Source organism: Chitinophaga sp. sic0106 (assembly GCF_019219075.1).
Taxonomy (GTDB): Bacteria; Bacteroidota; Bacteroidia; order Chitinophagales; family Chitinophagaceae; genus Chitinophaga.
Genome location: NZ_JAHUWJ010000004.1, coordinates 288,357 through 346,027 on the forward strand (window position 1 = coordinate 288,357; position 57,671 = coordinate 346,027).

Below are 57,671 nucleotides of genomic sequence, written 5' to 3' on the forward strand. Positions count from 1 at the left end.
TGAATAAAACGGTCTTTATATAGGATCTTGGTGGGAGAACCCGTATTGTTCTCCACGTAGGTTATTTGCAAATATCGTAATAATCCCCCAATAACAAAAAGGGAAGTGTAATAGAGCCGGTAGGTCTGGAAACGGACCTGGGTTTCGGGCGACATCGTATACATCAGGTAAGCCACGATGATGACGGCGGAAACCAGTGCCAGCATAACGTTCATGAAGTCGAGGTTATAACCTTTGGCGGCCTTGCGCATTTCTTGTCCGGAGCTGAGCTTGATAAGTACATCGTCTCTTCGTTTAGCGATGGCCATAAACAACGCCAGCAGAAACACCATGATCATGAGCCATTCCGACATGGCTACCTCGCTGGCAATGCCACCTGCCTTTACACGCAGTACAAATCCGATAGCCAGGATAATGATATCCAGGATGGAAATGTTTTTTAGTCCGAAGGAATAGAAGAGGTTTAATACGAAGTAGATAGAAACGACGAAAGCATATTTGGGACGTACATAATATGCCAGCCCCAACCCAACGAGTACGCATACACTAAAAAGCACCAGCGCGGCACTCTTGGATACTTCTCCGGAAGCCAGTGGTCGTTTGCATTTTACCGGATGTTTTTTATCGGCCTCAATGTCCTGGTAATCATTGATGATGTAAATGCTGCTGGCGGTGAGACTAAAGGAAATGAATGCCAGCAATAGTTCGGCAACCTTTCCGAGGTTAAAGAGTTCACCTGCAAAAAACAGCGGTATAAACAAGAAGGCATTTTTAGCCCAGTGCTTGGGGCGCAGTAACTTAAGATATTTCATCGGGGGACAAATATTGACAAGCCAAGATACAATTTTATCTATTATTTTTGATCCCGTTATTGTTACTAATTGATTATTAGAGTCAATCCCAAAATATATCTATGTCGCAATTATCCCTGGAATCCCGCCGCTGGGCGCTGATGGAAGTACTGCTTATTGTGGGCTTTGCTGTGATCCCTTTGTTCATGACTTTTCCTTATCGGGTAAACATCTTTCTGACCTGGGAGGGCGCATACCGTATGGCGCAGGGGCAGGTGCCGTTTAAAGATTATGGTGCACCGCTGGGCTATGGCTTCTGGATTATGCCGGCGCTGTTTATGAAAATATTTGGTGTACAATTGATTACGCTGGTAAAGGCGCAGGTGTTCCTGAATATTTTAGGGGGGCTATCGTTTGCGGCTATACTAAGGACGCTGGAGGTGAAGCCGGGACTGCGATTGATTTCCATACTGTTATTTATAATCTCTTATAGTTTATCGAATTTCTGGCCCTGGTATAACCATACGGTGATAATATATGAGCTGGCAGGACTGGCTTTTTTAATGAAGGGGATCTTCCTGGAAGCCAAGTTATCCAGATGGGTGTTTTTGGTAGTGTCAGCGTTTTTTCTGTTCCTGTCGTTTTTCACTAAGCAGGACGGAGGGGCGTTAGGGTTACTGATAGCGATCGCGTTGGTATTATATAATGTGATCATCACCCGGCGCTGGGCGGACCTGCTGGTATTCCCGGGTGCTTACTTCCTGATTGCACTGGCCGTGATACTGCCACTACAGCCGGGTTTTGGCTATTGGTTTAACCATGGGCAGGCACCCCATAGTTCCCGGATTGATCCCTATGATATTTTCAATGAACTGATGACGTACTCCGTATGGATTAAAGCATACCTGGTGCTGGTAGTTTTTAGTATAGTCGCCGGGGTTAGTGACTGGCGTGTATGGGTTACCGATAGGAAGCAGGTCACTTTTGCCTTGTTAACATTGGGTATTTTGGGAGAAGCTACCGTGTTCCAGATCACCAGTTACACGCCCCCGGATAATAATATCTTTTTCCATGCCTTCAGTTTCGCTTTCATTGCCAGTACGTTGTGTAATAAGTTATCGTTCAATACGGGTTCCTGGAAGTTCATGGTACCGGGTACGCTGCTGGTGCTGCTGTGGTGGTCGGGCAGTTACTGGAAATATGCTGACAGGCTTATGGAGCGGGTTTTCGGCCCGGCGGTAGCTGCCGTGAATGTGAATCCTACCGGGGAGAATGTAGTATCCCGGCATAACTATATGATCTTTAAGCCGGATACCTCTTTTGTGGACGAGCCGGTAGGCCAATGGGTGTTCACGGATATTCCGGTGTTCCGGAAGATGTATATGCCAAAGTCCACCGTTGCCGGCATTGAAAAGATTATGGCGCTGCCGGTGGTAAAAGAGAAGGGGGCGGCTATAAAGGTGCTGAATATGTCGGAGCTGACGCCGCTGGCTGCCGCGCTGCCATATCAGCTTGAAACGGGGCCTGATATTCCTTTATGGCATCACCTGGGGGTAGGAATGTTTAACCGCCAATTAAGGTCGTATGAAGAAAAGATCCGGCAGCGTCATTACGACCTGGTGATTTTTGAATACACACCGTATTTGAACAACTTCTATCCATTCGCCTTGCGGCAGGTGCTGAAGGATAATTACCAGCAAGTGGATTCCTTTTTGGCGCCTCGTAGGCCGACGAATGCCACTATTGAAGTCTTTGTTAACCCATCAAGATAGTTTGCCAATTAAATGCATGCAGTTGACATTAGTGCACTTTGTATGGCCAAATGTCTTTTGTCGGCCTGTTTCCCGACAAAAGACACCATTGAAATTACCGTAAACGCATTCTTAAAATTTATAACTTTATTGAATTTTATATATGTAACTTGCATTCCGGCCTCTTTTTCCGGAATGCATTTTTTTCGTGCCGGTCTCCCCGTTGCCACTGGTTAATTTACTATACAATAACCCCTTGTGCAGGTTAATATCTCCCTAAAATATTCTAATATAAAATATTGATATAGAGATAATAATATTAAGTTATTTCACTTTTTAGTTTAGACATGTATTTCCCGTAAAAACAGGCCGGATTTTATTAACCATCAAAATTTGTTTTACTGGTTAAAACTTCTTTGTATCTTCATGTTGTCATCAAATGCATTAGGTCGATGAACGCTATTCACCCCATTACTTTACTCCGTTTGAACGGTGGTGTACTTTGCCTGGATTTTTGCAATACAGTCAGCAACCGGAATAAGCCGGAGCCCGGCGATTACCTGGCCGGCTTCCGGGATATTACCGTTTGGTACGACCACATTAAGGGAATGCCGGCAAAGAGTATTCAGACACTGGAGAGGATTGCCCGGGACTATCCGGCCAAGGCAGCCCAGGTATTTGACAAGAGTATCCAGCTCCGGGAATTGCTCTATCGCCTTTTCGGCACCATCGCCAAAAATAAGCAGCCCGACCAGGCAGACCTTACCACGCTTACCGGATATATCTCGGACGCCTATATGAATATGGCCCTTAGCTGGGACAAGCAAAGCAAGGTAGTGGCACCCGATTTCAATGCGCCGGCGCTGGAGCAGGTAATCTGGCGGATTGCCGATTCGGCGCTGGAGTTGTTATCAGCCCCGCAGCTGGCCCAGGTGAAGGAATGCCCTGCCTGCGGCTGGCTCTTCCTCGATAAGAGTCGCAATGGCTCCCGGCGCTGGTGCAGTATGAGTACCTGCGGCGATGTACATAAAGTAACCCGTTTCCAGCAACGCAATAAAAAGAAATCATAAATGTCGAACGATAAACCCGTTACTACCCAAACCTTCGTATACCTGTTGGCGGTATATATTATATGGGGTTCTACTTACCTGGGTATGAAAGTGGCCACCGAAACGGTACCGGCTTTTTTCCTGTCCAGCGTCCGCTTTTTCCTCGCGGGGTTGCTGCTGCTGGCCATTGGTACCCTGAAAGAAAAAACCATTCCCAACAAGGAACAGTTGCGCAACGCCATTTTCGTAGGTACGTTACTGATAGGCATTGGCAATACCACCGTGGCGGTGGCCGTGCACTATATGCCGTCCGGACTCGTGGCCCTGCTGGTAGCTGCCATGCCCGCCTGGTTTATGGTGCTGGACTGGGCTTTCTTCTCCCGAAATAAACCCAGCGCCACCACTTTACTGGGGATAGGCGTTGGCTTTATCGGACTTTTTCTTTTGTTTAATCCTTTTGGAAATCAGCACGTTGAGTCGTTCCCGTTATGGCCGGTACTGATTGTTATTTTCGGTAATATCTGCTGGGCCATTGGCTCCTTACTGGTGCAGCGTTTTTCCATGCCTACGCAGATCACAAGCACCGCTATTCAGATGCTGGCCGGCGCGGTATTCGCCCTGCTGGTTAGTCTGATCGGAGAGCATGACCAGGTAAAACAGTTCCTGAGTATGTCCCACCGTGGGTGGACGGCCTACCTCTACCTCGTGCTGATCGGCAGCCTGGTAGGATATACTTCCTATAGCTGGCTGGCACGTAATGCGCCGCCGCGACTCACCTCCACATACGCCTATATAAACCCCGTGGTAGCGCTATTTCTCGGCTGGGCCATTGGCCATGAGAGCATCACCGCCATGGTGGCCGTTGCTTCCGCAATTGTGGTAGGAGGTGTGGTGTTAATGACACCAGGGAAGAAATAGCTTCTCCTATCTTATTCATTTTCTGTATATTGTGAAACGGTACCTGCAACTGGATTTCAACCCCGAACCATGCTTTTATCCTCCATCGTTTCACATGCAGGTACGTTTATTGCGCTGTCTAGGCAGTTTCCCGAGAACGTATTTTAGAAATAGATATATGATAAGACTATGAGAAAAACTATTATTGTATCGAACAGATTGCCGGTTAAGATGATGGAACAGGATGGCGACTATATCCTGCAAGCGAGTGAAGGAGGACTGGCGACCGGTTTGGGGTCTATTTACAGGGAAGGAAATAATATCTGGATAGGCTGGCCCGGCCAGGAAATCTCCGACAGCAAGCAGCAGGAGAAGGTTACCGCACAGCTCAGGCAAATGAACCTGATGCCCGTATTCCTTACTGAAGAAGAAATTAACAATTTTTACGAAGGCTTTTCTAACGAAACACTGTGGCCGGTTTTCCACTATATGTCCGTTTATGCCCGCTACGAACAAGTGTACTGGGATGCCTATTACCAGGTAAACAAGAAATTCAGGGACATTGTGTTATCGGTAGCCGAACCAGGTGATACCATCTGGGTACAGGATTATCAACTGCTGCTGTTGCCCGGCATGATCCGGGCGGAGTTACCGGAAATCTCCATTGGTTTCTTCCAACATATTCCGTTTCCTTCGTTTGAATTGTTCCGTCTCATCCCGTGGCGTGCTGAAATCCTGGAAGGGATGCTGGGCGCCGACCTGATGGGCTTCCATACCTTCGATGATACCCGTTATTTCCTGGAAGCGGTGAACCGGCTGCTACCTGCGAAAACCACCGCTAACGTAGTCACTTTCAACGACCGCGCTATTGTAGTGGAAACATTCCCGATGGGTATTGACGATAAGAAGTACGGAGAGCTGGGGCAGGACCCGCAGGTGCTGGCCAACATCCAGCAGCTGAAAGACACGTTTAAGACCGAGAAAATGATCCTGTCCATCGACCGGCTGGATTACAGCAAAGGCATACTGCAACGGCTACACGCTTTTGAGTTGTTGTTGCAGTTGTACCCGGAGTACGTGGGCAAGGTTGTATTATATATGATTGTAGTGCCTTCGAGAGACAATGTATCGCAATACAAGCAGCTGCGTGAGGACATAGACCGTAAGGTGGGGCATATCAATGCGAAGTTCCGGACGTTGAGCTGGCATCCAATCCAGTATTTCTACCGGTCGTTTCCGATGGAGATGTTGTCGGCCCTCTACAATTTCGCGGACATCTGCCTGGTTACGCCCATGCGCGATGGTATGAACCTGGTGAGTAAGGAATATGTGGCCAGTCGCAATAACAACGATGGAGTACTGATTCTCAGCGAAATGGCCGGAGCCAGCAAAGAGTTAATTGATGCGATCATTGTAAACCCAAATAACATCGGATCTATTATGACTGCTATTATGGAGGCAGTAAACATGCCGCTGGAAGAACAGCAGCGGCGTATGAAAGCGATGCGGCAGGTGGTGTCCAAATTCAATATTCACCACTGGGTGAAGCTGTTTATGGACCGGCTGAAGGAGGTAAATACCATGCAGCAGAATATGCTGGCCCGCCGGGTAAACCCGGAAACGGCCATGTATATACGACAGGAGTATCGCAAGGCGCAGGGCCGCATTATATTCCTGGATTACGATGGTACGTTGGTGGGCTTCCAGGCCAATATCGACCAGGCATCGCCTGACCCGGACTTATACCAACTGCTGCGTGAGCTGGCCGCTATTCCCGGCAACAGGATCGTGATGATTTCGGGGAGAAATCATGATACCCTGGGCAAGTGGTTCGGCCATATGCCACTGGATCTGGTGGCAGAGCACGGGGCCTGGCAGAAAACGAAGAACGGCGACTGGTTCCAGCTTCCTGGTTTGAGCGATAAGTGGAAGCAGGAAATCCTGCCTCTGATGGAAATGGTCACTGACCGTACTCCCGGTGCTTTCATAGAGGAAAAGAGCTATTCACTGGTATGGCATTACCGCAAGGTGGAAGCTGGACTGGGAGAACTGCGTGCGAATGAGCTGATGTCGACCCTCCGGTATTATACCCAGGAGAAAGGGCTGCAAATCCTGCCTGGCGACATGGTGATTGAAGTGAAAAATGTAGAGATCAACAAAGGCAAGGCTGCCCTCAGCTGGCTGCAGGAAGGTAACTATGATTTCATTATGGCTATGGGGGATGATGTTACGGACGAGGATATCTTTAAGGACTTACCGCCGGATGCTTATACGATCAAGGTGGGGAGTCAGGTATCGGCCGCCAGGTATTATTTACGAAGTTTTCATGAGGTGAGGCATTTTTTGCGGACGCTGAAGAGTAATAAGTAATATAAAAGCGAAAGGGCCATCGATGGCCCTTTCGCTTTTTAAGATTGGTTCGTTACACACGAATCAAAGAAATATCGGTACATCCAGTTTCATCGCAATCCTATACGCGGCATTCATCAAACCCACATGGCTATACGCCTGCGGAAAATTACCCCACTGACTGCCGTTGCCCGATTCCACATCTTCACTAAACAGCAGCAGGTGGTTACTGTACTGCAGCAATCTCTCAAATTCCCGCTGGGCATCGTCCAAGCGTCCTACGCAGGCGAGGGCTTCCACGTACCAGAAGGCGCATACCAGGAAGGTGGCCTTAGGTTTGCCGAAGTCGTCGGAATGCAGGTAGCGGTAAAAGAGGCCGTCTTCCGTTTTGAGTTCCTTTTCGAGGGCTGCCAGGTGGTCTTTGGCGCGTTGGGAGGATGGGGCCAGGTAGTTCATCATGATCAGCTGGAGGGTGCTGGCATCCAGGTGCTTGCTGCCGGCGGCGTTGGTATATACTTTACGTTCCGGATCGTAGCAGCTTTCTATGTGGGCGGCCGCCCGCTCTTTCAGGGCAACTGCCCGTTTCACCAGGTCTTCATTATTAATGGTGCGGGCCATTTTTTCAGCAGCCGAGCAGCCGGCCCACTGGAACAGGTTCGTATAGCAGTGTACGTTAGCCATGTTACGGAACTCCCATATGCCGGCGTCTTTCTCGTCAATGGTTCTTTCTATTTTCTGTAGAAGGAGATTCAGCCAACGGGCGGAGTCTTTCCGCTCTGAGAAAATGAAGCGATGGTCCGTATACAGGGGCAGCATCGATATCAGGACTTGCCCGTAGATGTCGTTCTGAATATGTTCATACGCCTGGTTGCCGATGCGAACCGGTTGATTACCCAGGTAGCCGTCCAGGTGTGGGAGAATAGTTTCTATGAGATTTTTTTGACCAGTGATGCCATATAGCGGCTGGTAGCGGAAATCGCCCGAGAAGGAGATGTCGGTGATATATCCGAAATAGCGTTCCATCTCCTCGAAATGTCCGATGTGATTGAGGGCGGTAATAATATAATAGGTATCGCGCATCCAGCAGTAGCGGTAGTCCCAGTTGCGACCGGAGTCCATGTACTCGGGCAGGCTGGTGGTGCTGGCAGCAATGATGGCACCTGTGTCTTCGTACTGATGAATTTTCAGGGTGAGGGCAGAACGGATAACATAAGGCTGGAAGTAGTTGGCGATGGAGGATTGTTTGATCCAGCTGCGCCAGTACAGCGTGGTTTCGCGGACGAAGCGTTCGGCGGTACTTTCCAGAGGGGCTTCCAATGGGTGGCCGTAGGTGAGGAGGAGGTAGCGGGTATCATTTAATACAAACAGTTCCTCATCAATGATGTAGTTGATGGCGATGTTGGTAGTAAGGCGGATACGTTCTTCGCAGCCTACGAACTCGATATGGCTGCTACCACGGAGGGGGGCCAGTTCACGGGAGCCGTACTCGCACACTGGTCTGCATTTGACCTTTATACGCGGGGCGCCTTCCAGGGGTTCCACCTTCCGGATCAGTATGAGTGGCTTAAAGAAGCGTTCGTACTGGACAAAGCGGGGGGCTATATCGGTGATCCGGTAGCTGCCTTCGTTGGTGGTGATTTCTGTACAGAGAATGTTTGTGTTCTCCATATAATATTGGTGGGAGGTAAAATGTCCCTCCGGCAAAATTGAAAATTCGCCACCTTTTTGTTTGTCCAGCAAGCCGCCGAACAGGAAGGTACTATCCATGCGCGGCCAGCAGAGCCAGTCAATGTTTGTGTTGAGATTTACATGTGCGATATAGGCACAGTTTCCGATAATGCCAGTCTTGTAGGTATGTCTTTCCATATCATCAGGTTGTATACGAAAGGTTTAATCAAATACATTTTTACTGCAAAATTGTTCTGTTTGCAAATGATGTTCCATAAAAAGGGGAGAAGGGAATTTTTGCAATATTTTGGGAACCCAGGTTAGTGGAATAATCGCTATTTTTAAGCATAAGAATCTCGATCGATGACGCAGCAATTGAAAAAGCAACAATACCTTCCGGCGTTCCCGGAGGCAGAACATACGGCGGAAAGGATATACCTGCTGGCAGGCGACCTGGGCGGTACTAAAACTAACCTGGCGCTTTACAGTGCAGTGGATGGCGTATTGGATATAGTAAGGGAAAAGACATATGTGTCCCGGGAATATGAAAATATCACGGATATGTTCGTGAATTTTTTATCGGAAAGCAGGGATACACCGGTGCAACGTATATGCATTGGCGTAGCCGGGCCTGTTTTTAACGGTACCGTGCAGCTTACGAATTTATCGCGGGAGCTCAGTACAGCAGAGATACGACAGGCAACAGGAGTGGAGCTGGTAGCGCTGATCAACGATCTGGAAGCCACTGCCTATGGTCTGGCAACCTTATCACCGGAGCATATTACTACGCTGCACCGGGGAGCTGGTAGTCGCAATGGTAATATGGCGATTATCGCACCAGGCACGGGTTTGGGCATGGCTGGGCTTTACTGGGACGGGGAGTTTCATCATCCCTTTGCGTCGGAAGGAGGTCATTCGGATTTTGCTGCCCGCAATGATGTAGATATTAAATTACTGAAGTTTCTGCAGGAGAAATATGAGATTGCCAGCTGGGAGCGGGTGATTTCGGGGCCAGGCATCTATGATATTTATGCATTTTTGCGGGATGCGCTGGGGTATGAAGAGAGCGGCGCTTTGAGAGATGCGATCTTAAAAGGTGATAAGTCGGCGGTGATTAGTAAGTCGGCATTGATGGGCGACAACGGCATCACGAAAAAAACAATGGAGCTTTTCGTTCGGTATTTAGCGCGGGTATCTGCTGATCTGGCGTTGAAGTATAAGTCTACCGGGGGAATATTCCTGGGAGGTGGCATTCCGCCGAAGATAGCGCCGTTGCTGGAAACAGGCGAATTTTATAATCATTATATTCAGGGAGACAGGATGGCTGAGTTATTGTCCGGTGTTCCGATCCATATTGTAAATAATGATAAGGCAGCGCTCTGGGGAGCAGCCTATTACGCGCAACTATTGAAATAAAATTATACTTTTGCAATACCCAGGAAATGGTGTCTTCCTGCTTAGAACCGTTTCGCATCGCCGAAACTGATGGCGCCTACAAATATTGAATGGAGATGTAGCGTCTCCTCACTTAGTTTATTTGTAGGATTATGGCAGAGAATAAATACTTACCTAAAGAGCAGTTTACTATTGCGGTTCAGTTGTTACGCTGGACAATTCTTGTTTTACCGGTGGCGGTGATTACGGGTTCCCTTGTTGCTTTATTTCTATGGTTGCTGGATGAGGCTACCCATTACCGGTGGGCACATCCGTGGTTACTGTATTTGTTACCACTGGCAGGTGTCCTGATATATTTCCTATATAAGTTGTACGGAAAGGATGCCGAAAAGGGGAATAACCTGATTATGGAAGAGATCCATCAGCCGGGCGGCGGTGTACCTGCGCGTATGGCGCCGCTGGTGTTGGTAGCAACGGTACTGACGCATTTATTTGGGGGCTCTGCCGGGCGTGAAGGTACGGCGGTGCAGATTGGCGGCAGTATGGCGGCCTGGGTGGCGAGGGTGATAAAGTTAAAAGAGGGAGATGTAAAGCTACTATTGATGACGGGTATTGCCGGGGGCTTTGGAGCTGTGTTCGGTACTCCCGTGACGGGTGCTGTATTTGCACTGGAGGTCCTGGCCGTGGGATTGGTAAGATATGATGCATTGATTCCTTGTTTGATTTCGGCAGTGTTGGCGGATGTGGTGTGCGCTTCCTGGGGGATCACGCATAGGGGCTACCAGATTCTTTATCAGGCGATGCCTTCTACGGAGGGTTTGTCGTTTCTGCATATGGATATCTGGCTGTTGATGAAAGTGATTGTTGCCGGGGTAGCTTTCGGGTTAACGAGTTGGTTGTTTTCCACCCTGATGAAAGCTATTAAGACTAACGCCAACACCTATATTAAGATTCCATGGTTAATTCCGGTAGTTGGCGGTGCGGTCATTATAGCGCTTTGTTATATAACGGGCACCCGCGATTACCTGGGGTTGGGGGTGACAAGTGAATCGCCGGATGGGATTAGTATTGTAAATGCTTTCCACACCGGGAATCAGATTACCTCCTGGAGTTGGCTGTGGAAGCTGGTTTTCACAGCGATAACCCTGGCCATGGGCTTTAAAGGAGGAGAGGTGACGCCTTTATTTTTTATGGGTGCCATGTTGGGGCATACCTTGGCTTTGTTGCTGGGCGCTCCGGTGGACCTGATGGCAGGACTCGGATTTATTGCCGTTTTTGCGGGGGCTACCAATACGCCACTGGCATGCACAATCATGGGCGTGGAATTATTTGGTACACATCATGTGATTTACTTTGCGGTGGCTTGTTTTACGGCGTATTACTTTAGTGGTCAGTCGGGCATTTACAGTGCCCAGCGTAAGGGGATTTCAAAATTGTGGCGGCAGGAGTTGAATAAGTAATGGGATGAGAAGGTTTAAACAGATGCTGATTTTTAGTATACCGGTAGTGTTGTTTATTTTATTTACCTGGTGGGACGTCAGGAGTACCAGGCTGGCATATATACGTATTTATGAAGAGTTTGATAAGGCAAACATTAATGGGTATATATTAACTTCACCAGCAGACGTCATCCTGCAGTTCACGGAGCAATGGTGCATATGGACAATTAGGATTAGATTCCGAGAAGCCTGAAACTGCTGCACTACGGGAATACCTATGGGAGCTTTTTGCAATAGACTCCTGTCGGAAATCTTCTTGTAACGGGCTGAAATATTTTGGGAGTCAAACACCGGAATCAGCCATGGTAAATAATCTTGCGAGATTTTTATATTCACCCATTATATCGGAATGGAAAATTTTATCGCATTCTCAGGGCCTTCATTTTATGTTGTTATTGAATTAAATGCATGAGATTCGGATAATGTCCGATATCGTGAAATTTCGTTCCATATAACCATTCCTGTTAGTGCCAAATGGCAAGTACAACATTTTTATAATAGAGCATTACCATCTTCACCTGAATTCCTTTATCGGCAAACAAGAATTAATAATCCCAATCGATACCGCCCGGTTATCCAAATATCCGCCCGGAAAATAGAAATAGGGGGCCTCACGCATTTCACGGAAGCCACCATCTCAATTACATTTTCGCATTTAGAATCGATTTTAAAGCTGGTTTAAAATTTATAAGGGGATTGGTTGATCAGGAATTCGACAGAGATAAAAGCGTCCGGGAGGTTTCTAATTGAAAACGGTTCGGTGCGAGGAACGGGGCAACGCTCAAAAATCGTCTTAATGTGTTTGACTAAAGACCATTCGCTTCGATGAACCCGATTTTGTGTGTTCAGAATTATCCTATAATTTATATTATGTTAAGTAGAAAGTTACGCATTTTCCTCTTCTAAAGACTCTCTTCCCGATCTTAGTCAGGCTCACGTTTTACCACTTTTTGCGCCCAGACGATCCACAAATGGATTTCGAGGTCATTTTTACCTTAATTGTGCCGCCTGAAAATCACTCATATTTAAGAGGTTTTATACCTGCTCCATCCAGCGCAATGTACAGACCTTCGTGGCGTGAAATAATTTGCAGAGAAAGGGCTAAACAGCACAATTTATTATCACCGCCGACTACCCCTCTTTCCCTGTATATTATAAGTGTATCAATTCATTGAACGATTCAGTGCATTTGTTGTTTATCCTCTACACTCAAAATTCCCTCATATGACACCCATCATGCCTCAAATTAAGCACGTTGTCCACCTGATGCTGGAGAACAGATCCTTCGATAACATACTCGGATGGCTATACGCTGACACAAACAATCAACCACCGCTGAACCTGATCGATACACAAAATCCACCTGTGTACTACGGTTTGAACAGCCAGCTATTTAACCTGGACAAGCATAATCACCCACAACCGGTGACGCCCACACCTCCGGGAAAGCTGACCATTCCTTCCTTTGATCCACATGAAGTTTTCAGCCACGTGCATACGCAGTGCTATACCAGTCTCACAAACGGACAACCTACTACCACACCTGAGATGGGCGGCTTCTACATCGATTATGCGTCGGCGTTTGACAGTCCGGAAGAAATAATGATGGCGTTTACACCAACGGATTTGCCTGTCCTCAACGGTCTGGCGCGGAACTTTGCAGTGTGTGATAAATGGTACGCTTCCGTGCCTTCTCAAACGTTCTGTAACAGGGCTTTTGCTGCTGCGGGCGATTCGCTGGGACTGGATACGCTTACTGGGGAAATCCAAGGCATGGTCGATAATTCCTTCCTGGTGGACTTTACATCGCCCACACATTGGAATGTGTTATCAGAAAACAATAAAGACTGGATGATCTTTTATAGTCAGCTCTGGTGGGACTCTGATTTTTGTTTCACGAGAGATTTATTTAAAGCAAACCTTGGCGATGCTGCTTACGACCATAACTTCGCCCCGATACATAACTTCTATAACCTGGCCGCTGCGGGTAATCTTCCATCATACAGTTTCCTGGAACCGGACTGGGGACTCATGTACTGGAAACTGGGCATCAATGGGTCCGACTACCATCCACCCGGAAATGTAGGCCATGGAGAAGCCTTTGTACAACGGGTTTATGAGGCCGTCACTTCCAGCCCCTGCTGGAAGGAAACGCTCTTCATCATTACTTTCGATGAGCACGGCGGAACCTATGATCATGAGCCAATTGCATTAGGTGCCACTCCCCCTAATGATCAACCCGGACAATACGGTTTTGGCTTTGATACCTTTGGCGTAAGGGTGCCGGCTATCTTTGTGTCGCCCTGGATTCAGCCCGGTACAGTTTTTCGTATGCCCGAAGGCGTTACCCCTTTCGATCATACCTCTATGATCGCTACCCTTCTTAAATGGATGCAGATTGACCCTGCTACGTATGACCTGGGAAAACGTGTGGCAAACGCACCTACATTTGAACAGATACTAACCTTGCAGCAGCCTCGTACAGATATACCTCCTGTTACCGCGGCTCCCATTACAGAAGATCCGGCTTTGAGAATCCCGGTGAGTGATCTGCACCACCTTATCATGGCAAGACTGGCCATGCACCAGGCGGCAAAACGCTAAGAAAGAATATAGGATATTGGCACGGGGAGCCGCCAGCATGGCGGCTCTACCCTACTAATTAACAACCTGGTTAAACAATACCACCGCCTGCCTTGTAATTATTTACAATGAAATTAAATATACCCGTTACGGTTATTGGTATTTCGATGTTCTATGCATGTGGCAGCAGCAAGGTATTGGATGGTAACTCCCAGTTCCATCAAAACTATTGCGCTCCTGCCCCTTTGTTTCAAAAAACGGTGGCCACCACGCCTCCGGGAAACACCGATTCCCTCCTTAAAGCACACCCGGAAATTCCCCTGGATGTTATTATTACTGCTAATGCCACGGGTACATTGACCCTTATTACTCAGTTACCACAACTGGAAAAGGATACCAGCATGCAATCGCTCATTCAGAGAACAGCGCTAAGGTCCTCTATCCAGCAGCGTTTACTCCTGGCCGTTACGGAAATATCCGGACTGGCAGCGGAAATGGATTGCGAAGGGGAACGCGCCGACCAGCTGGGCCGGTATCTCGATAACCTAAATAGTAATCGTAATACCAAACTAACAGTAGGATCAATTATAGTAGCCGCCATTACAACTGTGGCTACCATTGCCTTTAAGGACGACCGCACACAAAATGTAGCCGCCATTACCGGAGGGGTCATCAGCTCCGGACTGGCACTGATGACAGTGAAGCCGGCAGGTAAGAAAATTAGTCTCACACTCCGCAGAAATGTATTGAAGGATATATGGACGCAGGCTGATACCAGCGATATTTACTCACCCGGACTCTGGTACATGCTCAGTGATCAACATTTCAGCAATAGTGGCAGCATTTCGCTGGTACAGAGTATTTCCGGCAGATGGAAAAAATATGATCTCGATAAAAAAATAAGTCCGGAAGATGTAGAACGGTACTTTGGTAACGGTGGTGTATATACGGCGGACAACCTACATACCCGGGCAGCTATGCTCAATGAGCTGCAATCCACTGTCCGCTCGCTCAACCAGAATTTGCAAAGCCTTATGCAGTACATTAATTCCCAGGTATTTCGGCTACCTAAAAAGTAAAATCTACCGGTAACGCCTACACGAAATAGACTTACTGCTAACAGGTCAGGAAGGAAAGTACAACCACTCCCCTTTGTCTTTCATTTTAATATCCGCCGCACTAGGCCATTTAGGCGCGATGGTTTCATGAGTTTCCCAATGCTGTAGCGCCGACTTCAATGCTGCCACCTTCTCGGGATATTTTGCAGCGAGGTTTTCTTGCTCATATGGATCTGCATCAAGATCGAACAGGAATACCTTCTTATGATAGTCATTCAGGTATAGCTTCCAGTTTTGCTGGCGAATGGCTTTTGAATAACCATTGCGCCAATACAACATAGGATGAGGTGCAGCAGTGTTTTGCTGTTCTACGTATGGCAGCAGGGATACGCCATCGTAAGGCCTGTCACCCGGTAATGAAAGACCAGCCGCTGCCACGGTGGTAGCAAACATATCCAGTGAGCTGACAGGCTTATTGAAAGTAGTACCGCGGGCCCCGCTGCCTGGCATTTTCATTAGAAAGGGTACTAACAAGCCTCCTTCGAAATGCGTACACTTTCCACCACGCAGCGGTGCATTATCGGTTGCACGCGTGTAGGTGGCAGCTCCATTATCGCTGATCAGGAAAATAAGGGTGTTGTTTTCAAGGCCGGCCGCTTTCAATTGCGCCATTACATTTCCTACAGCATCATCCAGGGCCAGTATCATCGCATTATAAATGCGCCTTACACTGTCTGCATCCGGTGGTACCCGGTCCAGGTAATCCCTGGGAGCCTGAAACGGATCATGCGGTGCATTAAAGGAAAGCATGAGAAAAAACGGACGTTCCTTGTTAGTGGCTATGAATTCTGTTGCTTTTTTTGCCAGGGAGAAGGTAAGGTAACCAGTGTCAGCTACCACTTGCCGGCCAGCGGTTATGGCGCTGGAACCATATCGGGGCGCCCAGGCGGGAATATCTGAAAATGACCAGGGGAGCCGCATGGAGGCATAACGGCGACTATCAACCGGGTCATTCACATAACGGGTAAGCGCCCCCGAAAAGGAGTAATTGTAGTCAAAGCCCCGTTGGTCCGGATAGTAGCCATCTCCGGCTCCTTCGTTCCACTTACCAATTAACCCTGTTGTATAGCCGTGTTGTTTCATGACGTCACCAATGGTGAGTTCCTTTTCAGAGAGTCCTGTTTGGTAATTGTTGGGATTAGCCTTCATGTGCGGCCGCAGCATAGCAAGTCCCGGCAACTTACCCTTATCCAGTAGGTACAGTTTTGCTAGCTTTCTCCGGTACTTTGGGTCTATCACTTCGTAGGGCATGTATTCTCCCCCAAAACGTTGCTGGTAACGGCCTGTAATCATCCCTTCCCGGGAAGGTCCGCATATGGGTGCCGTGGCATATGCTTTTGTAAACATCACCCCACTGCTGCCCAGCGCATCTATATGCGGTGTTTGTATCTCCTTGTTTCCATAAATACTGAGGTCGTAGTAGCCAAGGTCGTCCGCAATGATCCAGATTACATTCAATGGTTTAGCCTGGGGGATTTCCTCTCCGGCGAAAGGGAAAAAAATGGCTTGTAAGAGTGGATAGAGAAAGGGCAACATATATAAAGGGGCTTTATAATTTAAAACACTAAAAATAAAACGATTGTTTTCGATTAAAATTTTTCATATATTATATTTTTTATTTCTATAACAGAAAAAGGTCTTTATCTTTACAAATATGAAATATCACTTCAGTGATGAGGTGATCCTGTACCGAAAGCCTATGAAGAAAATCTACTTTTTGAAAGTAAGCCCCCTGCTGCTGTGGTCTGCCGGCCTTATACTAGCTGTACAACCTGTGCATGCGGGTACTGGCAATGTACCGTATAACCACCCTGCAATATCCGCTGTGAGTGCTGCTTTGCCTAAGGCGGGCGCGAATAGCTACAAAAATTGCCTGGTGAAAGCTATGGAACCGGGAGCTGTTAGTGAAGATGCTGTGACAGGGGTCTACGTTACTGCCCTGTCCGAAGCGGGCGGGAATGGCTACAAAAATTCCCTGGTGAAAGCTATGGAACCGGGAGCTGTTAGTGAAGATGTTGTGCCAGCGGTCTACGTTGCTGCCTTGTCCGAAGCGGGCGGGAACTCCTCTGCCGCCCCTCCGGTGGTAAACATGGAATCTTTCACCATACGTGATGATGCTGCAAGTGGCACGCTCGTGGGTCAACTCACCGCAAGCGGCAGCAATTTGCAATGGCAACTGGCGGATGATGAAACAAAAGGCGCCTTCCGCCTGGATGCCAGCGGTCGTATTTATGTAGATAACATTACCCTGTTGCAAACCAACCGGGGCAAAATGATCAGCCTGTTTGTTTCTGCCAGTGATGGATTGGAAACCAGTAACCTCGCTGAAATCGTCATTGCTATCCAGGATACTTATATTAACCAGCCGCCCACCCTCGACGCCATTGCGGATAAAGCCATCTGTAGCGGCAACGGGGCGGACACGATACAACTCACCGGGATGTCGGCCGTAGAACCGGACCAAACCTACAGCCTGGTAGCCATCGCGGACCTGCCCATGCTGGACTACCTGCAGGTCACCAATGATGGCCAGCTGACCTACCAGGTGAAAACCGGTATCAATGCTGGTACCTGTATGATAACGGTAATGATTAAAGATAATGGCGGGGTCAGGAACGGCGGCCAGGATACCCGCACCCGTAGTTTCAATGTTACGGTTAACGGAATCCCTGCTGTTGCCATCAGCTCCGATAAAGGAACGGTAGTGCCCAAAGGCGAACTGCTGGTGCTCACCGCCAGCGGTGCTGATAATTACAGCTGGTCGCCCGCAGCCGGCCTTGAAGGGGAAACCGGAGCAGCCACTGTTAGCGTGAAACCGGTAAAAACCACCCGGTACGAAGTAGTAGCCACCAATAACAGCGGCTGCCGCGATACCGCAAATATTGAAATCCGTGTGGTAGCAGATTTTATCATTCGCGCCAATAACGTGATTACACCAAATAATGATGGTCGCAACGATCGCTGGGTCATTCAAAGCCTGGAAGACTATCCGGAAAATGAAGCTATCATCACCGACCGAACCGGCAGGGTGATCTTTAAGCAAAAGAATTACAGCAATACCTGGGATGGCAAGCTGAACGGGCAACCGCTGGCTGAAGGCACCTATTACTATACCTTCAGTGTATATAACAATATTACTAAAACAACAGACGTAGCAAAAGGATATATCACCATTCTGGGCGACTAACGTTTACACCTATACGAATACAACACCTACAGCCAATACCGATGAAAACCGCGTGGACTTCCATGCGGTTTTCTTTTTTACTGGCCTTCCAGCCGGGTGCGCAGAATAGCCAGGGCCTTCAGCATTTCTATGGTCCAGGGGTAGTCGACCCCATTTCGCTGAGGCATATACAACAGCATAGCCTGGGCATATTCCTGCACCAGCTGGTGGAATTCCACTTGTTCTACCAACACCGTACCTGACTGTGCCTCGCTGATGAAAATTTCTGAAGGTCGCATGGCTCTCCCTTCAAAGCCACGCACAGCAGCGCGCTCCTCCGGGTCCATGACGTCAAAGAAACGAAAATTAGCATCGGAAAAACCCCAGTTTTCCGATTGACTGATTACTGTGATAAACTCAGGAAACAGTTCATGGTCGATAGTGTAGATAGCGGCGACAAGCGGGTCAAACTCTGGCTTCATTTTCAGCTCCACTGCATGCGGGTTATCGGTACCGTTACTTTTTCTCAGCACCCATTTCATTGGTTAAAAGCAATTTTGCGTTCCGTTGAAAATATTATACCAAACTAATGTTACAACGGTTAATAATCCATACTTATTGCCAGTTATTTTCTGGTATCTTTTCTTGTGCGGGATAATTTATTATTTTTCGGAAACGATCAACTGATACTACATGAAAGCCTTGCCTATTACTATTGTGATTGCCTGCCTGTTTGCAGGCCAACTGTTTGCACAATCTTCTGCCAAAAAGGTGCTGGTACTGTATGAAAACGGCGGCCATCATCTGGCTTTTTCAAAACGTGCCATGCCCTGGCTGGATAGCATTGCCACTGCCCGCCATTGGCAACTCGATTACAGTACTACTGCTGCGGTTATAGATGATAGTAGTCTCCAACAGTACAAGCTGGTGCTGCAGCTCGACTATCCTCCCTACACCTGGCCTGATGCAGCCGTAAAGGCCTTTGAAGCCTACATCTCGCAAGGAAAAGGCGGATGGGTAGGTTTACATCACGCTACCCTGCTCGGCGAGTTCGACGGCTACCCTATGTGGAACTGGTTCTCTTCCTTTATGGGTGATATCCGCTTCAAAGATTATATAGCGAAATTTGCTACCGGCACCGTGGAGGTGGAAAACAGCAAACACCCCGTAATGAAAGGGCTGCCGGCTTCGTTTACGGTAAGCAACGAGGAATGGTATACCTATGACAAAAGCCCGAGGCCCAATGTTCAGGTGCTGGCGAGGGTAAACGAATCAACCTATACCCCTGCATCAGACAAGCAGATGGGGGATCATCCGGTGGTATGGACCAACCCGCGCATGAAGGCAAGAAACGTATATATTTTTATGGGACATTCACCTAGCCATTTTAACAATAACGCCTACACAAAATTGCTGGCAAATGCATTGACCTGGGCTATCGGAGAGAAAAAATAGATTTTATCAGGCCGGTTTCATGTAGTCAAATGCGCCTTTACGCAGGTGTACACCATATTCCAGCCAGGCTTTCAGGCAGGCAAGAAAATTGGCCCAACCTTCGGAATTACCGCGCATCCACTGCAAACCGGCCTCTGTATTTGGCATAGTACCTTCCGTGATTTTCAACACGGTATTGCCTTCCCTTTCCTCCAACCGGATATCAACCTTCAGCTGATAGCCAGGGGCCCCCTCCCATTGGAATAGTATTTCAGTAGGTGCTTTGATGTCCAGCACCTTCACCGGAAAACGGTCCTCAAATTCAGGGAATTTCCAGGTAACCTCCGTGCCAGCCACCATAGGCCCGGTACTCTCGGAAATAAAATAGTTTTTCATTTGCTCAGGATCCACAATGGCATTAAATACTTCCTGGATAGGCTTCAACACCTGGATACCGGCCTTTGCCTGCAGTTCATTCATAAGCTATAGTTTTACTATCAGTAAGTTAATCATTCCGGCTCACCTAAAAAAAACGGAAACTTCGTGTACCCGTTATGGTTATTTCAAATCAACGGTTATTGATTACCTTGCCTTCTGTATATAACCAACTTTGCTTTATGACACCAACGCAGCACGAATTGCCTGTATATGTTCAGATACTGGAAGCACTCAAAGTAAAATTACTGGAACAGCATTACAAAGTATCCTGGCTCAAAGAAGAAAAAACCTTACTGGTAGATGATGTGCTGGAAATTGCCGCTGACTACGAACCAACGCCCGACGGACATCCGTTTGTAATGAAACTGGTATACGTGGTAATACACCGCGAATACTTTCCGAAAGGCATCATTGAATACCTGGCAGGCATTGGAGATAACCAGGAAGACCGCATCGATAACGGCAATCAGAACTTTCTACAATTGATCCTCCCTCCCATTTTAGATAGCCTCAATCCTACCCATGATCCGGAAATGGATCTGACCGACAATGAAGGAAATGAATGGCATGTGAAGTCCGGCGATATGGGCCTGCAAGGCGAATGGGAAGAACAGCCGGAAGAAGAAATCATCCTGCTCCAGTTGCACGAACAACTGAAAGAAAAATTAGTGGAACAGCCCGGTCCGTTTTGCTGGTTGAAAGTATACACTGCCATCGGCAATGAAGGAACAAAAATCCATGAATGCAATTTCAATAATATGCATTGGGAAGCCGGCGATGAGCAGATCAGCAAGATCCCCGATAGCTGGGATACACCAAAGGTTTTCAAAGCCATCAAGCAGTTTGTGATGCTTCGGCGCTGTGGCCTGGATGAGGCCTAGCAATCGGGTAATATTGCGGGAGGCTAGCCGCTGGAAAATGAAGGACCTGATGCGCATACTGAAGGTCCGGCAGACATTACATCTTCCTCTTCAGACGGGCCTGCATGGTGGTAATAATATTCACACTTTCCTGCAAACGGTTGACCAGCGTACTGCCATCAAGCGCCAGGTCTTTTTTGGTTACTTCATAGCCAGCCAGGAAAGCCTCCAGGTTGGAGAGGTATACCTTATTATCGCTGTACAGGGAGTTATACAATTTATCGTTGAGCTTATCCCCCTGCTGGCGCAGGTCCGCATTCGTCATATCCGTTACGTCACGCATGCGCTGCATAATACCGGACATCTTTTCTTTCAGGATCTGCAGATCTGTTTCATTCTTTTTCCCAGGGGTGATGTTATTTCTGAAAAGGCTGTCGGAAAGGCGCTTACGGTATTTCATGTAATCTGACAGGTCCTGGTTAAGGTAACCGAAGCGATCATAGAGTTCCCTGTTTTTCTCAGCACCAGCAAACTTATCGAGGTTTTTATCCAGCAGTTTGACCCAGTCGAGTATACTTACCGTAACGTCTGTCACTGGCGCTTTTGCGGGATTTTGTGCGCTAGCCGCAAATTGGGTTACAAGTACAATCAGCAGGGTAAATAACAAATTCCGTTTCATATAATAATATTACGGAAAAAGATTCAGATGCAGGGTTTCATTCCGGGGAGGTTCCGCACCTGATGCGGAACAGCTCCTGCCAGAAGGAATATGCTTTAAGCTAGTTTGTGACCTTTCAAAATAACCGGGGTTTCAGCCAGCATGGTTTTGGCGGCGGCGCCAAAGGCTACGATATAGGGTTGCTGATTATGCTGCCCGAGGCCTTCTGCACTGGACCAGATCTCATGGAAAAAGAAAGTGCTTGCGTCATCATTGTCCTGGTGCAGGTCGTACTGAATGCAGGCGGATTCTTTCCTGCTTTCTTCCACCATATTGAGCAGGATCGCTTTGATGTCGGCAGTAAATTCCGGTTTACTTTTGATAATAGCAGTCAGGTAAATGTTCATATCCAATCTATTTTATAGGGTGATTGCTTCCGTTACTTTATGTGAAGCAAATACTTGTGTTAAGTGTTGTTGATAGCTAGCCATATCACGTACCACGTCCGCATTTTTTTCTACATCATGGAAGTGAAAGCTTTTCAGGGGCGTCATACCAGTAAAAGCATTCATGCGGTGGAAGCCGAACAGTACGCCTTCATCCACATTTTTCTGCTGGAAAAACTCACCTGGCAGTGTAAATGCGGTGGCCGGAGCGTTCCAGCTGGTGGTTACCATGTATTTTTTACCGTGCATGGTACCGCCGGTGCCGTAATTAATGGCTGGGTTTGCAGACGAACGGCCATCACTGTTATAGATGCCTTTTGCATGTCCTGCGGTGAAAACTTCATCCAGGTATTGTTTGAATGCATGAGGCAGCTGAAACCACCATATGGGGGTATGGTACACGATAATATCTGCCCATACAAATTTCGCTACTTCTTCCACCGCATCGTAGGCTTCTGCTACCTGGGTGACTTTCACTTCATAGCCAGGAAGGCTGGAAAAGAATGCCTCACTTACGCCGGTAACGGTTTGGTTAAATTGACCTCCGGAGTGACCGAAAGCTTGTGCGCCATTGATTATTAATACTTTAGTCATATACGTACTTTGTGTTTTTGCTTCACAAAGGTACTTCCAGTATGATTATTAGAAAAAGAATATAACTAATAGGTATCTATCATAATAATTATAGATAGATATTATTGCTTCGGTTGTTTAAAGTGATTTTTCCGCCACCAGTTGGCATAGTCCTCACTGGTTTCCTTGATGAACCGCAGGTAGTCGTACTCGTTTTCGAAGCTGAGGAGCATTTCGTACGTAGGGCGGTATTCTACCATATATCCGTCGAGCATATCACCTTCCAGGCCGGTTATTCTTTGGACAAGGGTTTTGTTAAAGCGGTAGTCTACGAATTTCTCCTGTTCATCGCGGAGCAGCAGTTTTCGGAAGTTCTGCATCCGTTTGATTTTGCCGAGACTAAAGAGCGCGTCCAGGTTTACCCCGGCGCCACCAAAAGTGGCGCCGCTGGGATTGGTGGTCAGGTATTCCGGTGCAAAATCGAAATACTTACCGTATTCGCGGCGACGGTCGATGGAATCGGATTTATACGTTCGGGACTTAGCGAATACTTCTACGGTAGCCAGTGTTTTAACGTCTACATAGAGTTTCATGTCAAAGGGCCTTACGAGGCTGATATTTTTCACTGGAAACAGCTGGGTGGCCTTTCCCTGATAGGAAAAGCTGAGGGAGTCGTTGATACCTGCCTTGATGGTGTATCTGCCGAGGGAGTCGGTGATGGCACCGCTGCCACCCGTGGAGTGCACGCTTACTCCCGGAAGTCCCATACTTTGGGTACGTTCAAACACAGTGCCTTTGATTTGCACCTGTTGGGCGTTTGCCAGCAACCCGCACAGTACCAGGATTAATATTAACGAAGCCTTTCTTATCAATTGTTTCCAGAGATTTTGCTCAATCTAATACAGGTCTGACACATAGACAAACCGTTACTGTAATATTAACAAATCATTGTATTTGAAAGTACTACTGTGTACAAAGATAAGCAACTGTTCCTATCCGGAAGGTGATCAGCCGGCGGCACCGGCGCACTCACGTTGACGGCTGTACGTAGGATAATCGATCAGGCCATTATCACCTCCGTGGTAGAAGGTGTCCACGTTGGCGGGGGCCAGTGGCAACCCGTTGCGGAACCTGTGTGGAAGGTCGGGGTTGGAGATGAACGGGCGGCCGAAGGCAATCATATTGGCCAGGCCTTCCTGAAGTATTGTTTCCGCTGTTTCCTGTGTGTAACCGCCGGCGAGGATGATGAGATTGTTGAAACGCTGACGCAGCTCCTCCAGGTACCAGCGTGGAATGGGCGGCTCGCCATTGGTAGACTGGTCGGACAGATGTAGGTAAAGCAGGCCGGTTTTATTCAGTTCATCCACGAGATAATGATAGGTGGCCAGTTCTTCTTCAAAAGGCGGCAGATCGTTGAGTCCGGAGAAGGGAGACAAGCGCAGGCCGGTACGTTCAGGGCCGATGGCTTCCATGATGCCATGCATAATTTCGAGGAGAAACCGGCTACGGTTTTCGATGGAGCCGCCGTATTGGTCTGTTCTGTCGTTGGTAAGCGGATGCAGGAATTGCATGGGAAGAAAACCGTGTGCACCGTGCACTTCTACCCCATCAAATCCGGCGGCGATGGCCCTTTGTGCTGCCTCCACATGGGCGGCTACGAGGTTTGCAGTTTCGGCTGTGGTAAGCGCGTGGGGAACAGGGAAAGGTACCTGGGCATCATCCGGCGTACGTAAAACCCCGGCGGCTGCCAATGCTGTTGCGCTAACTGTAGGCCGTCCCTCCTGGTTGGCGGGATGACCAATTCTCCCTGTATGCACCAGTTGCAGAAAAATTTTACCGTGCTGTGCATGTACCTGACCGGTGATCTTTTTCCAGGCGGCCTGTTGTGCATCATTATATATACCCGGAATATTCAGGTAGCCTACTCCGTTGGGAGCTACTGCAGTATTTTCTGCGATGATTAGCCCCGCACCGGCCCGCTGGGCATAGTAAATACCCATATTGTCCTGGGGCATGGCATTGGTTGCCCTGCGGCGACTCATGGGCGCCATAACGATCCTGTTACTAAAAGTGTGGTGCTTATAGGTCAGCGGCGCCAGTAACTGTTGTTCCATATGCTGTTCGTTTTGTGTGCAACAAAGGTAGCCGAGCGGGTTACGCAGAAACAGGTACAAAAAAAGGTTTGTTTTGTAAATTTGCAGGTTATGGAGCATAAAGCATTACACCGGCCATTTGAGTTAAGTGTTTCCGATCTGGAACATTGGAATGAGCGTCCCCTGGTACATCATTTCTTTGAGCTGGTACAGGTAATGGAAGGTACGGGCGTACGCACTTTGAATCTGAATCGGTATCCATATGCGAAGGGACATATCTTTTTATATACCCCGCTGGATTGCCGTGGTTTTGAAAGTCATACCCCTACCCGACTTTGCAGCATCCGTTTTTCAGAAGTATTTCTGCATAGCAGCAAATCTCCGGCAGACAAGGAAAGGACTACACAATGGCTACAGCAGCTGGAGCATATATTTTTCCATCATAATCGTTTTGAAGAAGTACAGATCACCCACAAGGGTGATTGCGGTATGATTGGCACCCTTATTCAGCAGCTGATCACAGAATATGAACTGCAGCGTGACTATCATGAAGAGAACCTACAGCACCTGGTAACGCTGATGCTGAATATACTGATGCGCAATGTGGCAGGCAGTGCTAATGCCAGGGTGTGTCCTAATGGCGAGGAGCCGGTTATCAGCCGAATGTTATTATATATCAGGAAACATATCGGCGATAGTGAAAGGCTTCGGGTGGATCATCTGGCGGCCACGTTCAATCTATCTGTCAATTATGTAGGTGAGTTTTTCCGTAAGGCTACCGGCGAAAGTTTGCAGCATTACATCAGCCAGCATAAGATCCGGCTGGTGCAGCATCGTTTGCTACACAGTAATCTTACGATCGGGCAGATAGCCGATGAATTGGGATTTAATGACGAGAGTCACCTTGGGAGGCAGTTCCGGCGGCATAGTGGCGTGAGTCCGGCGGCATTCAGAAAGACCGGGCAATCGATTTAAATACTAACGGAAACGTATATACGTAGCTATTTTATCTCACCCGTATAAACACGCATAAGCACCCGTGTTTTCACCCTATTTTTCAATTCCTTAAAAAACTTCATCGTTAACCATTCAGTAACAATGGCTTCAAACCCTTTACAGTTCAGTGGTTTAGCAATAACATTTCATTAACCCCCGATATTTTTAACAAAAATTTAGAAAAGGTGATGACGGTCATCAATCTGAAAAAATAAACGCTCTAATATTGTGATCGTAAACCGCAATGAAAATTACTAACTATTCAGTTGCTGGTTTGTTTTTTACCTCAGAACTTAAAACCCAAAAAAATGAAAGCGTTGTTCTTATCGGCTGCTATTGCGCTGGCCTCTATGAGCTGTTTTGCTCAAGCATCAGACCACTCCACAGTTCACGTTGGTCTCGTATTATCAAACATCATCCAGATCAATCCTCCTGTGGATGCGATGGGTGGTATTTTTAACTCTGCATCAGACTATACCAATGGTGAAGACCTGGTAGACATCTGGGGCAACCCTACCAGTGACTTCTCTGTTTACTCTAACCGTAACTTTAACGTCACTATTAAAGCTGCTTCTGCAACTTTCTCTTATTTCAATCCACTGAGCCCTACCAATCCTAACATGCCTTGCAGCATTTTGAAATATCGCTGCAGTGCAAACAGTACTGGTGGTACTAACAATGCCCCTTCCTTTACAGCATTGAGCACTTCTAATGCTCCACTGATCAGTGGCGGTACCGCAGGTGCAAACAAACAATTCAGCGTTCGCTTCAAAGCAGACCCAGGATGGTCTTACGGAGGCGGTCTGTATGGTCTTGACGTAGTTTTAACAGCAACACAGTTATAATTCCGTCTCAGGTGCAGGTTAGCCTTTTCCCCGGGAAAGGCTAACCTGCTTTATAGCTATATTCAATTTGTAATTCGATACCCACCCCCAACCCCTCTGATACTTCATGAAATACTGGTTACCCCGGTCCCTGCGTATTGCGCTGCTCATCAGCTGCAATATCACCTGCACAAAGCTGGTTGCGCAGAACGGGAATACCTTATCCATTCAGCACAAAGATTCTCTTGCCGCGGAAAAGGATGTACAGTTTCTCTACAATAACTTTACGATAACAAATAAAGAAAACCGGAATGTCGATTTCACCGTATCTATTCAAGTACCCGATTGCTGGAGGCTACTGGCACCGGGCAAGGATGTGAAGAAAAAGCTTGGACCAAATGAATCGCAGGTTATTCCGGTGATTGTCATGAAACAACAGAATTCTCCTGCCAAATGGATGCCCGTAGCAGTGCGCATCCGCGAGCAATCAGGCGTAGAGCAAGTCGTTACTTATCATATTAAAGCAGATCCTGTCAGCGCATTTGCAGTAACCCCGCTAACACAACTGGTGCAACTTAAAGGCGATGAACGGTTAGTTAGTATAACTACCAAAATCAGGAATTACGGCACCGTAGACGGCATATACACAACGGAGTTTAAAGATAATGCCCTTGATCTGAACCATCAACTGAAACTGAAATTAAGACCAGGTATGGATACTGTATTTACTTACCAGATCCGGATTACCGAAAATCAATGGAACCGCCTCCAGAGCGAAAAAATAGCCGTGACGGTAGAAGACACCTCCGGTACCAGCTACATGAACGTGGTAAACCTCGAGCGCATTCAAAGCGAGCTGAAGGCGCACCCCTCCCCTTATAATACCTTCCCCTTCACGGTGGAGACAGGCTTCATCAAATGGGGCGATCAGTTTAACTATTATATGGGGGTGCGTGGTGAAGTAGCCATGCCCAACGACCGCAGCCTGAACTTCTTTTACCGCACCAAACAGTACGGTATGGGGAACACGCTGGAACGAAACGTATTTGGCGTGGAATACAATACCCCCGAGTGGACGCTCTACGGCGGCCTGATGAACGACATCAAATACTTTTACACCTACGGCACCGGTGGACGCGTCACCTACAGGCCAAAGCCAGGTACGGTGATAGCTGCAGGTGCTTCCATTCATAATAATATACCTGGCTTTACCAATGATAATGCTACCATAAGCGCCCAGTACAATATTAAGAAAGTTCAAATGACCCAGGCCATCTCGGCTAACCATGATACGGGCACCCGTTACAACAGTATACTGTTCAGTAACGAAGCGCTGTTGCTAAAGAAGGAAAACGTCTCCCTGACAATAAATGCCGGCGTGGGTAAAGACTTTACCTTTGACAGGCAACCTTATGATCCGCAGGATAAGGTAGGCTTTTCCGGCGGCTATACGTTTACTGCCGGCGGCAAAAAACTGGGCTTCGTGAGCCAGATGCAATACAACAGTGATGCCTATCCCGGCCTTACAAAAGGCCTGCGGATACAGTCGCACAACCTCACCTGGAAGCTCGGTAAGAGTGGCATCGGCGCCTTCTACCAATTTAACCAGTCCGGCGTTACTACCCTCCGGGATACCATCTATAATACCGATGATCTTAAATACAATTTCACAAAATACGGCCTCACCTACGGCTATTACATCAAAGACGGCAATACCGCATTGAGCGTCGGAAAGCTGCGACAGGAAGGTAGTATCAATAATACCCTGCCAGAATATAATTTTGCGGAACTCGTGTACCAGCAGAAATTCGGTAAGGCTGGCAGCATTTTTTTAAACACCATCAATGGATATGACCCTTCCTATGGTACGGATAAACAACCGGTATTCCTGACCACCACCTCCCTGGTAGGTACCTACAAGATTGTAGGACTGAAAGGCTACTATGTCCAAACGCCTATGTTTGACAGGTCAGTAGACAAAAAGTTCGTGAATTACCAGCGGACAATACTGGCGGGGCCTTTTGTGAACTTTACCACCTTAAAACGAATCCGGGTGAATGTATTCTATAACGTTTCCAAGTCGTTATACGATAACAGCCTCAATAACATGCTCGGCACCAACATTACCTATCATAATTTCCATAACGGCCTTGACATCAACCTAATGGCAAACATACCCCTGGGAACCACCAACAGTGATGCGCCCAATGGCCTGAACCAGCAGTATGTGAGTCTGAATGTGCGGAAAAAGTTCAATATTCCAATATTCTACCAACGCAGGTATTATACATTAAACCTTTTACCGTTTTATGATGTTAACGGTAATGGAATTAAAGACCCCGGAGAACGCCCTATACGTAACCTGGAAGTCAGCATAAATGATATAGCATTTATCTCTGATGCCAATGGGTTGATTAGCTATAAGCATATAGAACCAGACAACTATAAGTTGCAGTTCAGAGCTGTTAATGCAGAGAAAGGGATTATCCCCGCTGGTGGTCTATCGCAAACCATCACGGTGATGAAAGATATGACTTTGCCCTTACCGTTTAAAAAGAGCAGTGTGATAGCCGGTTTTTTAAATGTGAGAACCGATTCTATCACTGCTACCAATGTAAGGCTGGAGAACATCAAGGTGATTGCTACAGACAGCGCAGGTATAAGTTTCAGCACCCTTACCGATACCAAAGGTGCCTACTTTATCAATGTACCCGCAGGTAAATATATCGTGTCGTTAAATCCGGAAGCTTTTTCGGATAAGATCAGGCCAAAGGTCATGGCCTATCCGGTGGATCTTACACTAAAAACAGATGCCACGGTAAATTTTGAGATTGTAGACAAGAGTAGAGAGATCAGATTTTTTAAACCAAAACAACAATAAAATGTAATCGGAGCACCAGCTATTATTTTATCGGAACCATGTAAAGTTTAAGCCAGAACCCCAAAAGGTCGCTAAAAGGGCACCTTACATTACGACCCCCAAAGTAATCCGTTCTAAAATTGCGACCATATCCCCATGTTGTTGAATAGCCATTTGACAGCAAACATTTGTACGCCATAACTATTCTAATTTATTCTAAGATGAAAAAGGAAATGATTTCAGACGAGGTAGACACTCCTATCAATCCAGTATCAACGATCGATGAGCTGCTGCGGATGCAGATTGAAGAAGGTAATCTGATGCACCTGAAGAAGAAGCGAATCGTTTACAATGAAGGCAAGTCGGCCACCTGCATTTTTTATGTCCTCAAGGGGAAAGTTAAAACCAGCAAGTGGAATGAAGACGGCAAGGAATTGATCACAGGCCTGTACAATGAAGGTGAATTCATAGGCTTCCAGGCGTTGATGGAGGGCGGCAGGTACCGCGAAACGGCAGAAGTAATTGAGGAAGCAGAACTGGTATTTATTTCCAGGGAGGACCTCAGTTTTCTGTTTCAGTACAATACCGCGTTTCTGCTGGATATTGTACGGATACTCACCCGTAACATTGCCGACAAACAGGAGCAGATGCTGCGCATGGCGTATAGCTCTCTCCGTAAGAAAGTGGGTGAAGCGTTACTGTTTACTTACCAGAAGTATAACCCCTCCGGTGCGGAAGAGTTTTCACTCAACATCAGCAGGTGTAACCTGGCAGCCATTGCCGGGGTGGCCAAAGAATCGCTGATTCGCACGCTGAGCGACCTGCGTGATGAACACATCATCCAGATCCTGGATGGTAAAATCATTATCTACGACCTCCATAAACTGGAACGGATAATTTATAACGACGACATCAGATCAGGTAACGAATAATATCGCATCAAATGAAAAAAGGATTGTTGCTGTATATACTTATCAGCGCACAGCTGCTGGCTATAGGCCAGGCAAACAAGGCTGATACCCAGGCACCAAAAACAGACACTGCTGCCCCCAAAGCCAAAGGACAGGCTACGGCGCCTACCGGCGGACTTTTAATCAGACCAGCCACCATCGAATTCCGGCTGGCCAATGGCCAAACTTCCGTTGGCAAGGTGATTATCACCAACAAGCTGCCTGTCAAAAAGCAGTTTACTATCTACATCAACGACTTTGACCGCGACACCGTAGGTGCACACATCTACTCCCCTGCCGGCAGCACGCATCACAGCTGTGCCAAATGGGTGACTATGGATAAAACATTCGTGGAAGTAGAACCGGGTGAAACCATTGAAGTACCTGTAAAAATTGCAGCACCGCTGGATACCGCGGCTATCGGGGAAATGAAGTGGGCCATGCTGTTTTTCGAAACGACCCAGGAGCAGGTAGTAGAAGATGCAAAGGGTATGAAAACGAAGGTACATAACCGTATGCGGGTAGGTATCCACCTGTATCAAACCCCACCTGCGTTTACAGAAAGAGATGTGCAGATACTGGATTTCAAGCTGCCTACCGACAGTGCGCGCACCTGTAACCTGGTGTGTGAGAATACCGGGAAAATGCAGATAGAAGTAAACAGCTATCTGGAATTGTCCAATACATCTACCAATGAAAGAACGAAGGTGGACTTTCCACAATTCCCGATGTTTCCCGGGCAGAAAAGAGTGCTGAGCTTTCAGATACCCCAGACATTGCCCAAAGGCAAATATTCTATCATTGGCGTGGTAGATGCCGGCAGTGACATTCCGCTGGCTGCCGTACAGGAAAATGTGGAGTTCTAGCTGACGGCTAAAAATTCTTTAACCATAGCGACCGACGGCCATGGTAGCTGGCTATCCGGAACTGGCGTGCATATTTCACCCTTGTAATCCCCTTGCACGCCAGGCAGGATAGCCAGTTGACCATGCTGTTACGACCAGCTTATCAGCCAGGCGTATTGATTTTCCCCCAGTAAGTTTCGACTTTCACCAGTGTAATTCCCTTGTCAGGATTGGCGGCTTTGAACTCCTCCGTTCTGTCGCGCACCAGCTTAATACTCGTGGGTGATTGCGGAACAATCGTATATACCTCCGGGTTAGCAGCCGGGTTAAGCGTGAGTTTGAGATTAGCAAAGGTGAAATTGCCTTCCCTGACCAGTTTTGATCCCCGTCCCTCCATAAAAGTGCCATTATTGGCTCCTGTGAATACCAGGTTGGCAGGACCTTCTGTTACTTTAGGCAAAATTTCCTCTGTCAGTTGCTTTTTCAGTTGTTCTGCAAATGTCGCATCGGTTGCCTCAATGGTGATGGTCAGCGGATATTTGTCGTTTCGGTCCACCCGGCGCCAGCCTACTCCCTGTAACCCAATTACTTTAACCGTTACGCCTCCCTGGCGCTCCTCATTGAGTACACTGAGGGTGAGCACAGCTACCCCTTCCTTCACCCCACTAATCAGGATTTTGCGGCCTTCCAGTTTTGCGGCGGCGATAGTTTCATTGGAATTGGTGAGTTTAATTCCTGTAACGGCGGTATCCAGGATGGTGAGACTCGTGTCTTTACCGGCCCACACGCTTACATCGTAGGCACTGACAGGAATGATGGGTTTAACTTTCGGATCGTTTGAACATGCGTACAGCGTTACCATAGCAAATAGGCTACCTAAGCAATAATGGAGTCGATTCATGTTTTTTAAAACAGCGCTTTTGGTGATAGAAAATGGAATCCTTGTTTAGTCTAACGGTCAGGGTTACTTATAAGTTACACGATAGGTTTATTCACTTATTCGGCCCGCAGGTGCTGGATAGCGGCCGTCTTCCAGGTACGGAGTGTTTGCAGCAGCATCGCAGCGGTCACCAGCAGCACCAGCACAACAGCAGGTATGGCAATTAAGATGAAGGCAGGGCTAATATGATAAGCATAGCCAGCCAGCCACTTGTTCATACCCCACCATGCCACCGGCATCGCTATAGAGAGGGATAATATCATGGAGATTTTAAAGTCGCCGGAGAACAACCATACGATATCCGTTACGGAGGCGCCGAGTACTTTCCGGATACCTATTTCTTTACGCCGGAGCTGTGCGGCATAGGCCGTGAGTCCGAATATGCCGAGGCAGCACAGGCTGATAGCCACTATGGCAAAGCAGGCACTGATGCGGGCTACCTGTTGTTCGGTGGCGTATTGTGACTGATAGGCATCATCGAGGAAGCGGTATTCGAAGGCGAAACCGGGGTTATATTGTTCGGAGAAAGACTTCAGGGCGGCGAGCGTTTGCGCTTCCTGTCCAGCGGTAAGGCGGAGCAGGATGGTCTGCACCAGGTCATCTGCCTGGAACACCGTAGGTTGAATAGGTTCATGGAGGGACTGCCCGTGAAAGTTGGCGGTAACGCCAATGATTAAACGTTGCTGGTCTCCAATTTTAATCAGTTTACCGACGGGGTCCTGCAGTTGCAACGCACCTACGGCGGCTTTGTTGAGCATTACCTTTCCGCTGTCGCCAGCTGCGTTGCCGGTAAAAGTAGTGCCAGCGATCATGGGGATACCCAGCGTTTCAACGAGTCCTTTAGTGGCGTTTACATGGCTGAGCAGCAGCTTGAATGCCTTTCCTCCGGCGGTGATTTTAACTTCGGAGGCATGGATGGCAGTCATGTTGCCAACCATAGCGGCACTATTGATAATGCCCGGCACCTGCTTTACCGCTTCCAGGTAAGCGGGTATATTGGTAGCGATGCGGCCTTCTGCCTCGAAGGTGATCACCTGATCTTTATCGAATCCGGGGGATGTTTGTTGCAGGAAGTGGAGCTGGCGATACAGCACCAGCACGGCACAGAGCAATACCAGGGATATGGTGAACTGAAAGGCCAGCAAGCCTTTCCGGGCAAATAGTTCCTGCAGGTTCACAGGGAGCTTACCTTTCAACACGGCCACCGGCTTGAGGCCCGAGAGATACAGGGCCGGATAGCAGCCTGCCAGTAGTCCGGCAGTAAGCGGGAGTATGAGGAGGAGTATCCAGGTGTAAGGGCCCCGGAACAGGTATATTTCTTTTCCGGTCACCTGGTTAAAATATGGTAACAGCAGGATAGCAAGTAATAAGCCTGCCAGCGCCGACAGCATGGCTAAAGCGACAGACTCCAGCAGGAATTGCCGGATCAGGGAGCTGCGTGCAGCGCCCATGGCTTTGCGCACACCAATTTCTTTCATACGCCTGGAAGCCCCTGCTGTGGTAAGGTTCATGAAATTAATACATGCAATCAGGAGGATGAGAAGTGCAATCCAGGCAAAGAGTTTGATATAGGTAATGCGGCCGCCGGCGGCGCGACCATTTTCGTATAGGCTATACAGGTAGTTGTCTGCATAACTGGTGACGAACAGGTCCCGGGGCTGCTTGTTGAAGCTGCTGATCCAGGCGCTTAACTTTTTGTTGAAATCAGCAGGGTTGGTGCCGGGGCGTAAGGCCAGGTAGGTATGAAAAGGGCCGCCGGCGTTGCTGCCCTCCAGCGTGGCTGGTATCTGCATAATATCTTTGAAAACGGCAAATGGCAGTACCATATCAAACGTAATGCTGGAGATGGTGGGTACATCCTCGCTGATGCCGGTAACTACGGAGGTACGTTTCAGGTTCATCAGCTGCCAGGAGATTGTTTTTCCTATGGCGGCTGCGGGATGTCCGAATAAGGAGGTTGCCAGTTTCCGGGAGATGACAATGGATTGTTTGTCGGCCAGCACCTGCGTAGGCCGGCCTATCGTGAGTGGGTAAGAGAATAAGCGGAAGTAATCTTTTCCGGCAAAGATGGCGGCGGCCCGCACTGGTTTATCTGCTGCGGTAACTGCGACTTTGGGAAACCAGTTTTCTGGGGTGGTGGTTACTGCCATTTCTACTTCGGGGAACTGCGCCGGTAGTGTTTCGCCCAGGAGCGGCGATGTTTCCGGTGCCGTGGCGATGCTTCCTTCCTGGGTCCTGTTTTCCATCACCTGGTATAGTCTCCCTTGCGTGGCATGAAACCGGTCGGTTTGGTATTCAGCAATTACCCATCTGCTGATGAATAATACGGCAGCCAGTGCAATGGAGAGTCCGGCTACATTGAGCAATGTGAAGCGCGGGTTGTTGGACAGGTAACGGAAAGCAGTCAGCATCCAGGTTTTCAGCATGGCGGAAGAAGTTTTAACGGAGGCAGAAAAAAATATGCCGCGGCATTGACGTCTTACTATATAATAATTTACAAATTAATTATCCAAAATATATGTTCGGAAACGATACACATTTGTCCAGAAATGTTACAGTTACTAAATTTAACAAGTTGCAGAAGTTGGAGTAGTAATGAGAAAATATCCGTAATTTACGCTCCCCCTTAACAGGCAGCACTGCTGCCCGAACTACAACTGAAAATGTTACATGCTATGAATAACAGGTTTGGCAAGATAGCCATAACTCTATTGAAAACCGAAAAACGTGCCGCCCTCAAAAAATACTGAGATGATTAGATTTATTAGGAAGATTATTTTTGCCGGAGTACCTCCGGATGCGGGGAATCAGTATAACAGTGTGATCGTCATCAATGCGCTGGCGTTGTTGACTTCTATATTTCTGGCGGTGATTGGCAGTTATTTCTATTACCTGACTAACAGCATTTACCTGATTATTGGCGTAGCTGCCGAGTGTGTCTGTTTTGCGACTGTTATCTGGTTTAATTCCCGTCAGATTTATGAGTTTGGCACCCTGGGTACGGTATTAACACATACGGTGTTTGCCTGCTATTTCGGGGCTTTATTGGGCCCGGCCATGCCAGAGGCTTTGATTACAGCTTTCCTGCTGACATTCCTGATTGGTTCTTCTTTCTCGGTGTATAAGCGCTGGGGGGTACGAATTTTTTGCCTGGTGATTGCAATCCTGTTGTTTACTGCCATTGGCATTAACAGTACTTATATGTTGATAAAGCCGCTGGACCTCAGCTATGATGCATCTGCGGATATTAAGTTAATCTGTTGGATAGCCATGTTGGTGTTAATCGGATTCAGTACCTGGTTATTGATTAATCAGAATGACCGTTCATTGAAGGAGGTTTCGCGATTGAACCGGGAGAAGGCGTTGTATCATGCAGAAATCAATCATGAGTTAAGGAATACCATTCATACGATTGTCACTTTTGCGCAGCTGATTGACAGTGCTAAGCTCACGGCGGCGGAACAGCAGCATTTGATTACCTGTCTGAAAAGTTCTTCTGCCCAGGCGCTGGATATTATCAACAACGGGTTGCTATTGACCAAGATTGAAGCCGGGAAGGAGGAGGAATCAGTGGAAAGTGTGATAGAATTGCAATCGTTTTTGCAGGACAAGGTGAATATTTTTAACATACTGGGCAACCTGCAGCAAAAGAACATCGTATTAACCTGTGATGTGGAGGGGGCTATCAGCACCGACAGGCTGGCGCTTACCAAGATCGTCAACAACCTGTTAACCAATGCTATTAAGCATAGCAGTACCGGTGCCACCATCCGGATCACGGTGAGTAAGGAAAACGGGATGCTTACGATGAAGGTTTCCAATCCGGGTACCATCTCCAAAAGCAGGATCGCCAAATTATTTGAGCCTTTTGAATCGGCCAACCAGTCCAGGTTTGACAGTACGGGGCTGGGGTTATATATCACCCATTACCTGGTAATAAGATTAAAGGGAAAAATTACCGTTAATGCGGAAAATAATGTAGTATTGTTTACAGTTCAACTACCGGTAAAAGATGCTGCCAATATTACTGCTGCGGAAGAAGATAAAGTAGACTTCGACCTTACCGGTTTTAATATTCTCGTGATTGAAGATGACCTCATGAACCAGGTAGCGCTGAGTCGAACCCTGAAAGACAAAAACGCGACAGTAACGGTTACAGGTAGTGCTAATGAAGGGATTCAGCTGATGGACCAGAAGGTGCCCGACCTCATCATCACTGATCTGAACATGCCAGAAATGCTTGGCACGGACCTGATAGCCATTTTACGGAAAGATCTCCGGCTCCGAAACATTCCGGTCATATTGATCACCGGCCAGACAGCCGACTTACCTGCCAATAGTTTAAGCAGCGGCACTATCCGACTGCATAAACCTTTCAAGGTCAAAGAGCTGTATAGCGCCGTTCAGGCTCAGCTTCGCTGCTGATCTTAATTTCCTTTTACATTTCTCCCTACGGGCTTCCGCAGTAGCAGCAAGAATGATATATTTATCGTGGTACCAATCTTTGCTAACTGTGAATACTTTATTTTTCGAGCTGCGGCTCATCTGGAGATTTGTCAGGAATGACTTCTGGGATACTATTGTCCCTTGCTACACCACCTTTATTACCGCATGGATTTATGAGAACAGGCATTTACAGGATTTCCCCCTGGCCTTTCTCATGTGTACGATCTACACCATGTTGTATATTCTCACCTTTTGTGTGGCCAACCAGGTCAATTCGGTGGAGGAGGATGCCATCAACAAGCCTGACAGGCCCCTGCCGGCCGGACTGGTAAACAGACGGGGGGCCATCATCAGGCTACTGATCTACAACGTCTTCTTCATTATTGTAGCTTATCTATTTCATGTGCTGTTGTTTGCGATTGCATGGCAGGTAATTACGATCATTCTTTGCGGCTGGGGAAGCAAGCATTGGGTGACCAAGAACCTGATCTGTATTTCCGCGGGCACGGTAGCCCTGATGGGGGCTGAATGGCAACTTACTACTCCTACCATCAGCCACAACGTGTGGCAGTTCATCATCTTCCTTAGCATCTGGGCCGGCTTTGGCCTGCCGGTACAGGACCTGCGCGATCAGGTAGGCGATGCCGTTATGCATCGGAAAACGCTGCCCCTGCAATTCGGCGACCTGCTGTCCCGCAAAATGCTGTTCATTTATTTCCTCACGGTATCGCCTATACTCTACTACTTTGCGATCGTTAGCCAGGATAACTTTTCGGCCTGGGTAATTGCTTTGATAATAGCGCAGTATGTTTACCATGGCGTGGTGGCCTACCGGGTGATGCGGTTCAGAACGAGTAAGGCGGATGATAAAACGTATCACTACTTTGTGTACCTGTTTATTGCGACGATACCGGTGATATGCTTTTTGAAGTAGGCTTTTAACTCACCAGTAACGGAACCTTCGGTTCCGTTACTGGTGAGTTAAGATCTCCGCCAACGGCGGGGATCTTAACTCAGGAATTTAGGACCTGTTTTTCCAGGTCCGCAATTATCAATGTTTTCATACTGGTGTTAATATAATCTTCCGCTTCCGCGTAGGAGATTTCGTAATTGCGAGGGATGCTACGCAGGTGTTCCGGGAAGCGTTCCAGTTTTTTATCATAGAAGGCATCCAGCTGTGTACGCCCTGGCAGTTCGTATTTCAGTTTGAGCTGGAAACGACGCAGCAGCGCGGGATCTATCAGGTCGTAGAAATTGGTGGCGCAAACCAGGATGCAATCGTGCGGGAAGTAGTCGATCAGCTGCAGCAAGGTGTTAACGAGCCGGCGCATCTCTCCGGAATCGTGATCATCGGTGGAGCGCATTTTCCCGATCTGGTCAAACTCATCGAGGAACAATACAGCCTTATCGCGGATCGCCTTATCGAACACCATTTTCAGGTTGTGGGAAGTTTCTCCCAGCTTGGAAGACACGAGGGTGCTCAGGTTGAGGATCACGATGTTTTTATTCAGCGCGTTGGCAATTGCTTTGGCGGTGGTGGTTTTTCCGCAGCCTGATTGTCCGTGCAGCAGAATTTTATTATCTACCGGCAGCTCATATTTTTTAAGCTCGCCAATATACTTGTGTTCTTTTACCACTTGTTCCAGTGCAGCTTTATTGGCTTCACTGAAGAACACTTCCTCCAGGACAATCTTTCTGGGATCAATAATGATCAGATCAAAAATACTCATCTTAAAATATTACTGCCAGTCTGCTTTTTGTATTTCATATACAAAATTCAGCCGGTTAGGTTCTCCGTAGTAGGCTACTTCCTTTTCCGCCACCTTGGTGGCACCAATACGGCCAATGGCCATTTGGGAGCGGACGTTGGTAGCGCCGATATGGAAAACCACGGTGTCTACATAATTAAATATATAATCGAGCATCAGCTTTTTTACTGATGGATTGATACCCGTGCCCCAGAACTTGGTGGCATAAAAAGTATAACCGATCATGATACTGTTTGCTGAAGCGTCGTAGTCATAAAAGCGGGTGCTGCCTGCAATTTCTCCGGTGGCGTTATCGATAATTTTGAAAGCACCACCGCTGGCCAGTGCCCCGTCGAAGAAGCTACGGAATACCTCCCGTTTGTACCGGTCTTTATTGGGATGTTGCTCCCAGATGGCCGGGTCGGAGGCTACAGCGAATACCGCTTCGAAATCTGCTTCCTGTAAGGGAATCAGCGTGGCTTTATCGTTTGACAGGGTGGGTTGTATGGAGAAATTCATTTGCACGGTGTTTTAATCCTGAGTGGCAAAGGTACGAACGTTGTCTTAAATGCGAACGATTACCCACTGTCAGGGGCCGGGCAAAAAAACGGGTAGTATAGCACTGCAAGGCGTTATACTACCCATGAATAAAGAATTCGTTTAGCCGAGTACGTGATGCGCCAGTACTTTCTGTACCTCGTATACATCTACAGATTTATTAAACTGCTTTACTATGCTGGGATGCAGTTCACTGGACACCCATATTTTCAGTTCAGCGTCCAGGTCAAAGGTGCCGGCTGTTTCTACGCTGAAGCGGGAAATGCTTTTATAGGCGATACTGATATATTCCGTTTTACTGCCGGTGATCCCTTGTTTATTGACCAGGATCAGGCGTTTATTGGTAAACAGGAATACGTCCCGGATGAGCTTAAAGCCCATCTGGATCTGCTCTGAATCAGTCAGCAGCCTGGAATATTCTTTCACCAGCTGTTCCTGACTTACGGCGCCGGCATTGCCCAGCAGCCCGGAAAAAAGTCCCATGTGTAACGTTGATTTAGGGGGGAAAGATAGATAATTTCGTACATTCGGAAGATACGTTTATTGTTACCTGATTTATGCTGACAACCAAAATCAACCCACGTGGTGCCCTGTTACTTTTTATCTGCCTCTTGCTGACCCAAACCCTGGCTGCCCAGCAGTTACCAGCGTCCGTAAGGTATGCCTCCGGCAGAAAGGTGATGAAAGACCTGAGCACCATCCTAAGCCCCGAGGGCGTACAGGAATCCTTTGCAGCTCCCATTGGTGGCCTGAAACAATGGGTAACCGTTCGGGGGCAGGACTCCAGTAATCCGATTCTTCTTTTCGTGCACGGAGGCCCGGCCTCTCCCCTGGCGCCGGTGAGCTGGATTTTCCAGCGGCCGCTCGAAGACTATTTTACAGTGGTACAATACGACCAACGCGCATCCGGTAAAACCTACCGGCTCAATGATACCACCGGCCTCGGTGCTACGATCAAAGTTCAAAACTACGTGAACGACGCTGTGGAGCTGGCCACCTACATCTGCAAGAAATACAACAAGAAAAAAGTGATACTGGCAGGCCATAGCTGGGGCACCATAGTAGCGATGAATGCTGCCCTCCAGCGGCCCGATTTGTTCTATGCCTATGTAGGCATCGGACAGGCAATCAATGTGATGGAGAACGAGCGGCTGAGTTTCGAGTTTGGCGTAAAAGAGGCCACCCGCCTGAAAAATGACACGGCCCTTCAGGAAATGGCTACTATTGCGCCCTATCCCGGCAATCAGCCGGTAACGAGGGAGCGTATTATTATCGCCCGTAAATGGCCACAGTATTATGGCGGACTGGCCGCATACAGGGCTGAACCTAATTACTTCTATAGTGCGCCTTACCTTTCTCCTGAATATGCCCCCGAGGATGTGCCGGCGATCGACTCCGGCAGCCTCTTTACGCTGGACCGGGTGATGGCGGAATTCCTGGCCACGGATTTCAATCATGTGAAATCCTTCCCTATTCCTGTGTTTATGTTTATGGGGAGACATGATTACACCACGCCCAGTGAACCGGCCAACAGATGGATTCACACCGTGAAAGCACCCTATAAGAAAGGAATCTGGTTCGAGCACTCCAGCCACCTGATTCCGCTGGAAGAGCCAGGGAAGTTCCTGATCTCCCTGGTGGAATATGTGCGGCCCCTGGCCAATAAATAATCCGGGATATATTTTGCCGTTACAAATAGTCTATATACTTTGTAGACTATTTGTAACGTTTTATAAAATCCCGCGTATGTCCAAACAGCAATTACATTTCGATACCTTACAGGTACATGCAGGCTACCAGCCCGACCCCACCACCCATGCGGCCGCAGTGCCCATATACCAAACCACCTCTTATACGTTTGACAGCGCCGAACACGCGGCGGACCTGTTTCAGCTGAAGCAATTCGGGAACATCTATACCAGGATCATGAACCCCACAACAGACGTGTTTGAAAAGCGGGTGGCGGCCCTCGAAGGCGGCGTAGGTGCGTTGGCGGTAGCTTCCGGACAGGCCGCGCAGTTTATTGCCCTGCATAATATATTGCTGCCGGGCGACAACTTCATCACTTCTTCCTATTTATATGGTGGCACCTATAACCAATTTAAAGTGAGCTTTAAACGTATAGGCGTTGACGCGAGATTTGCGGACCTGGATAACCCGGAGAGCTTTGAGGCGCTGATCGACGAAAACACCAAAGCGCTGTACGTGGAAACCATCGGTAACCCAGGCTTTGCCATTCCTGACTTTGAGAAAATCAGTGCCATTGCGCGTAAGCACGATTTGCCACTGATAGTAGACAATACCTTCGGAGCCGCCGGTTACCTGGCAAGGCCACTGGAACATGGCGCCAACGTGGTAGTGGAAGCTGCCACCAAATGGATCGGCGGGCATGGTACCAGCATCGGCGGGGTGATTGTGGATGGCGGTAACTACAACTGGGGCAACGGTAAGTTCAAACAGTTCAGCGAGCCTGATGATGCCTACCATGGCATGAAGTTCTGGGAAGTATTCGGCTCTCACAGTCCCTTTGGCAATATCGCCTACATCATCCGGGCACGTGTGGCGGGCCTGCGGAGCTGGGGCCCTGCCCTGGCACCACAAAACGCTTTCAATTTCATCCAGGGACTGGAAACCTTATCCCTTCGTGTACAGCGTACCGTAGATAACGCCCAGGCGCTGGCAGAATGGCTGGAGCTGCAGCCGCTGGTAGCATCGGTGAACTATCCGGGTTTACCTGGCAATAAATATCACGAACTGGGTAAAAAATACCTCCAAAACGGTTTTGGCGGAGTGCTCAGCTTTAAGATTAAGGGAGGCCGCGAAGCGGCAGATAAATTCGTACAGTCGTTGCAGTTAATCTACCACCTGGCTAACGTGGGCGATGCTAAAACGCTGATCATACACCCGGCCACCACTACCCATCAGCAGCTGAGTGAGGAAGAACAGCGTAAAGCCGGTGTGGAACCAGGATTGCTGCGGATATCGCTGGGGATTGAGCATATTGAAGATATTAAGAATGATATTACACAGGCATTTGCGCAGGTAAGCTAAGTATCAGTCTTTTTTTGTTTCCCTGCTTGAAAAAGCGCCTTCGGCACTTTTTCAAGCAGGGAATTTTATTTTCCCTCAACGGAGGAGAATAAAATGACCTGATTGTGCAGGTGACCAGTGCATTAAAAGGTGCCAGCCTGATGTAATAGTTCCATGAGTGGTAGGGATCAACAATGGAAAAAGCTTATTTTAGAATCAAAAAATGAAACGCCCCTTCCTGATCCTTTGCTTTTCAGTAATTTATCAATGTAGTTTTGCCCAGTCGCAGGAAGATGCCGTGAAAGCCGGTGTCAACAAGCTTTTTACAGCTATGCGTAATGCCGACAGCGCTAAGCTGATATCCTGCTTTACCGAAACGGCGGTGATGCAAACCATTACCAAGAGTAACACTGTACGTGCTGTTTCCGTCAGTGAATTTGCCGGTAGTATTGCCAGGCTCCCTGCCAATGCGGCTGACGAGCGCATTTCCTTCTCCCAGATACATATAGACGGCACGCTGGCCAGTGTATGGACGCCCTATCGATTTTATTTCAAAGGACAATTCAGCCACTGCGGAGTTAATTCATTTCAACTGATTAATGAAAACGGCACCTGGAAAATTCAATATATCATTGATACCCGTCGTAAAGACGACTGTGTGCCCGAAGAAAGTGTATCATCTCCCAAATAAAAATCAGAACAGCGATAACTGTACTTCCCCTTTGGCGGTACCAAAAACGTGTTGCACCTCACGGTAAAACGCTGCCTCATGCTGACCTTCGTGCACGTGCAGGAAAAAGTAGATTTCTTCCAGGCCTTGTTCGGTCCATTCGTCCAGCTTGTCTTTCCAGTTGAGCAGCCGCTGCATATCCAGCGGATGACCACCCTGTGTCACAAAGCGGAGAAATAGCTTGGGAACGGTGAGCGCCATATGAAGGCAGTCGCGGCGACCCGGCGTATCCGTTATAACCGCACCCATACTATGTTCCCGGAGGGTATTCATGAGCTCATTGAGTTCATATGGCTGTCGGAACCAGTCCGGATGCCGTACCTCCACAAAGAAATCAATGTCTTCCGGCAAGGAGGCTAAATACGTATATAGATTCAGTTTACGGGCAGGCGAAAAGGACTCGCTCAGTTGCAGAAATGCAGGTCCCAGCTGGTTACCGAAGGCGCGGATACCATCAATAAACGCATTGGTTTCTTCTGCGGCATTAAGCAGCGAACTATGGTGACTGATGGCCTGTGGGAATTTCGGGCAGAACATAAATTCCCTGTTCTTCACTTTCTCCATCCACTTGCCGATTTCTTCGGTACTGTAGATTTTGTAGTGGGTGGCATTGAGCTCTACACAATCAAACAGCCGGCTGTATTCTGTGAGTTGGTGGTTGGCACTGGTCCCTTTGGGATATAGGGTGCCGTTATATTCCTTGCGGGTCCAGCCGGAGGAGCCGAAACGGATCCTGCCCTCGCCGGACCCGTTTTTCAATACTTTTCCGGTGATGGGATGGTCAGCCGGTAATTCCAGGTTGAGCTGATCATATTTCGCCCAGTTAGCGCCAAAATCCATGTTATAATTTTCCGAAAGACTGTATAAACTCTTCAGCTACTCCTTCAGGGTTAGCTCTGGTAGTCCATTCCAGCGGTTTATCATAATATTCCAGTTCATGTATGAGTACCGGAATATGCTTTCCAAATTTCTCATTAATCACACCGTTGCTAAACAGTTCACTTACACATTCAATGATGACTTCTATGAACTCGTCATTGAATGCGTTTGCTTTTTGCAGGAGCTGTTCAAACAGTTCATCATCCTCTTCTGCGTCGAGGTTTTGCTCTTCGGAGTAATAATGCGGTGAGGAGGCAAACCAGGCGGCAAGCTGATCGTCATCTTCCCCACCTATTGCTGCTACATCATTTTGCAACCAGAAGGCATAGTTCCACTTTGCCTCCGCTTCGCTGGAGGCTGCCGGAATCTGGGAAATAAAATGGCTGTTGGTGTTATAGCTCAAAATCACCATAGGATAACGTGCTTCGTCATCCTGGGCAAGATACCAGCACGACAGTGCGTAGATATCTGGTACTTCATTATCCGGGATGCTGCGAATGCCCGCTTCCAGCATTTTGTATGTTGCTTCTTTGAATCGCTTCATCTCATTCATATGCGTGCGTGATCCTGCAATAATAAGTTTTTTCCTAACACGGCAACGGCTTTGCTACTGCTCTTTTTTCACTACTCTAAAGCCGAGGTTGCTGAAAGAGGCCCGTGGGTGCAGGGTTCCGATATCTACCGAGTTAAAAAAACTACAGGAATTTTTACTGCACCACCAGGAGCCACCGCGTGCGTGCACCTGGGTTGCGCCTGGTTTATCGAGCATTGTATGGCCTTCGCAATATTCGAATACGTTACCGTAGACGTCGTATAGGCCCCAGGGGTTGGGTTTGAATTGTGCTACCGGCGAGGTATACATATATCCGTCGGCGGTATCAGCGGTCAGGTGATTTGGTCCGAGCCACACGTTGGCGTATTGCGACACGTCATCGCGCTGCTCGCCCCAGAAATACCGGGTAGTAGTACCTGCTCTGGCAGCTACTTCCCATTCATCCAGGGTAGGCAGCCGGCAGCTGCTCCACTGGCAGTAGGCCTGTGCATCCGTGTAGCTGATGCAGGTGACGGGATGGTCCATTTTTTCGGAGATATCCCCTCTGCTGATACCGTTGGGAAAGAGCCAGGATGCAGTACTATCCTCCAGCCAGCGGAATTCTTTGAGGCCGGGTTCAAACACCAGGGCGTTGTGACGGCGTTCCGCGTCGGTAATATAGCCGGTGGCGTTCACAAAGGCGGCAAACTGCGCATTGGTGATTTCGGTGGCGGATATACGAAAAGCGGATAGCTTAATTTTGCGCTGTGGGTTTAAAGGGAAATGCGGTGCACCTACGGTGTACGTACCTGCGGGAATGGTGATGAAATTCTGGGCGGCCACTTGTGCCACCATACAACTCCAAACCAGTCCCAGCAAGTATTTCATTATCTTTTATTGTTTTGGTAGAAATCAGTAACGCGCTGCAATATAAGTGCTTCATTGGCGCTGTTGTAGTCCAGGTAAGCCTCATAACCCGCATTTTCGCTGTACAACTTTTTCCAGGAAGCCGATTTGATAAACGGTTCGTACTTGTTTTGCTCCATCAGCTGAAGAAAAACGGTGAGGATATCAAGGTCCTTCTTATCTCTCTTATAAAAATCTACTAAAAAAGGAATCAATTGAACAGCATTCATGTCGATGATGGCGGTTTTATAGTTACAACCGATACGATTGCTGCGCAGGGCGGACTCCTTTATCAGGGCGCAAACGCTGTCTTTATGCTCCACCAGAAAATCGCCTTGTCTTTTACTCCAGATGTAATCGTTAAACGGGCTGGGGATGCGGGCGAATATCTTTTTATGTTCCTCTTCAATGGGCGGAATCACATCACAGTTTTGGGCGTATGTTTCCGCGTGAATCATATGGTAGGTGAATTTTTCGCGTAGACTGAGTGTGAGGTAATCTTTGGAGGCGAGGGCTTCTGCCTCTTCGCTGTCCGGGTTTATTTTGGCGATCAGGTCTTTTACTTTAGCGAGGCCATAAGGGGGAATGGATTTCTTGTAGCGGGCCTCATGATAGGCCAGGCTTTCCTTGCTTGGTGTAATGTAGTCCTGGGCTAACAGGTTACTCATAGGCAACAGGGACAATAGTCCTAATAATACAGATTTCATTCAATGATAGAATAGTGAAACCTAAAATTAAGGATTTGTAAGGGATTAGCGCCCTTCCTGCTACCAGGAAGGGCACTAATTTATTCTTCTGAAAGAGATTTAACGACAGCCAGGGCTTGTGGCCATACTTTTTCAAAGTAATCTTTGTATTCGTCGGTAATATCCACGCTGATATTGAGTCGCGTGCCACCATCTTCCTCTTTGAGTTCGTAGTTTTCCATGGCGCCCACCCAGTCTTTGGCTTTTTCGTCTGTAACGGTTTCCTGCCCGTTCAGGATCATTCCCAGGTGGCGGATGGACATAAATTTTTCAGGAATGTTGTCAACAATTTCGGCTACCATTCCTTCATCGTTTTTATTAAGGAACAGTACCCGGCTGCCTTTTTTCCAGTCTGTTTCAGCGCGGGAGCCTTCGCTGAAGGGGGCCGTCCAGAGTGGATAGGAATCTTCGTCCCAGAGCACGTCCCACACGATGTGCGGGGTAGCATTGATGTGTACGGTGTAGTGCATTTTTTCCATGATCTGCGGTTTGTTTTTTTTAGATAACAATGATCTGCGGACGGAGTTCATTAAACGCAAACATCCGGAAGTAAATTACTTCCGGATGTTTTACAAAGTCGTTTGCAATGACTTATTTGGTCAGCATAGGCTGATACTTGTGTCTGTTTTCAATGATCACCCAAAGGTTCACCAGCATCAGTACACCGGCGATTGGCAAGCCAGACGGGGCATTGAAGATATTGGTGAGCAGTACACCTACCATTACCGGGAGGATAATGATGGCCCCCAGTGCCCTGGTTTTAGCTGGGATGAAGAGGATGCCGCCAACGATTTCAACCACGCCAACGAGCGGCATCAGCCATTCGATTTGCATGAAAGCAGTCATCAGTTTTACGAGTTCAGCCGGCATATCTTTAGGCACCGGCATGTAGTTCAGGAATTTGTTGAGGCCGGCATTGATGTACATCAGTCCGAACAGGAGGCTGACCACAAACAGGATTTTGTTTTTCATAGAAGTTAATTATACGTTGATAACATTTATGCAGTCGGGATCAATCCGACTGCATAAATGTAAACATCTTTATTTTTTTTGTGCGGCAAATTTTTCGTCCAGTTGTTCCATGGCCATGGACAAGCCTTCTTTGAAGCCCATTTGAATGGTGGCTTCCAGGTCTTCCAGTTTTTCGTAGGTGATTACAAATTCCACAATGGTTGTATCTCCCTGGTTGTGGAAGGTTACTTTCCAGTTGGCCTGGGGCATACTGGTGTTGATAGCTCCTTCCGCGTCGGTGAAGGCGTCCTGTACATCAAAGCTTTGCTGGGGTGTAACGGCATTGTATCTGGCGATGGCCCAGTGCTCCTCCCCTTGCGGGCCTACCATGGCGTACAGCCATTGTCCGCCCGGGCGGAAATCCATTTCTTTGGTGCGTGCCTTCCAGGGGCGTGGCGCCCACCATTGGTCAAGATATTCACTTTTCGTATAGGCGTCCCATACCATGGATACAGGAGCATCAAATTCGCGTTTGATCAGGATGGATTTCCTTTCCTTATCGACGATAAAATCGAATGTGAGGTTAGTTCTCATGTCTTTGCTTTTTTATTGTTAAAAGAACTTTGTCCAGCTCATTAAAGCGATCTTCCCAGATCTTCCGAAATTGTTCCAGCCATTTGTCCACCTCTCCCATTTTGGTGCCATTCAATTCATAGATGATTTCACGGCCTGATTGTGCCGGTGTCACCAGGTCGCATTCCGCCAGTATCTGCAGGTGTTTTGATACTGCCTGCCGGGTCATGTCGAAATGTGCGGCAATGGCGTTTGGCGTCATTGCCTGGGCGGCTATCAGTAGTATAATAGCCCGCCTGGTAGGGTCAGCTATCGCTTGAAATACATCTCTTCTCATGATAAAAAAATTAAGCAACCGTTCAGTTGCAAATATAAGCAACTGATCGGTTGCGCAAAATATTTTTTTTAGGGAGAATAAAATGAAATTGGTTTTTATATTTGCACAATCGATTTAGCAAATATTCATTATCAACCAGCGTTATGAAAAAAACGATTCTGTTACTTGCCCTGGCAGCCTTAGGTTACAGCGCAACAGCGCAGCAAAAGGCGGACAATAAAGCTAACGGCTACACCAGAGGCGGAGATGGTTACGGCGTTACAGCGCAACAAAAGGCAGACAACTTTTCCGGTAACCCAATATTTCCCGGATGGTATGCTGACCCGGAAGCGATGGTGTTTGGGAAAACCTACTGGGTATACCCCACCTACTCTGCGGCGTATGAAAAGCAGGTATTCTTTGATGCCTTCTCTTCTCCCGACCTGGTACACTGGACCAAACATTCACGCATACTCGATTCCAGCGCGGTAAAATGGGCTAAATACGCGATGTGGGCACCTTCTATCATAAAGAAAGACAATCAGTACTTCCTGTTCTTTGGCGCCAACGATATTCAAAGTGATTCCGCCTACGGCGGTATAGGCGTGGCCGTAGCCAGCAAGCCGGAAGGCCCATTTAAGGACTATCTGGGAAAACCGCTGGTAGATAAATTTTATAACGGCGCCCAACCAATAGACCAATACGTATTTAAGGATAAAGACAACCAGTATTACCTCATCTACGGCGGTTGGAGACATTGCAATATTGCGAAACTGAAAAGTGATTTCACTGGTTTCCTGCCTTTTGAAGATGGCAGCACTTTCAAAGAAATTACACCGGATAAATATGTGGAGGGCCCTTGCATGTTCCTGAAAAACGGCAAGTATTATTTTATGTGGTCAGAGGGCGGCTGGACAGGTCCCAACTACTTTGTGGCCTATGCAATTGCGGATAGTCCTACCGGACCTTTCAAACGCATTGGCAAAATTCTCCAGCCCAACCTGGACCTGGCTAACGGTGCAGGACACCATTCCATCATTCATAATGCCAAGGCTGATAAATGGTATATTGTATACCACCGCCGCCCGAAAACTGAGACACACGCAAATTCAAGGGAGACCTGCATAGAGGAGCTGTTCTTTGATAAAGATGGGTTGATCAAACCGGTAGAGATTACCACCAAAGGTGTGCAGGCGCAAAAGTTATAACGTTGTAATTATTCCGATAAACAGAAGGATATACCCCGCAGCAATCTGCGGGGTATTATTTTTAAACAGACGCCTGTTGTGCCTGTAATACCTTTTTTATAATTACGATCTGCCCCAGGTGGTAATGCGTATGTTCTGCTAATCCTACCAGGTTGCGAAAGTAGTTGCCATATTTCTCGGCCGTAAAATGTGATTCCAGTACACCGTCTTCCAGCTGTGAGATAGCAGTATGTAATTGTTCCGCCTCCTGCAGCGCTTTTTCCAGCAAAGCCTTCCATTCAGTTTCTGAAGAGATGGCCGGTGTTTCCCAGCTTTGCTTATCGCTTGCCACCAGCTCGCCGCCCTGCAATACTTTACGGATCGGCTCCATATAATAAGTCATGTGGTACACGAGGGCCGCAATGGTATTGAGGTCATACAGCTTAGTGGTGGCCTGCTCCCAGGTAACATCTGAGAGGGTATCACGGAAGTTGACGGTAGTCCAGTTGCCACCGAAATAAACTTCGCGGTTGTGCTTCGCTAATTGATTGATGATGGACATGTGGGTTCATTTTACAACAATAAAAATAGGGAGAATTTAGTGCCGTGCGGCATTAAATTCTCCCTGGATAAAAATATTAACGGTGTCAGCAGCTGGCTGGTACAGGAATATCATTTACGGCAATCAGCTTGTCTAACCGGATCACGATGCCGGTACTCATACGCATATACTCTACTTTTTCGTAGGTATACAAATCCTCAATGATCGCAGTAACTTCCTGCTGCTGACCATTTTCATCATAGTAATCAATTTTACAATCCACATGCAGGGTAGCCCAGGCTTCCAGGCGGTCGTAATAATTGCAGTCAATAGGCTGATAAGGTTGTGGGGATGCGCTCATAAGGATAAAATTTACGTGAATACAGGTTTCCGTGTAGCCTTCGCTGTTAGTCCGTCACGATCCCGGTGCTGCTCTTTGCTTCCAGTAGTTTGGCGGCAGAGAATTTGATTTTACTGGCAGTCAGCCCTTTCACATCTTCGGCGGTAATCACTGCCGGTTCATTTGCCAGGTTAAACTGCAGCCCTTTGAGTTGAATCGCGGCGGCATCTTTCAGCACTACACCTTTTTTTGCGGTAAAGGTACTATTTTCCACGGCGATATTGGTGACTGCCATCTCCGGTAAGCCCCGTACAAAAATGGCGATATTGGCGCCCTCGCAGGTAAGATTACTGAAGTGCATATTTTTAAATACCGGTGTGCCCTCATTGAATCCGGGTGCTACTTCCCGCTTGCCATCGGTGGCGAACTTCACGAAGTAGTACATATCAAAGAATACTGCTTCCTGGCGGATGTCCTTCATGCTTACATTTCTGACGAAGATATTTTCCACCACGCCACCACGGCCACGGGTCGATTTAAAGCGCAAGCCTTTATCAGTACCATTGAAAATACAGTTTTCCACGAAGATGTTGCGGGCACCGCCGCTCATTTCACTACCGATCACAAAGCCACCATGGCCTTTGTAGATAATGTTATTCCGGATAATACCGTTTTCTGTAGGCTTGCCCCTGCGGCGGCCTTCCTCATCTTTACCCGATTTGATGCAGATAGCATCATCGCCTACGTCGAGGGTACAGTCTTCCACAATGAAGTTGCGACAGGATTCAATGTCCATCCCATCCCCATTTTGTGCGTACTCAGGATTCTTTGTTTTTACACCGCGGAGTATTACATCCTCACTCAGGAGCAGGTGCAGGCACCATGCCGGCGAGTTTTGGAACACTACTCCTTCCAGCAGTACTCTTTTGCAATTGTTCAGTACCACGAGATTAGGGCGCAGGAAATCTTTCATCTCTTTGAAAGCCTCCAGGGATTTACCAGGCGTAAGCAGCATACTCGCGTTCTGCTCTTTTGCCCGCCGGAACTGTTCACTGGGGTACCATTCCGTGGTATCTTTATTATACACACCGGGGCCTTCCAATTTCTCTTTCCATTGTGCCGGTGTCATCTGCCATTTGGCTACTGCGCGCCATGCATCGCCATTGCCATCGATGATACCCGCGCCGGTGATGGCGATATTTTCCTGGTTGGTGGCCCAGATGGGCGACTGATTTCGGGCCGCGGCGCGGCCTTCATAAAATCCCTCCACAATCGGATACTGTGATTTGTCCGTTGTAAACACCAGCATGGCCGATTTAGCCAGGTGCAGGTTTACATTGCTTTTCAGCTCCACAGGCCCTGTGAGCCACAGGCCCGCAGGCACCAGCACTACGCCGCCGCCATTGCTGCTGCAGGCGGCAATAGCTTTGTTGATGGCCTGCGTGTTGAGAAATACCCCATCTGCCCTGGCGCCATGGCGCAGGATGTTGATCGTATCGGCCTTAAATGAAGTGGTTTTTACTTTGGGAAGATTATCCCATGAATACTGTGCAGTAGCTACCTGTGCCAATTGTAGGGCACAGGCCATGGTCAGAAGTGTTTGCTTAATCATTTCCGGAAATAGGTCTGTTCTTAATAACGTGTTAAATACAATATCTGGTTGGCCTAAGATATTGCATACATTCCAGAAACTCAAAATTATCGGATATCAGGTATTAATCACCTCGCCTCCATTGGGGTGCATTACCTGGCCTGTCATGTAGCTGGCATCTTCAGATGCCAGGAAAACGAAGCAGGGCGCTACTTCCGCCGGCTGGCCCGGCCGCTTGAACGGTGTTTGCTTACCAAACTCCTTCATCTCTTTATCATCAAAGGTAGCGGTGATGAGCGGGGTCCAGATGGGACCAGGCGCTACTGCATTTACCCGGATGCCTTTTTCTGCCAGCGACAGGGCGAGCGAACGGGTAAAGGCGACAATCGCCCCTTTGGTGCTGGAGTAGTCCAGCAAATGATCACTGCCTCTGTAAGCCGTTACAGAAGCGGTGTTTACAATGGCTGCCCCTCGTTTTAAATGCGGTAAACAGGCCTTTACCATGTAAAACATGGAATAGATATTTGTCCGGAAAGTGGTATCCAGCTGGCCTTGCGAAATATTTTCAATGGCATCCTGCGGAAACTGTATGCCGGCATTGTTGACTAAAATATCCAGCTGCCCGAATTGTTTAATAACTTTTGCTACTGATTGTATACAGGATTTTTCACTGCTTACATCCATTTTTACCAACATGGCCGACCTGCCTTTGGCAGCTACCAACTCAGCCGTTTTTTCAGCGTCCTCTACTTCGGTATGATAGAAAATGGCAACCTCTGCTCCCTCCCTGGCGAAATGCACGGCCACAGCGCGACCTATACCACTATCGCCCCCCGTGATGATGGCTACTTTTCCTGTCAATTTCTTTACCTGGGAATCGTATGGCCGTTCGTACACCGGCTGCGGATGCATTTCTTCTTCCGTATTGGTATGCTTGCTTTGCTTTTTCTTTGCCATAGCCAACGTTTTAAGAAATGCTGTATCAAAAGAAATCAGCTTCCTTTTGATACAGCTTCCTGTTTAAAGTTTATCAATCCAGGACTTCAGCGCGTCTTTTGTTTGCCCTGTTTTTTGCTGAATGCGGCCCAGCAGTTCATCTTCTTTACCCTCTTCATACAGCAGATCATCATCCGTCAGATCCGCATATTGCTGCTTGATTTTACCTTTCAGCTCATTCCAGTTACCTTTTAATTTCAGGCTAAAACTGCTTGTTTGATTTTCCATAGCTTTTGTTTTTTTGTTGAGAGATGTAAGTACAGGAACAAAATCCGGTCCAGGCCGGATAGCGCTGGTTCAGGGGCAAAAGCGGGGAATTGCAGGGACAATCCGTAGAGCCGCAATGCTTGCGGCTATCCGCTCCGATCCTGCTGATGAAAGGGTTTAAAGCGAGGAGCCTCAACATTGCGGCTCTTCGGGTGAACCCCGCTGATTAATAAGATCGAAGCGTAGAGCCGCAAGCATTGCGGCTCTACAATTTTTCCATATATTTAGGGCGTTCACTGCGATTCATATTTTATCAACTAGAGGGAATGCCAACTACTGAGGTGCTTACGGACGATGTGCTGCTGCTAAGATTAAGAAACGGCGATGAGCAGGCACTCACCCACTTATATAAAACCCACTGGCAACAATTGTTTTTGCTGGCATATCAACTCCTGAAAGACCGCGAGGCCTGTAAAGACCTGGTGCAGGAACTGTTTACAGAGCTGTGGCAGCAGGCGCCGCGACTCGACATCACCACCAACCTGAAAGCTTATCTCAGCGCCAGTATCCGGTATAAGGTGTTCCGTTATATCCGGCGCAATCCTGCCAACACTACCCTATTTGATCAGCTGGAGGAGCGCATGGAGCAAACCTCCCCGGAAAGTGAACTCGCCTATAAAGAATTACAGCAGGTGCTCAATACCCTGATCGATAACCTGCCGGAAAAATGCAGGGTAATTTTCCGAATGAGCCGCGACCAGCAGTTATCCCATAAAGAAATTGCTGCCCAATTAAACATCTCCGTTAAAACCGTGGAAAACCAGATCACTATTGCCATCCGCAAGTTACGCCAGGCCTTCCCATATGCGGTGGTGCTGCTGATGATTTCCAACCGCTGATTTTTTTTCGAACCCTTTTGGGGGGTACTTCCTTTTATTGACACTATAAGGGCAAACACCCACTTATGCAAAGGGATGAATTTTTTCGACTGATTGATAAATGGACCAACGGCACGGCCTCAGAGGAGGAATTAAGGCGGTTAATGAATTACTACCACAGCTTCCCTGAACAGCGATGGGAGGAGGCTACGATGGGGAGTAGCGCCCAGCTGGAAGCCGCTATGGAGCAGGATTTACTCCGCGCTATCCGCCAGCCTGGCACCGCAAAAGTACTACGCATACGCCTCTGGTTGCGTATAGCCGCCGCCGTAACTGCGGTGATTGCAGTGGCTGCAGGTATTACCTGGGCGTTGCGACCGCCAACAGCTCCAGCGTCCACCGAAGCGAAGCTGGTAGCCTACCGCACCGAGGCAGCGCAGCACTTACGGGTGGCCCTGCCCGACAGCACTATCGTCTACCTGAGCCCCAACACAACACTGGAACAGGGAAAAGATTATGGCAAGGGCGACAGGACTGTAACCCTTACCGGTGAAGCATTTTTCGATATCCACCCCAACAGCAGCCAGCCTTTCAAAGTACAGAGCGGGCAAGTGACCACGCAGGTGCTGGGCACCAGCTTTAACGTGCAGGCCTATACGGCGCAGCAGGATATAGCCGTTACCGTATTAACGGGAAAAGTGGCCGTTAGCAGCGGCACACAACGGGTGGAATGCCCACCCGGCAACAGAGCCGTGTTCAATAAACAAAGCGGCGATATGCTAAGTGAAGCCAATGTGGACACCCGCTGGATCCTGGAACACCAGCAGGGAATTCTTCGCTACGACCGCGCCAACCTGCAACAGGTGGCCAATCAGCTAGGCTACTACTATAACGTAAAAATCACGATCAGCGGCAGTACCGTCAACTGCTTCTACGTGGGTGAATTCAACACCCGCCAGCCGCTGGACAAAGCGCTGAAACAGCTGTCCCTGACGCTCAACGCCACCATAGAACATAAAAACGATACCTGGATTATCCGCATGAACGGATGCTGACCACAAACCAACATATGATGCTGATACAACCACCAACATAGAAAAAGGCCTCCGGAGAGGCCCTGAAAAGTTAAGCGCCGTTTGCCAAACTAGTCTGGAAAACCTTTGGCAGCCGGCATATTACTCAACCTTAATCTACCTAAAAGTATGAAAAAATGTGTACCTGTAATACGCATGCTAATGAAATTATCGTTGTGTACGACTATTGCTGTATGTAGCCTGGCCTTGTCGCTCCTGGCAAGCCCCACAGATGCCCAGCTGCTGCAGAAAAAAATTACGATCAATAAAGAAAACGGAAAGCTGCATGATGTGCTCAATGAAATCGGCGCCGCCGCCGATTTATCGTTCAGCTACGCGGTCAACGCCGACATCCTCAACAGCGTGGTAACGGTGAAAGCCCGCCAGCAGCAGGCCGGCAACATCCTCAAAGAATTGCTCTCTCCTTTCGCCCTGGAGTTTTTTACTGCCGACGGAAAAGTATTTATCCGCCGCAACGAGGACCCGCATTACGACCTTACCCCCGATCCTGCGCTGACGGTAGCGCTGAAGGACATTTCCGGCGTAGTGGTCAATGAAAAAGACGAGCCGCTGCCAGGTGTTACCATTCGCATAAAAGACGGTTCCATTGCCACCGTGACTGATGGTACCGGCGCTTATACATTAAAAGGCGTACCCGAAAATGCAGTGCTGGTTGTGTCATTCATTGGCTATACCACCCGGGAAATCGCCTCCGGTAAGGATACCCAGCTGCGTATCGTACTCACCGAAGATCCTAAGAAACTAGGTGAAATCGTAGTGGTGGGCTATGGCACGCAAACCAAAGCTAGTCTCACCGCGGCGGTAGCCACCGTTAAAGGCGCCGCCGTAGCAGAACGCCCTGTACCTAATGTGGTCAACGCATTACAAGGACAGGTGCCCGGCCTCTTCATCCAGCAAACAGACGCTATGCCCGGTACCAACAACAACAAAATACAGATCCGCGGTATCAGCACCCTCTCCAACAACCCCGTGCTGGTGCTGATCGACGGTGTGGCAGGGCAGCTCGAAACCGTGAACCCACAGGACATTGATAACATCAGCGTGCTCAAAGATGCCTCCGCAACAGCCATCTATGGCGCGCGTGCATCCGGTGGCGTTATACTGGTGACCACCAAACGCGGGAAAACAAATGCCCGCCCTACCCTTTCCTACGATGCATACGCCGGAACACAACAGCCTACCTACCTGCCGAAACTGGCCAATGCCGTAGATTTTATGCGCCAATGGAATGCCTCCCAGCTGAACGATAATCCTTCGGCCACACCAAGGTTTGCGGAAGCTACCATTCAGCAATATGCCAGCGGGGAGCTTCCCAGCACCGATTGGGTAGACGCAATTTTTAAGAAGAACGCATTGCAGATGCAACATAATGTGGGCATGTCCGGTGGCAGCAAAAACACGGACTACTTCATTTCCCTCGGTTACCTGAAACAGGAAGGCTCCGTCAACGGTGTACTCAACGAGCGTTTCACCTCACGTATCAACCTGAACACCCAGCTGCTCGACAACCTCAGGTTCGGTATCAACACGGTGTATACCAACAGTCCGCGGAGCTTTGCCGGCGCAGGGATATTTAACACTGCCATGCATTGGGCCTATATCCTCAATCCTACCGAATGGCCATATACACTGGAAGGCCGCAACCGCAGCTACCGCGGCGGTTCCCAGCCAGTGGCCATTATCAACGACGGTGGTTTTGAACGATATAAAGATGCTTACTTCAACACCAACATGAACCTGGAATACAACATCACCAAAGAACTCAGCGTAAAAGGACAATACTCCTACAACAATCGAGATGTGCGTCATAAAGTGTTCCAGGCAACCTATAAACTCTATGATGATGAAGAAAAACTGGTGACAACGCAGCAGTCGCCCAACTCCCTGAGAGACGACTTCAACAGCGCTACCAACCAGACCTTCATTGCTACTGCCAACTATCAAAAGCAGCTTCGTGATCATGGGTTTAAGCTGCTGTTGGGTTATAGCCAGGAAAGCTACCTGTATGAAGGTTATGGCCTGGGACGCCAGAACTTCCTCAACAATGATATTCATGTGATCGATGGCGGCTCTGCCAACAAAGACCAGTGGAGCACTAACGGTGACGCCTACCAGTGGGCCATCCAGTCGATGTTTGGCCGCCTGTCTTATAACTACAAAGACCGCTACCTGGTGGAGCTGAATAGTCGCTACGATGGCTCCTCCCGCTTCCTCAATAACCGCTGGGGCTTCTTCCCTTCTGTATCTGCCGGCTGGCGCATTACCGAGGAGAACTTTATGAAGGACGTGGCATTTGTTTCTAATTTGAAACTGCGCGGCTCCTACGGTAAAGTGGGCAACCAGGATGCTACCGGGTACTATCCGTGGGCCAGCATCATTGGTACCGGCACCACCTATCTGAATGACAAAGCAGTGACCACTACCTATTACAGCAATACCGCTAACCCGGATCTGACCTGGGAAGAGAAGACTACCGCCAACCTGGGTCTGGATGCGGCTTTCCTGGAGGACAAGCTCACGCTCACGGTGGATGTGTTTAAAGATAAAACCACGGGCATCCTGCTGACACCGAATGTACCATCTATGTTTGGTCGCGATGCCGGCGTCAGAAATATTGGCGCCATGGGAAATAAAGGTTGGGAGATTTCCGTAGGTTACCAGAACCGCGACCATGCGTTCAAATATGGCGTGATCGCCAACCTGTACAACAACCGTAACGAGATCCTTGACCTTGGCGGTACCGCGGATATTCTTGGCACTAACCCGACCATGGTGGGACAGAGTCGCTGGGTATGGTATGGCTACAAAGCCATTGGATTGTACCAGTCGGAAGATGATGTAAAGTCCAGCCCCACCTACAAACCACAGAACAAACCCGGTGATATCAAATACCAGGATACCAACGACGATGGCAAGATCACTCCCGAAGACCGTGTACTGCTGGGCGATGCAGAGCCGCACATGATGTTTGGCATCAACGCCAACTTCAGCTGGAAACAGTTTGATTTATCCATGTTGCTGCAGGGTGTGCTGAAAAACAAGACCTACCTTACCGGTTACGCTACTACGCCGTTCCAGTATGGTGGTACGTTTACCACTGACCTCCTGGATTCCTGGACACCTGACAACCGTGATGCCCGTTATCCGCTGATGCGACAGGATCAGAGCGTGAATACAGAGTTTTCTGACTGGTGGCTGTTTGATTCCCGCTACCTGCGTTTGAAAAACCTGCAGCTGGG

Annotated in this window: 53 protein-coding genes and 1 riboswitch (2 of these 54 cut by a window edge); of the genes, 25 read left to right on the top strand and 28 right to left on the bottom strand. The window is 48.2% G+C overall.

Features of this window, described 5'->3' with window-relative positions:
- On the bottom strand, positions 1–812 hold the 5' portion of the coding sequence (locus KW844_RS08445; protein ID WP_218376276.1) for a decaprenyl-phosphate phosphoribosyltransferase. The gene continues 76 nt to the left of window position 1, outside the view; the window shows 812 of its 888 coding nt (coding positions 1–812); its start codon is at positions 810–812; its stop codon lies beyond the left edge, outside the window.
- A 101-nt stretch (positions 813–913) separates the two neighbouring features.
- On the opposite strand from KW844_RS08445, the gene KW844_RS08450 reads away from it, so the two are divergent.
- The 4 genes from KW844_RS08450 to KW844_RS08465 all read left to right on the top strand — a co-directional run bounded on the left by KW844_RS08450 (position 914) and on the right by KW844_RS08465 (position 6,858).
- Complete coding sequence (locus tag KW844_RS08450) at positions 914–2,563, top strand: hypothetical protein (RefSeq protein WP_218376277.1); 1,650 nt, start codon at positions 914–916, stop codon at positions 2,561–2,563.
- Positions 2,564–2,994: 431 nt separating this feature from the next.
- Entirely contained in the window at positions 2,995–3,612 is a 618-nt protein-coding gene (locus tag KW844_RS08455; protein WP_218376278.1) for a CGNR zinc finger domain-containing protein, read from the top strand.
- A complete protein-coding gene (locus KW844_RS08460; RefSeq protein ID WP_218376279.1) occupies positions 3,613–4,509 on the top strand; it encodes an EamA family transporter in 897 nt (298 codons plus the stop codon).
- Between the two features lie 168 nt (positions 4,510–4,677).
- Complete coding sequence (locus KW844_RS08465) at positions 4,678–6,858, top strand: bifunctional alpha,alpha-trehalose-phosphate synthase (UDP-forming)/trehalose-phosphatase (protein WP_218376280.1); 2,181 nt, start codon at positions 4,678–4,680, stop codon at positions 6,856–6,858.
- A gap of 63 nt (positions 6,859–6,921) precedes the next feature.
- Here KW844_RS08465 and KW844_RS08470 read toward each other — a convergent pair whose 3' ends face one another.
- Positions 6,922–8,703 (bottom strand): glycoside hydrolase family 15 protein, encoded by a 1,782-nt coding sequence (locus KW844_RS08470; protein ID WP_218376281.1) that lies wholly within the window; start codon positions 8,701–8,703, stop codon positions 6,922–6,924.
- Between the two features lie 165 nt (positions 8,704–8,868).
- Between KW844_RS08470 and glk the strand changes: the two genes are divergently transcribed.
- From glk to KW844_RS08490, 4 genes are all read left to right on the top strand, one after another.
- Positions 8,869–9,921 carry a glucokinase gene (gene glk, locus KW844_RS08475; RefSeq protein ID WP_218376282.1) on the top strand — a complete coding sequence of 351 codons (1,053 nt, stop codon included), beginning with the start codon at positions 8,869–8,871 and terminating at the stop codon, positions 9,919–9,921.
- A gap of 13 nt (positions 9,922–9,934) precedes the next feature.
- Positions 9,935–10,007: riboswitch (Fluoride riboswitch) on the top strand.
- Positions 10,008–10,052: 45 nt separating this feature from the next.
- Complete coding sequence (locus KW844_RS08480; RefSeq protein WP_218376283.1) at positions 10,053–11,360, top strand: voltage-gated chloride channel family protein; 1,308 nt, start codon at positions 10,053–10,055, stop codon at positions 11,358–11,360.
- 1,263 nt (positions 11,361–12,623) lie between these two features.
- Positions 12,624–14,003, top strand: a complete 1,380-nt coding sequence (locus KW844_RS08485; protein ID WP_218376284.1) for an alkaline phosphatase family protein — start codon at positions 12,624–12,626, stop codon at positions 14,001–14,003.
- Positions 14,004–14,110: 107 nt separating this feature from the next.
- Positions 14,111–15,061: a hypothetical protein gene (locus KW844_RS08490; protein WP_218376285.1), complete on the top strand. Its 951-nt coding sequence runs from the start codon at positions 14,111–14,113 to the stop codon at positions 15,059–15,061.
- Positions 15,062–15,106: 45 nt separating this feature from the next.
- On the opposite strand, the gene KW844_RS08495 is transcribed toward KW844_RS08490, so the two are convergent.
- On the bottom strand, positions 15,107–16,636 hold the full coding sequence (locus tag KW844_RS08495; RefSeq protein WP_218376286.1) for a sulfatase-like hydrolase/transferase: 1,530 nt from the start codon (positions 16,634–16,636) through the stop codon (positions 15,107–15,109).
- A 118-nt stretch (positions 16,637–16,754) separates the two neighbouring features.
- Here KW844_RS08495 and KW844_RS08500 point away from each other — a divergent pair, with 118 nt between their 5' ends.
- Positions 16,755–18,287 (top strand): gliding motility-associated C-terminal domain-containing protein, encoded by a 1,533-nt coding sequence (locus KW844_RS08500; protein WP_218376287.1) that lies wholly within the window; start codon positions 16,755–16,757, stop codon positions 18,285–18,287.
- A gap of 77 nt (positions 18,288–18,364) precedes the next feature.
- Here the strand turns inward: KW844_RS08500 and KW844_RS08505 are convergent, their stop codons facing one another.
- Complete coding sequence (locus KW844_RS08505; RefSeq protein ID WP_218376288.1) at positions 18,365–18,808, bottom strand: hypothetical protein; 444 nt, start codon at positions 18,806–18,808, stop codon at positions 18,365–18,367.
- A 151-nt stretch (positions 18,809–18,959) separates the two neighbouring features.
- On the opposite strand from KW844_RS08505, the gene KW844_RS08510 reads away from it, so the two are divergent.
- Positions 18,960–19,721: a ThuA domain-containing protein gene (locus KW844_RS08510; RefSeq protein WP_218376289.1), complete on the top strand. Its 762-nt coding sequence runs from the start codon at positions 18,960–18,962 to the stop codon at positions 19,719–19,721.
- A gap of 6 nt (positions 19,722–19,727) precedes the next feature.
- Here the strand turns inward: KW844_RS08510 and KW844_RS08515 are convergent, their stop codons facing one another.
- Positions 19,728–20,180, bottom strand: a complete 453-nt coding sequence (locus tag KW844_RS08515) for an SRPBCC domain-containing protein (RefSeq protein ID WP_218376290.1) — start codon at positions 20,178–20,180, stop codon at positions 19,728–19,730.
- A gap of 137 nt (positions 20,181–20,317) precedes the next feature.
- Here KW844_RS08515 and KW844_RS08520 point away from each other — a divergent pair, with 137 nt between their 5' ends.
- Positions 20,318–21,019 carry a DUF6348 family protein gene (locus KW844_RS08520; protein WP_218376291.1) on the top strand — a complete coding sequence of 234 codons (702 nt, stop codon included), beginning with the start codon at positions 20,318–20,320 and terminating at the stop codon, positions 21,017–21,019.
- Between the two features lie 76 nt (positions 21,020–21,095).
- Here KW844_RS08520 and KW844_RS08525 read toward each other — a convergent pair whose 3' ends face one another.
- The 5 genes from KW844_RS08525 to KW844_RS08545 form a co-directional block, all read right to left on the bottom strand.
- Positions 21,096–21,677: a hypothetical protein gene (locus KW844_RS08525; RefSeq protein WP_218376292.1), complete on the bottom strand. Its 582-nt coding sequence runs from the start codon at positions 21,675–21,677 to the stop codon at positions 21,096–21,098.
- A 95-nt stretch (positions 21,678–21,772) separates the two neighbouring features.
- Positions 21,773–22,063 carry a putative quinol monooxygenase gene (locus KW844_RS08530; protein ID WP_218376293.1) on the bottom strand — a complete coding sequence of 97 codons (291 nt, stop codon included), beginning with the start codon at positions 22,061–22,063 and terminating at the stop codon, positions 21,773–21,775.
- 12 nt (positions 22,064–22,075) lie between these two features.
- The gene (locus KW844_RS08535) at positions 22,076–22,696 is read right to left on the bottom strand and encodes an NAD(P)H-dependent oxidoreductase (RefSeq protein ID WP_218376294.1); all 621 of its coding nucleotides are present in this window, start codon (positions 22,694–22,696) and stop codon (positions 22,076–22,078) included.
- 101 nt (positions 22,697–22,797) lie between these two features.
- Positions 22,798–23,547 carry a hypothetical protein gene (locus KW844_RS08540; protein ID WP_218376295.1) on the bottom strand — a complete coding sequence of 250 codons (750 nt, stop codon included), beginning with the start codon at positions 23,545–23,547 and terminating at the stop codon, positions 22,798–22,800.
- 135 nt (positions 23,548–23,682) lie between these two features.
- Positions 23,683–24,789 (bottom strand): alkene reductase, encoded by a 1,107-nt coding sequence (locus tag KW844_RS08545; protein ID WP_218376296.1) that lies wholly within the window; start codon positions 24,787–24,789, stop codon positions 23,683–23,685.
- A 90-nt stretch (positions 24,790–24,879) separates the two neighbouring features.
- Between KW844_RS08545 and KW844_RS08550 the strand changes: the two genes are divergently transcribed.
- The 5 genes from KW844_RS08550 (at position 24,880) to KW844_RS08570 (ending at position 31,264) form a co-directional block, all read left to right on the top strand.
- Entirely contained in the window at positions 24,880–25,743 is an 864-nt protein-coding gene (locus KW844_RS08550) for an AraC family transcriptional regulator (protein ID WP_218376297.1), read from the top strand.
- A 329-nt stretch (positions 25,744–26,072) separates the two neighbouring features.
- On the top strand, positions 26,073–26,609 hold the full coding sequence (locus tag KW844_RS08555) for a hypothetical protein (RefSeq protein WP_218376298.1): 537 nt from the start codon (positions 26,073–26,075) through the stop codon (positions 26,607–26,609).
- A gap of 106 nt (positions 26,610–26,715) precedes the next feature.
- Complete coding sequence (locus KW844_RS08560) at positions 26,716–29,469, top strand: hypothetical protein (RefSeq protein WP_218376299.1); 2,754 nt, start codon at positions 26,716–26,718, stop codon at positions 29,467–29,469.
- 200 nt (positions 29,470–29,669) lie between these two features.
- Positions 29,670–30,380 carry a Crp/Fnr family transcriptional regulator gene (locus KW844_RS08565; protein ID WP_218376300.1) on the top strand — a complete coding sequence of 237 codons (711 nt, stop codon included), beginning with the start codon at positions 29,670–29,672 and terminating at the stop codon, positions 30,378–30,380.
- A gap of 11 nt (positions 30,381–30,391) precedes the next feature.
- The gene (locus KW844_RS08570) at positions 30,392–31,264 is read left to right on the top strand and encodes a hypothetical protein (RefSeq protein ID WP_218376301.1); all 873 of its coding nucleotides are present in this window, start codon (positions 30,392–30,394) and stop codon (positions 31,262–31,264) included.
- A gap of 142 nt (positions 31,265–31,406) precedes the next feature.
- Here KW844_RS08570 and KW844_RS08575 read toward each other — a convergent pair whose 3' ends face one another.
- Together KW844_RS08575 and KW844_RS08580 are read right to left on the bottom strand one after the other, a co-directional pair.
- Positions 31,407–32,144 carry a hypothetical protein gene (locus tag KW844_RS08575; protein ID WP_218376302.1) on the bottom strand — a complete coding sequence of 246 codons (738 nt, stop codon included), beginning with the start codon at positions 32,142–32,144 and terminating at the stop codon, positions 31,407–31,409.
- Between the two features lie 95 nt (positions 32,145–32,239).
- A complete protein-coding gene (locus KW844_RS08580) occupies positions 32,240–34,609 on the bottom strand; it encodes an ABC transporter permease (RefSeq protein ID WP_218376303.1) in 2,370 nt (789 codons plus the stop codon).
- Between the two features lie 325 nt (positions 34,610–34,934).
- On the opposite strand from KW844_RS08580, the gene KW844_RS08585 reads away from it, so the two are divergent.
- Together KW844_RS08585 and KW844_RS08590 are read left to right on the top strand one after the other, a co-directional pair.
- On the top strand, positions 34,935–36,608 hold the full coding sequence (locus KW844_RS08585; RefSeq protein WP_218376304.1) for a hybrid sensor histidine kinase/response regulator: 1,674 nt from the start codon (positions 34,935–34,937) through the stop codon (positions 36,606–36,608).
- A gap of 88 nt (positions 36,609–36,696) precedes the next feature.
- Positions 36,697–37,563, top strand: a complete 867-nt coding sequence (locus KW844_RS08590; protein WP_218376305.1) for a UbiA family prenyltransferase — start codon at positions 36,697–36,699, stop codon at positions 37,561–37,563.
- 79 nt (positions 37,564–37,642) lie between these two features.
- Here the strand turns inward: KW844_RS08590 and KW844_RS08595 are convergent, their stop codons facing one another.
- From KW844_RS08595 to KW844_RS08605, 3 genes are all read right to left on the bottom strand, one after another.
- Positions 37,643–38,359 carry an AAA family ATPase gene (locus KW844_RS08595; RefSeq protein WP_218376306.1) on the bottom strand — a complete coding sequence of 239 codons (717 nt, stop codon included), beginning with the start codon at positions 38,357–38,359 and terminating at the stop codon, positions 37,643–37,645.
- A gap of 9 nt (positions 38,360–38,368) precedes the next feature.
- A complete protein-coding gene (locus tag KW844_RS08600; protein WP_218376307.1) occupies positions 38,369–38,896 on the bottom strand; it encodes a GNAT family N-acetyltransferase in 528 nt (175 codons plus the stop codon).
- A 141-nt stretch (positions 38,897–39,037) separates the two neighbouring features.
- Entirely contained in the window at positions 39,038–39,418 is a 381-nt protein-coding gene (locus tag KW844_RS08605) for a PH domain-containing protein (protein WP_218376308.1), read from the bottom strand.
- Between the two features lie 74 nt (positions 39,419–39,492).
- Here KW844_RS08605 and KW844_RS08610 point away from each other — a divergent pair, with 74 nt between their 5' ends.
- From KW844_RS08610 to KW844_RS08620, 3 genes are all read left to right on the top strand, one after another.
- Positions 39,493–40,605, top strand: a complete 1,113-nt coding sequence (locus tag KW844_RS08610; RefSeq protein WP_218376309.1) for an alpha/beta fold hydrolase — start codon at positions 39,493–39,495, stop codon at positions 40,603–40,605.
- A gap of 76 nt (positions 40,606–40,681) precedes the next feature.
- Positions 40,682–41,986 carry an O-acetylhomoserine aminocarboxypropyltransferase/cysteine synthase family protein gene (locus tag KW844_RS08615; RefSeq protein ID WP_218376310.1) on the top strand — a complete coding sequence of 435 codons (1,305 nt, stop codon included), beginning with the start codon at positions 40,682–40,684 and terminating at the stop codon, positions 41,984–41,986.
- Between the two features lie 202 nt (positions 41,987–42,188).
- A complete protein-coding gene (locus KW844_RS08620) occupies positions 42,189–42,656 on the top strand; it encodes a nuclear transport factor 2 family protein (RefSeq protein WP_218376311.1) in 468 nt (155 codons plus the stop codon).
- A gap of 3 nt (positions 42,657–42,659) precedes the next feature.
- Here KW844_RS08620 and KW844_RS08625 read toward each other — a convergent pair whose 3' ends face one another.
- The 8 genes from KW844_RS08625 to KW844_RS08660 all read right to left on the bottom strand — a co-directional run bounded on the left by KW844_RS08625 (position 42,660) and on the right by KW844_RS08660 (position 47,619).
- The gene (locus KW844_RS08625; RefSeq protein ID WP_218376312.1) at positions 42,660–43,535 is read right to left on the bottom strand and encodes a DUF72 domain-containing protein; all 876 of its coding nucleotides are present in this window, start codon (positions 43,533–43,535) and stop codon (positions 42,660–42,662) included.
- A 1-nt stretch (position 43,536) separates the two neighbouring features.
- Positions 43,537–44,118: a hypothetical protein gene (locus KW844_RS08630; RefSeq protein ID WP_218376313.1), complete on the bottom strand. Its 582-nt coding sequence runs from the start codon at positions 44,116–44,118 to the stop codon at positions 43,537–43,539.
- Positions 44,119–44,181: 63 nt separating this feature from the next.
- Positions 44,182–44,994: an SUMF1/EgtB/PvdO family nonheme iron enzyme gene (locus KW844_RS08635; protein ID WP_218376314.1), complete on the bottom strand. Its 813-nt coding sequence runs from the start codon at positions 44,992–44,994 to the stop codon at positions 44,182–44,184.
- Entirely contained in the window at positions 44,994–45,719 is a 726-nt protein-coding gene (locus tag KW844_RS08640; protein ID WP_218376315.1) for a hypothetical protein, read from the bottom strand. The genes KW844_RS08635 and KW844_RS08640 overlap by 1 nt, the downstream gene beginning before the upstream one ends.
- Positions 45,720–45,799: 80 nt before the next feature.
- Positions 45,800–46,237 (bottom strand): SRPBCC domain-containing protein, encoded by a 438-nt coding sequence (locus KW844_RS08645; protein ID WP_218376316.1) that lies wholly within the window; start codon positions 46,235–46,237, stop codon positions 45,800–45,802.
- Positions 46,238–46,349: 112 nt separating this feature from the next.
- Positions 46,350–46,730, bottom strand: a complete 381-nt coding sequence (locus tag KW844_RS08650; protein WP_218376317.1) for a DoxX family membrane protein — start codon at positions 46,728–46,730, stop codon at positions 46,350–46,352.
- Positions 46,731–46,799: 69 nt separating this feature from the next.
- Positions 46,800–47,303: an SRPBCC domain-containing protein gene (locus KW844_RS08655; protein ID WP_218376318.1), complete on the bottom strand. Its 504-nt coding sequence runs from the start codon at positions 47,301–47,303 to the stop codon at positions 46,800–46,802.
- Positions 47,293–47,619: a helix-turn-helix transcriptional regulator gene (locus KW844_RS08660; RefSeq protein ID WP_218376319.1), complete on the bottom strand. Its 327-nt coding sequence runs from the start codon at positions 47,617–47,619 to the stop codon at positions 47,293–47,295. The genes KW844_RS08655 and KW844_RS08660 overlap by 11 nt, the downstream gene beginning before the upstream one ends.
- Before the next feature lie 143 nt (positions 47,620–47,762).
- Here KW844_RS08660 and KW844_RS08665 point away from each other — a divergent pair, with 143 nt between their 5' ends.
- Complete coding sequence (locus tag KW844_RS08665) at positions 47,763–48,806, top strand: glycoside hydrolase family 43 protein (protein WP_218376320.1); 1,044 nt, start codon at positions 47,763–47,765, stop codon at positions 48,804–48,806.
- Between the two features lie 61 nt (positions 48,807–48,867).
- Here KW844_RS08665 and KW844_RS08670 read toward each other — a convergent pair whose 3' ends face one another.
- From KW844_RS08670 to KW844_RS08690, 5 genes are all read right to left on the bottom strand, one after another.
- Entirely contained in the window at positions 48,868–49,347 is a 480-nt protein-coding gene (locus tag KW844_RS08670) for a DinB family protein (protein ID WP_218376321.1), read from the bottom strand.
- An 85-nt stretch (positions 49,348–49,432) separates the two neighbouring features.
- Positions 49,433–49,687 carry a hypothetical protein gene (locus KW844_RS08675; protein WP_218376322.1) on the bottom strand — a complete coding sequence of 85 codons (255 nt, stop codon included), beginning with the start codon at positions 49,685–49,687 and terminating at the stop codon, positions 49,433–49,435.
- Between the two features lie 46 nt (positions 49,688–49,733).
- Positions 49,734–51,254: a glycoside hydrolase family 28 protein gene (locus KW844_RS08680; RefSeq protein WP_218376323.1), complete on the bottom strand. Its 1,521-nt coding sequence runs from the start codon at positions 51,252–51,254 to the stop codon at positions 49,734–49,736.
- A 120-nt stretch (positions 51,255–51,374) separates the two neighbouring features.
- Positions 51,375–52,214, bottom strand: coding sequence for an SDR family oxidoreductase (locus KW844_RS08685; protein ID WP_218376324.1), 840 nt, complete (start codon positions 52,212–52,214; stop codon positions 51,375–51,377).
- 63 nt (positions 52,215–52,277) lie between these two features.
- Complete coding sequence (locus tag KW844_RS08690; protein WP_218376325.1) at positions 52,278–52,481, bottom strand: CsbD family protein; 204 nt, start codon at positions 52,479–52,481, stop codon at positions 52,278–52,280.
- A 305-nt stretch (positions 52,482–52,786) separates the two neighbouring features.
- On the opposite strand from KW844_RS08690, the gene KW844_RS08695 reads away from it, so the two are divergent.
- The 3 genes from KW844_RS08695 to KW844_RS08705 form a co-directional block, all read left to right on the top strand.
- Entirely contained in the window at positions 52,787–53,359 is a 573-nt protein-coding gene (locus KW844_RS08695) for an RNA polymerase sigma-70 factor (protein ID WP_218376326.1), read from the top strand.
- A 65-nt stretch (positions 53,360–53,424) separates the two neighbouring features.
- Positions 53,425–54,393 carry a FecR family protein gene (locus tag KW844_RS08700; protein ID WP_218376327.1) on the top strand — a complete coding sequence of 323 codons (969 nt, stop codon included), beginning with the start codon at positions 53,425–53,427 and terminating at the stop codon, positions 54,391–54,393.
- A 180-nt stretch (positions 54,394–54,573) separates the two neighbouring features.
- Positions 54,574–57,671, top strand: partial view of a TonB-dependent receptor gene (locus KW844_RS08705; RefSeq protein ID WP_218376328.1) — the 5' portion only. 196 nt of this gene lie beyond the right edge of the window; 3,098 of the gene's 3,294 nt are visible here — the first part of the coding sequence; the start codon lies at positions 54,574–54,576; its stop codon lies beyond the right edge, outside the window.

Coding starts and splice junctions, on each gene's coding strand:
- KW844_RS08450 (WP_218376277.1), top strand. CDS start 914: ATGTCGCAATTATCCCTGGAATCCCGCCGCTGGGCGCTGATGGAAGTA.
- KW844_RS08455 (WP_218376278.1), top strand. CDS start 2,995: ATGAACGCTATTCACCCCATTACTTTACTCCGTTTGAACGGTGGTGTA.
- KW844_RS08460 (WP_218376279.1), top strand. CDS start 3,613: ATGTCGAACGATAAACCCGTTACTACCCAAACCTTCGTATACCTGTTG.
- KW844_RS08465 (WP_218376280.1), top strand. CDS start 4,678: ATGAGAAAAACTATTATTGTATCGAACAGATTGCCGGTTAAGATGATG.
- KW844_RS08470 (WP_218376281.1), bottom strand. CDS start 8,703: ATGGAAAGACATACCTACAAGACTGGCATTATCGGAAACTGTGCCTAT.
- glk (WP_218376282.1), top strand. CDS start 8,869: ATGACGCAGCAATTGAAAAAGCAACAATACCTTCCGGCGTTCCCGGAG.
- KW844_RS08480 (WP_218376283.1), top strand. CDS start 10,053: ATGGCAGAGAATAAATACTTACCTAAAGAGCAGTTTACTATTGCGGTT.
- KW844_RS08485 (WP_218376284.1), top strand. CDS start 12,624: ATGACACCCATCATGCCTCAAATTAAGCACGTTGTCCACCTGATGCTG.
- KW844_RS08490 (WP_218376285.1), top strand. CDS start 14,111: ATGAAATTAAATATACCCGTTACGGTTATTGGTATTTCGATGTTCTAT.
- KW844_RS08495 (WP_218376286.1), bottom strand. CDS start 16,636: ATGTTGCCCTTTCTCTATCCACTCTTACAAGCCATTTTTTTCCCTTTC.
- KW844_RS08500 (WP_218376287.1), top strand. CDS start 16,755: ATGAAATATCACTTCAGTGATGAGGTGATCCTGTACCGAAAGCCTATG.
- KW844_RS08505 (WP_218376288.1), bottom strand. CDS start 18,808: ATGAAATGGGTGCTGAGAAAAAGTAACGGTACCGATAACCCGCATGCA.
- KW844_RS08510 (WP_218376289.1), top strand. CDS start 18,960: ATGAAAGCCTTGCCTATTACTATTGTGATTGCCTGCCTGTTTGCAGGC.
- KW844_RS08515 (WP_218376290.1), bottom strand. CDS start 20,180: ATGAATGAACTGCAGGCAAAGGCCGGTATCCAGGTGTTGAAGCCTATC.
- KW844_RS08520 (WP_218376291.1), top strand. CDS start 20,318: ATGACACCAACGCAGCACGAATTGCCTGTATATGTTCAGATACTGGAA.
- KW844_RS08525 (WP_218376292.1), bottom strand. CDS start 21,677: ATGAAACGGAATTTGTTATTTACCCTGCTGATTGTACTTGTAACCCAA.
- KW844_RS08530 (WP_218376293.1), bottom strand. CDS start 22,063: ATGAACATTTACCTGACTGCTATTATCAAAAGTAAACCGGAATTTACT.
- KW844_RS08535 (WP_218376294.1), bottom strand. CDS start 22,696: ATGACTAAAGTATTAATAATCAATGGCGCACAAGCTTTCGGTCACTCC.
- KW844_RS08545 (WP_218376296.1), bottom strand. CDS start 24,789: ATGGAACAACAGTTACTGGCGCCGCTGACCTATAAGCACCACACTTTT.
- KW844_RS08550 (WP_218376297.1), top strand. CDS start 24,880: ATGGAGCATAAAGCATTACACCGGCCATTTGAGTTAAGTGTTTCCGAT.
- KW844_RS08555 (WP_218376298.1), top strand. CDS start 26,073: ATGAAAGCGTTGTTCTTATCGGCTGCTATTGCGCTGGCCTCTATGAGC.
- KW844_RS08560 (WP_218376299.1), top strand. CDS start 26,716: ATGAAATACTGGTTACCCCGGTCCCTGCGTATTGCGCTGCTCATCAGC.
- KW844_RS08565 (WP_218376300.1), top strand. CDS start 29,670: ATGAAAAAGGAAATGATTTCAGACGAGGTAGACACTCCTATCAATCCA.
- KW844_RS08570 (WP_218376301.1), top strand. CDS start 30,392: ATGAAAAAAGGATTGTTGCTGTATATACTTATCAGCGCACAGCTGCTG.
- KW844_RS08575 (WP_218376302.1), bottom strand. CDS start 32,144: ATGAATCGACTCCATTATTGCTTAGGTAGCCTATTTGCTATGGTAACG.
- KW844_RS08580 (WP_218376303.1), bottom strand. CDS start 34,609: ATGCTGAAAACCTGGATGCTGACTGCTTTCCGTTACCTGTCCAACAAC.
- KW844_RS08585 (WP_218376304.1), top strand. CDS start 34,935: ATGATTAGATTTATTAGGAAGATTATTTTTGCCGGAGTACCTCCGGAT.
- KW844_RS08595 (WP_218376306.1), bottom strand. CDS start 38,359: ATGAGTATTTTTGATCTGATCATTATTGATCCCAGAAAGATTGTCCTG.
- KW844_RS08600 (WP_218376307.1), bottom strand. CDS start 38,896: ATGAATTTCTCCATACAACCCACCCTGTCAAACGATAAAGCCACGCTG.
- KW844_RS08605 (WP_218376308.1), bottom strand. CDS start 39,418: ATGGGACTTTTTTCCGGGCTGCTGGGCAATGCCGGCGCCGTAAGTCAG.
- KW844_RS08610 (WP_218376309.1), top strand. CDS start 39,493: ATGCTGACAACCAAAATCAACCCACGTGGTGCCCTGTTACTTTTTATC.
- KW844_RS08615 (WP_218376310.1), top strand. CDS start 40,682: ATGTCCAAACAGCAATTACATTTCGATACCTTACAGGTACATGCAGGC.
- KW844_RS08620 (WP_218376311.1), top strand. CDS start 42,189: ATGAAACGCCCCTTCCTGATCCTTTGCTTTTCAGTAATTTATCAATGT.
- KW844_RS08625 (WP_218376312.1), bottom strand. CDS start 43,535: ATGGATTTTGGCGCTAACTGGGCGAAATATGATCAGCTCAACCTGGAA.
- KW844_RS08630 (WP_218376313.1), bottom strand. CDS start 44,118: ATGAAGCGATTCAAAGAAGCAACATACAAAATGCTGGAAGCGGGCATT.
- KW844_RS08635 (WP_218376314.1), bottom strand. CDS start 44,994: ATGAAATACTTGCTGGGACTGGTTTGGAGTTGTATGGTGGCACAAGTG.
- KW844_RS08640 (WP_218376315.1), bottom strand. CDS start 45,719: ATGAAATCTGTATTATTAGGACTATTGTCCCTGTTGCCTATGAGTAAC.
- KW844_RS08645 (WP_218376316.1), bottom strand. CDS start 46,237: ATGGAAAAAATGCACTACACCGTACACATCAATGCTACCCCGCACATC.
- KW844_RS08650 (WP_218376317.1), bottom strand. CDS start 46,730: ATGAAAAACAAAATCCTGTTTGTGGTCAGCCTCCTGTTCGGACTGATG.
- KW844_RS08655 (WP_218376318.1), bottom strand. CDS start 47,303: ATGAGAACTAACCTCACATTCGATTTTATCGTCGATAAGGAAAGGAAA.
- KW844_RS08660 (WP_218376319.1), bottom strand. CDS start 47,619: ATGAGAAGAGATGTATTTCAAGCGATAGCTGACCCTACCAGGCGGGCT.
- KW844_RS08665 (WP_218376320.1), top strand. CDS start 47,763: ATGAAAAAAACGATTCTGTTACTTGCCCTGGCAGCCTTAGGTTACAGC.
- KW844_RS08670 (WP_218376321.1), bottom strand. CDS start 49,347: ATGTCCATCATCAATCAATTAGCGAAGCACAACCGCGAAGTTTATTTC.
- KW844_RS08675 (WP_218376322.1), bottom strand. CDS start 49,687: ATGAGCGCATCCCCACAACCTTATCAGCCTATTGACTGCAATTATTAC.
- KW844_RS08680 (WP_218376323.1), bottom strand. CDS start 51,254: ATGGCCTGTGCCCTACAATTGGCACAGGTAGCTACTGCACAGTATTCA.
- KW844_RS08685 (WP_218376324.1), bottom strand. CDS start 52,214: ATGGCAAAGAAAAAGCAAAGCAAGCATACCAATACGGAAGAAGAAATG.
- KW844_RS08690 (WP_218376325.1), bottom strand. CDS start 52,481: ATGGAAAATCAAACAAGCAGTTTTAGCCTGAAATTAAAAGGTAACTGG.
- KW844_RS08695 (WP_218376326.1), top strand. CDS start 52,787: ATGCCAACTACTGAGGTGCTTACGGACGATGTGCTGCTGCTAAGATTA.
- KW844_RS08700 (WP_218376327.1), top strand. CDS start 53,425: ATGCAAAGGGATGAATTTTTTCGACTGATTGATAAATGGACCAACGGC.